Source organism: Paraburkholderia bryophila (genome assembly GCF_003269035.1).
GTDB lineage: Bacteria > Pseudomonadota > Gammaproteobacteria > Burkholderiales > Burkholderiaceae > Paraburkholderia > Paraburkholderia bryophila.
In genome coordinates this window covers 399,855-457,525 of sequence record NZ_QLTK01000002.1, presented here as the reverse complement: position 1 = coordinate 457,525, position 57,671 = coordinate 399,855, and the positions used below count along the sequence as shown (strand labels likewise).

At 65.3% G+C, this 57,671-nt stretch carries 47 protein-coding genes (2 of these 47 cut by a window edge); 19 read left to right on the top strand and 28 right to left on the bottom strand.

Annotated elements, in window-relative coordinates:
- The 3 genes from BX591_RS05605 to BX591_RS05595 form a co-directional block, all read right to left on the bottom strand.
- A protein-coding gene (locus tag BX591_RS05605; protein WP_111929704.1) for a peptidase domain-containing ABC transporter crosses the window boundary here: on the bottom strand, positions 1–2,067 show its 5' portion. Its footprint begins 36 nt before the window's first position; only the first 2,067 of its 2,103 coding nucleotides appear in the window; its start codon is at positions 2,065–2,067; its stop codon lies beyond the left edge, outside the window.
- Between the two features lie 2 nt (positions 2,068–2,069).
- Positions 2,070–3,263, bottom strand: a complete 1,194-nt coding sequence (locus tag BX591_RS05600) for a beta-barrel domain-containing protein (RefSeq protein ID WP_111929703.1) — start codon at positions 3,261–3,263, stop codon at positions 2,070–2,072.
- Between the two features lie 68 nt (positions 3,264–3,331).
- The gene (locus BX591_RS05595) at positions 3,332–4,198 is read right to left on the bottom strand and encodes a lysophospholipid acyltransferase family protein (protein WP_244146841.1); all 867 of its coding nucleotides are present in this window, start codon (positions 4,196–4,198) and stop codon (positions 3,332–3,334) included.
- A gap of 810 nt (positions 4,199–5,008) precedes the next feature.
- On the opposite strand from BX591_RS05595, the gene BX591_RS05590 reads away from it, so the two are divergent.
- Positions 5,009–5,377 (top strand): COG4315 family predicted lipoprotein, encoded by a 369-nt coding sequence (locus BX591_RS05590; RefSeq protein ID WP_111929701.1) that lies wholly within the window; start codon positions 5,009–5,011, stop codon positions 5,375–5,377.
- A 106-nt stretch (positions 5,378–5,483) separates the two neighbouring features.
- Here the strand turns inward: BX591_RS05590 and BX591_RS05585 are convergent, their stop codons facing one another.
- Both BX591_RS05585 and BX591_RS05580 read right to left on the bottom strand, forming a co-directional pair.
- A complete protein-coding gene (locus BX591_RS05585) occupies positions 5,484–5,750 on the bottom strand; it encodes a hypothetical protein (protein ID WP_111929700.1) in 267 nt (88 codons plus the stop codon).
- Positions 5,751–5,859: 109 nt separating this feature from the next.
- Positions 5,860–6,936: a substrate-binding domain-containing protein gene (locus BX591_RS05580; protein ID WP_111929699.1), complete on the bottom strand. Its 1,077-nt coding sequence runs from the start codon at positions 6,934–6,936 to the stop codon at positions 5,860–5,862.
- 135 nt (positions 6,937–7,071) lie between these two features.
- On the opposite strand from BX591_RS05580, the gene BX591_RS05575 reads away from it, so the two are divergent.
- From BX591_RS05575 to BX591_RS05560, 4 genes are read left to right on the top strand one after another with little or no spacing between them, the layout of a single operon-like run.
- Positions 7,072–7,557 carry an NAD(P)H-dependent oxidoreductase subunit E gene (locus BX591_RS05575; protein ID WP_111929698.1) on the top strand — a complete coding sequence of 162 codons (486 nt, stop codon included), beginning with the start codon at positions 7,072–7,074 and terminating at the stop codon, positions 7,555–7,557.
- Positions 7,554–9,143, top strand: coding sequence for a formate dehydrogenase beta subunit (locus BX591_RS05570; RefSeq protein WP_111929697.1), 1,590 nt, complete (start codon positions 7,554–7,556; stop codon positions 9,141–9,143). Before BX591_RS05575 ends, BX591_RS05570 begins: the two co-directional genes overlap by 4 nt.
- A gap of 14 nt (positions 9,144–9,157) precedes the next feature.
- On the top strand, positions 9,158–12,115 hold the full coding sequence (gene fdhF, locus BX591_RS05565) for a formate dehydrogenase subunit alpha (RefSeq protein ID WP_111929696.1): 2,958 nt from the start codon (positions 9,158–9,160) through the stop codon (positions 12,113–12,115).
- Between the two features lie 8 nt (positions 12,116–12,123).
- Entirely contained in the window at positions 12,124–12,375 is a 252-nt protein-coding gene (locus BX591_RS05560; protein ID WP_111929695.1) for a formate dehydrogenase subunit delta, read from the top strand.
- A gap of 76 nt (positions 12,376–12,451) precedes the next feature.
- Here BX591_RS05560 and BX591_RS05555 read toward each other — a convergent pair whose 3' ends face one another.
- From BX591_RS05555 to BX591_RS05545, 3 genes are all read right to left on the bottom strand, one after another.
- Positions 12,452–14,176 (bottom strand): FAD-dependent monooxygenase, encoded by a 1,725-nt coding sequence (locus BX591_RS05555; RefSeq protein WP_111929694.1) that lies wholly within the window; start codon positions 14,174–14,176, stop codon positions 12,452–12,454.
- A 209-nt stretch (positions 14,177–14,385) separates the two neighbouring features.
- Positions 14,386–15,522 (bottom strand): cation diffusion facilitator family transporter, encoded by a 1,137-nt coding sequence (locus BX591_RS05550; RefSeq protein ID WP_111929693.1) that lies wholly within the window; start codon positions 15,520–15,522, stop codon positions 14,386–14,388.
- Positions 15,519–15,896, bottom strand: coding sequence for an ArsR/SmtB family transcription factor (locus tag BX591_RS05545; protein ID WP_176343017.1), 378 nt, complete (start codon positions 15,894–15,896; stop codon positions 15,519–15,521). The genes BX591_RS05550 and BX591_RS05545 overlap by 4 nt, the downstream gene beginning before the upstream one ends.
- Positions 15,897–16,021: 125 nt before the next feature.
- Between BX591_RS05545 and BX591_RS05540 the strand changes: the two genes are divergently transcribed.
- A complete protein-coding gene (locus BX591_RS05540) occupies positions 16,022–17,869 on the top strand; it encodes a tetratricopeptide repeat protein (RefSeq protein ID WP_111929692.1) in 1,848 nt (615 codons plus the stop codon).
- Positions 17,870–18,003: 134 nt separating this feature from the next.
- Here BX591_RS05540 and tcuC read toward each other — a convergent pair whose 3' ends face one another.
- Complete coding sequence (gene tcuC, locus BX591_RS05535; RefSeq protein ID WP_111929691.1) at positions 18,004–19,305, bottom strand: MFS transporter; 1,302 nt, start codon at positions 19,303–19,305, stop codon at positions 18,004–18,006.
- A 320-nt stretch (positions 19,306–19,625) separates the two neighbouring features.
- Here tcuC and BX591_RS05530 point away from each other — a divergent pair, with 320 nt between their 5' ends.
- Positions 19,626–20,150: a GNAT family N-acetyltransferase gene (locus BX591_RS05530; RefSeq protein WP_111929912.1), complete on the top strand. Its 525-nt coding sequence runs from the start codon at positions 19,626–19,628 to the stop codon at positions 20,148–20,150.
- A 307-nt stretch (positions 20,151–20,457) separates the two neighbouring features.
- A complete protein-coding gene (locus tag BX591_RS05525; RefSeq protein ID WP_111929690.1) occupies positions 20,458–21,594 on the top strand; it encodes a hypothetical protein in 1,137 nt (378 codons plus the stop codon).
- A 77-nt stretch (positions 21,595–21,671) separates the two neighbouring features.
- On the opposite strand, the gene BX591_RS05520 is transcribed toward BX591_RS05525, so the two are convergent.
- The 3 genes from BX591_RS05520 to BX591_RS05510 all read right to left on the bottom strand — a co-directional run bounded on the left by BX591_RS05520 (position 21,672) and on the right by BX591_RS05510 (position 26,297).
- Entirely contained in the window at positions 21,672–22,400 is a 729-nt protein-coding gene (locus BX591_RS05520; RefSeq protein ID WP_111929689.1) for a DUF2968 domain-containing protein, read from the bottom strand.
- Between the two features lie 393 nt (positions 22,401–22,793).
- On the bottom strand, positions 22,794–24,407 hold the full coding sequence (locus BX591_RS05515; protein ID WP_111929688.1) for a gamma-glutamyl-gamma-aminobutyrate hydrolase family protein: 1,614 nt from the start codon (positions 24,405–24,407) through the stop codon (positions 22,794–22,796).
- 132 nt (positions 24,408–24,539) lie between these two features.
- A complete protein-coding gene (locus BX591_RS05510; protein WP_111929687.1) occupies positions 24,540–26,297 on the bottom strand; it encodes a cation:proton antiporter in 1,758 nt (585 codons plus the stop codon).
- A gap of 209 nt (positions 26,298–26,506) precedes the next feature.
- Between BX591_RS05510 and BX591_RS05505 the strand changes: the two genes are divergently transcribed.
- The 10 genes from BX591_RS05505 (at position 26,507) to guaD (ending at position 39,751) form a co-directional block, all read left to right on the top strand.
- Positions 26,507–27,193 carry a DUF2848 domain-containing protein gene (locus BX591_RS05505; protein WP_111929686.1) on the top strand — a complete coding sequence of 229 codons (687 nt, stop codon included), beginning with the start codon at positions 26,507–26,509 and terminating at the stop codon, positions 27,191–27,193.
- A gap of 7 nt (positions 27,194–27,200) precedes the next feature.
- The gene (locus BX591_RS05500; protein WP_111929685.1) at positions 27,201–28,553 is read left to right on the top strand and encodes an MFS transporter; all 1,353 of its coding nucleotides are present in this window, start codon (positions 27,201–27,203) and stop codon (positions 28,551–28,553) included.
- 204 nt (positions 28,554–28,757) lie between these two features.
- The gene (locus BX591_RS05495; protein WP_111929684.1) at positions 28,758–29,438 is read left to right on the top strand and encodes a GntR family transcriptional regulator; all 681 of its coding nucleotides are present in this window, start codon (positions 28,758–28,760) and stop codon (positions 29,436–29,438) included.
- A gap of 171 nt (positions 29,439–29,609) precedes the next feature.
- Positions 29,610–30,989 (top strand): amidase, encoded by a 1,380-nt coding sequence (locus tag BX591_RS05490; protein ID WP_111929911.1) that lies wholly within the window; start codon positions 29,610–29,612, stop codon positions 30,987–30,989.
- Positions 30,990–31,079: 90 nt separating this feature from the next.
- Positions 31,080–31,589, top strand: a complete 510-nt coding sequence (locus tag BX591_RS05485) for a disulfide bond formation protein B (protein ID WP_111929683.1) — start codon at positions 31,080–31,082, stop codon at positions 31,587–31,589.
- 337 nt (positions 31,590–31,926) lie between these two features.
- Positions 31,927–33,474 (top strand): xanthine dehydrogenase small subunit, encoded by a 1,548-nt coding sequence (gene xdhA, locus BX591_RS05480; protein WP_176343018.1) that lies wholly within the window; start codon positions 31,927–31,929, stop codon positions 33,472–33,474.
- On the top strand, positions 33,474–35,999 hold the full coding sequence (gene xdhB, locus BX591_RS05475) for a xanthine dehydrogenase molybdopterin binding subunit (RefSeq protein WP_244146842.1): 2,526 nt from the start codon (positions 33,474–33,476) through the stop codon (positions 35,997–35,999). Before xdhA ends, xdhB begins: the two co-directional genes overlap by 1 nt.
- A gap of 130 nt (positions 36,000–36,129) precedes the next feature.
- A complete protein-coding gene (xdhC, locus tag BX591_RS05470; protein ID WP_111929681.1) occupies positions 36,130–37,146 on the top strand; it encodes a xanthine dehydrogenase accessory protein XdhC in 1,017 nt (338 codons plus the stop codon).
- Positions 37,147–37,227: 81 nt separating this feature from the next.
- On the top strand, positions 37,228–38,280 hold the full coding sequence (locus BX591_RS05465) for an adenosine deaminase (RefSeq protein ID WP_111929680.1): 1,053 nt from the start codon (positions 37,228–37,230) through the stop codon (positions 38,278–38,280).
- A 106-nt stretch (positions 38,281–38,386) separates the two neighbouring features.
- Positions 38,387–39,751 carry a guanine deaminase gene (gene guaD / locus BX591_RS05460; protein WP_111929679.1) on the top strand — a complete coding sequence of 455 codons (1,365 nt, stop codon included), beginning with the start codon at positions 38,387–38,389 and terminating at the stop codon, positions 39,749–39,751.
- A gap of 95 nt (positions 39,752–39,846) precedes the next feature.
- Here guaD and BX591_RS05455 read toward each other — a convergent pair whose 3' ends face one another.
- A complete protein-coding gene (locus tag BX591_RS05455; RefSeq protein ID WP_420849328.1) occupies positions 39,847–41,118 on the bottom strand; it encodes an NAD(P)/FAD-dependent oxidoreductase in 1,272 nt (423 codons plus the stop codon).
- A 110-nt stretch (positions 41,119–41,228) separates the two neighbouring features.
- Between BX591_RS05455 and BX591_RS05450 the strand changes: the two genes are divergently transcribed.
- Positions 41,229–41,957 (top strand): class I SAM-dependent methyltransferase, encoded by a 729-nt coding sequence (locus BX591_RS05450; protein WP_111929678.1) that lies wholly within the window; start codon positions 41,229–41,231, stop codon positions 41,955–41,957.
- 186 nt (positions 41,958–42,143) lie between these two features.
- Here BX591_RS05450 and BX591_RS05445 read toward each other — a convergent pair whose 3' ends face one another.
- From BX591_RS05445 to BX591_RS05375, 15 genes are all read right to left on the bottom strand, one after another.
- Complete coding sequence (locus tag BX591_RS05445; RefSeq protein WP_111929677.1) at positions 42,144–42,587, bottom strand: excinuclease ABC subunit A; 444 nt, start codon at positions 42,585–42,587, stop codon at positions 42,144–42,146.
- Positions 42,588–42,651: 64 nt separating this feature from the next.
- On the bottom strand, positions 42,652–43,137 hold the full coding sequence (locus BX591_RS05440) for a signal peptidase (protein ID WP_111929676.1): 486 nt from the start codon (positions 43,135–43,137) through the stop codon (positions 42,652–42,654).
- A 37-nt stretch (positions 43,138–43,174) separates the two neighbouring features.
- On the bottom strand, positions 43,175–44,428 hold the full coding sequence (locus BX591_RS05435) for a beta-ketoacyl-[acyl-carrier-protein] synthase family protein (RefSeq protein WP_111929675.1): 1,254 nt from the start codon (positions 44,426–44,428) through the stop codon (positions 43,175–43,177).
- Positions 44,425–45,651 carry a beta-ketoacyl-ACP synthase gene (locus tag BX591_RS05430; RefSeq protein WP_111929674.1) on the bottom strand — a complete coding sequence of 409 codons (1,227 nt, stop codon included), beginning with the start codon at positions 45,649–45,651 and terminating at the stop codon, positions 44,425–44,427. The genes BX591_RS05435 and BX591_RS05430 overlap by 4 nt, the downstream gene beginning before the upstream one ends.
- Positions 45,651–46,376 carry a 3-ketoacyl-ACP reductase FabG2 gene (locus tag BX591_RS05425; protein ID WP_111929673.1) on the bottom strand — a complete coding sequence of 242 codons (726 nt, stop codon included), beginning with the start codon at positions 46,374–46,376 and terminating at the stop codon, positions 45,651–45,653. Before BX591_RS05425 ends, BX591_RS05430 begins: the two co-directional genes overlap by 1 nt.
- Entirely contained in the window at positions 46,373–46,903 is a 531-nt protein-coding gene (locus BX591_RS05420; protein ID WP_244146843.1) for a hotdog family protein, read from the bottom strand. Before BX591_RS05420 ends, BX591_RS05425 begins: the two co-directional genes overlap by 4 nt.
- A 5-nt stretch (positions 46,904–46,908) precedes the next feature.
- Positions 46,909–48,093, bottom strand: a complete 1,185-nt coding sequence (locus tag BX591_RS05415) for a beta-ketoacyl-[acyl-carrier-protein] synthase family protein (protein WP_111929672.1) — start codon at positions 48,091–48,093, stop codon at positions 46,909–46,911.
- On the bottom strand, positions 48,090–50,588 hold the full coding sequence (locus BX591_RS05410) for an MMPL family transporter (RefSeq protein WP_111929671.1): 2,499 nt from the start codon (positions 50,586–50,588) through the stop codon (positions 48,090–48,092). The genes BX591_RS05415 and BX591_RS05410 overlap by 4 nt, the downstream gene beginning before the upstream one ends.
- On the bottom strand, positions 50,588–51,286 hold the full coding sequence (locus BX591_RS05405; protein WP_111929670.1) for a LolA family protein: 699 nt from the start codon (positions 51,284–51,286) through the stop codon (positions 50,588–50,590). The genes BX591_RS05410 and BX591_RS05405 overlap by 1 nt, the downstream gene beginning before the upstream one ends.
- Positions 51,274–51,705 carry an acyl-CoA thioesterase gene (locus BX591_RS05400; protein ID WP_111929669.1) on the bottom strand — a complete coding sequence of 144 codons (432 nt, stop codon included), beginning with the start codon at positions 51,703–51,705 and terminating at the stop codon, positions 51,274–51,276. The genes BX591_RS05405 and BX591_RS05400 overlap by 13 nt, the downstream gene beginning before the upstream one ends.
- Positions 51,702–53,330 (bottom strand): HAL/PAL/TAL family ammonia-lyase, encoded by a 1,629-nt coding sequence (locus BX591_RS05395; RefSeq protein ID WP_111929668.1) that lies wholly within the window; start codon positions 53,328–53,330, stop codon positions 51,702–51,704. The genes BX591_RS05400 and BX591_RS05395 overlap by 4 nt, the downstream gene beginning before the upstream one ends.
- The gene (locus tag BX591_RS05390; RefSeq protein ID WP_111929667.1) at positions 53,317–55,095 is read right to left on the bottom strand and encodes a glycosyltransferase family 2 protein; all 1,779 of its coding nucleotides are present in this window, start codon (positions 55,093–55,095) and stop codon (positions 53,317–53,319) included. The genes BX591_RS05395 and BX591_RS05390 overlap by 14 nt, the downstream gene beginning before the upstream one ends.
- A complete protein-coding gene (locus BX591_RS05385) occupies positions 55,095–56,828 on the bottom strand; it encodes an ApeI family dehydratase (protein WP_111929666.1) in 1,734 nt (577 codons plus the stop codon). Before BX591_RS05385 ends, BX591_RS05390 begins: the two co-directional genes overlap by 1 nt.
- Positions 56,825–57,520 (bottom strand): COG4648 family protein, encoded by a 696-nt coding sequence (locus BX591_RS05380; protein WP_111929665.1) that lies wholly within the window; start codon positions 57,518–57,520, stop codon positions 56,825–56,827. The genes BX591_RS05385 and BX591_RS05380 overlap by 4 nt, the downstream gene beginning before the upstream one ends.
- Positions 57,520–57,671, bottom strand: the 3' portion of a protein-coding gene (locus BX591_RS05375) for an acyl carrier protein (protein ID WP_035547711.1). 100 nt of this gene lie beyond the right edge of the window; only the last 152 of its 252 coding nucleotides appear in the window; its start codon lies off the right edge, out of view; the stop codon is at positions 57,520–57,522. The genes BX591_RS05380 and BX591_RS05375 overlap by 1 nt, the downstream gene beginning before the upstream one ends.

The window sequence follows — 57,671 nt, the reverse complement described above, 5'->3', positions numbered from 1 at the left end:
CACCAACTCCCCTTCGACCAACCGGTAACGCGTGTCGAACGCCGCCGCGAGCGACATGTCATGCGTAATCACCACGACCGTCCGCTCGAGGCGCTGCAGCAAGGCCACGATCTGCCGCACCGACGCCGGGTCGAGATTCGACGTCGGCTCGTCGAGCAACAGCAGCTCACGCTCCTGATACAACGCGCGCGCCAACAGCAAACGCTGGCGCTGCCCGGCGGAAATATTTGCGATGGTGTCGCTGATTACCGTGCGCGTGCGCATCGGCAAACGCATGACGTCGGGCAGCAGGCCGACGTCGTCGAGCAGCGCGTGAATGCGGGCTTCGTCCGCGTTGCCGGCGAACAGCGACACGTTCTCCGCAATCGAGCCATGCAGGATCAGATCGCCTTGGCGCATATGCACGGCATGGCGACGGATTTCGTCGACGGTGAGATTCGGCCACGCGATGCCGTTCAGCGTGATTTCGCCATCCTGCAGCGGCTCGGCTGCGGCGAGCAACTTGAAGAGCGTGGACTTGCCGCTGCCCGATGACCCGGTAATCACGATCTTGTCGCCGCGGCGAATGACGATATTCGCGTGCCTGAGCACCGGCTGATCCGACACGCCATAGCGGAACGTGACGTCGCGCACGTCGATGCGCTCGAAGCGGCGCACCTCGACGGTTTTGTGCGTGTCGGCGGGTGGCGTGTAGCGCTCCGCTTCACAGTCGACGATGTCGCCGACCCGCGCCGCCGGCACGCTGAGCATGAAATACTCGAAGGCCGCGTTGATGGAACGCGCAAAGCGTTCCGACAGCAGCGACTTGTAGATCAGAAACGAATAGAACACGCCCACCGAGATCGCGCCGCCGAGCATCAGGCGCGCCGCGAACCACGTGATCGCGATCATGTCGGCGTAATTGACGAGCTTCAGGATCGCGTCGCGCGCGCTGCCGAGCTTGCTGTTCTGCACCAGCGCCGCGATATACGCGCGGTATCTGGCCATGAAAATCGCGGTGCGCCGCGTCTCGCCCTGCGACAGCTTGATCAGCGACGCGCCGCGTATCGTCTCGATCAGCGTGTCGTCGCAACGGGCCGACTCTTCCAGCACGAGCGCGTGGGTATCGCGCATTCGCGCAAACAGCGCGAACGATACGGCAACGTAGACCGTGAAGACCAGCAGCGCGATCGCCGTGAGTTGCCGGCTCTGCACCAGCATCAGCGCAAGCGCCAACGTGCCGACCACCAGGTCGATGCACAGCGCGATGGTAGTGCGTGTCGTAAAGATACTGATTTCGTCCTGCGCCTTCACGCGCGCGAACAGGTCGCCGACGTGCCGCTTCTCGAAGTACGGCACAGGATTGCGCAACAGCTTCAGCAGCAGGCCCTCGGTCATGTTCATCTGCACGAAACCGTGCAGCAGTCCGATGAGATACGTTTCGACGTAATGGCTCAACGCACCGGCGACGAAAATGCCCGAGAACGTCAGCACGAGCACATTGAGCAGATTGAGGTTGTCGGCGGCGACCACGTCGTCGAGCACCAGATTGCCGAGGTACGGCATGGCGAGGATCGCGAACTGGCTGCCGAGCGCCACGAACATCACCTTGGCGATCTGCGCCCTGAGCTGCGGATTCAGTGCGCGCACCCGAGCGAGCGCGGCGGGCACGCGCGACTTGTCGCGGATGCGCGGCATGAGCGGCGTCGCCGCGCATTCGAGCAGATAACCGGACACGTTGGCCACGAAGGTGTCCATCGAAATGCGCCGGCGACCGCTGGCCGGATCGATCACCTGCACGTAGCCACGCCCGCACTTCTCGAACACCACGAAATGCGCGCCGCCGAAATGCAGGATCGAACCGCGCTTCACGCGCGGCAGATCGCCGGCGTCGAACCGGTAGGCCTGCACGGCAAGACCGAATTCGACGGCCACGTCGTAGAGGTCCATGAGCGTCAGGCCGTTGGCCGACACCGGCCTGAACGCCTGCAATTCGCGCACTTCCGTGGCGCGCCCAAGATGCGACAAGACCATGGCGAGACACGCATAGCCGCACTCGGCGACTTCGTTCTGATAGATCGCACGCATGGTCAGCCTCGTAGCACGCGGAACAGTGGTGCGAGCACCCATTCGGCGATGGTGCGGCGCTCGATCACGATGCTCGCCGTCGCGGCCATGCCGGGCAGAATGTCGAAACGTTGCCGCTCGAAGTGGAACTGGTCGCCGCTCAACGTGGCCCACGCCATGTAGTCGCCGTCCGGACCCGGCGACTTCGACGCGCCGGGCCGCGGGATCGCCGGGCGCACCGTAGTGCGCGAAATCGAATCGATGCGCGCCTCATAGCTGCCGAATTTCGCATACGGAAACGCGTCGAACTTCAGCCGCACGATCTGCCCTTCGCGGACGAAACCACGCCGGCGCGAAGGGATGCGCAGCGCCGCGCGCAAACCGCCCTTTTCGCCGGTCGAGATGACGAGCGCGACGTCGTCCGGTGCGAGCGTTCGGCCCGGCACGAGCCCTGAAAAAGTAACTACGCCGGCCTTGGGTGCGGAAATCGTCGCGTCCTGGCGGGTTTGTTCGAAGCGCACGCGGATGTCCTGCAGATCGCGGGCGTGGCGCGCCTCCAGCTCGTTGAGCTGGGCGCCGAGGCCCGTTTGCGTGCCGATCGCCGCGCCGAGTTCTGCGCCCAGTTGCTGACGCCGCGCGGCGCCCTGCGCCAGCACGACTTTCGCCTGGTGCGTATCGGCCCTCGCCTGCTCGACCCGGTCCGCCGTGACGTAGTCGGCGACCGATTCGAGCCGCGTCAATTTACGGCCGGCTTCGTCCGATAGTTCACGGTTCTGCGCCAGTTGCTCGCCGAGCGACGCGATTTCCGCGCGCCGGCTGTGCACGGCGACGCGGGCGGCCTCCAGTTGCGCGGACAAATCCGCCTTGCGCTGCCGGTATTGGGCTTCGCTCGTACGAATCTGTTCGTCGCGCATCTGTTCGTCGAACGCCGGACGTTGCCGGCCATCGCTCGCCAGCGAGAGATCGCGATCGAGCCGGAACAGCGCTGCCCCTTGCGCCACGCGCGCGTACGGCTCGACGTAGATTTCGGAAACAAGGCCGGTCAGCCCCTGAATCTTGACCTCGGCGGGCGAGACGATCTCCGCGCGCACGTCCTGTTTCAGTTCGACGTCGTGGAAGAAGGCGAATACAGTCGCGATCGCCACTAGCGACGACGTCGCATACGCAATCCAACGCCACGACACATCCCTGAACTCGGGGAGATTGATAGGTTCCATAACTCGATTACTGCGGATACGGCCGGGCGTTATGTCGATCCGTGTGGCTGCGGCGCCTGCGGACGTATCTAGCGAACCGGCGCGAACGCGTACATGGACGGATGTCCGGCGACCAGCCAGTCTGGATAGTTGTGGGTTACCGCCGTTTCGATGCAACGCGCAAGCTGCTGCACAGCGCCAGGGGCGGCAAGGGCGAACGGATCGAACCGTTCGGCACTGAAGCGCCCGCGTTCGAAACGTAAATAAAACGGCAAAAGCATGGCGCCGAACGGTGCGCCGAGCCGGAACACACCGTTGTGAATCCGCGCGTCGCGGCCGAACAGGGAAACGCCGACGGTTTCCATTGGATAGCGATGCAACGCGAAGGGCGGCACATCGGCAAACAGCACCACCACGCCACTGCGCTTCAGCGCACGGGCGACGCGCAGGCCGAGCCCGTTGCGGTCGTCTTCCCCATAGGTGTAGAGCACGTTGACGCCAGGGATGAGTGCGTGATCATTGCCATACATGTCTCGCGGCACACCGGACACCACAGCGATCGATTCGAGCCCGAGTTGTGCACGTAATTCGTCGATGACGTAAATGTTTGCGTATTGCGACACGTAGTGAAACGGCGACACGATGACTGGACGCCCTGGCTCCTCGGCCTGAAGCTGGCGGATGGTCCAGGCCAGTGCCGCGGCGACGCACTGCAGGTCGGGCCACGCTTCGCTACCGCGCGATAAGCGGCCGAAGTAAATGCGTTGATCGATCAGCTTCTCGCGCAAATGTCCCGCGGCGACACGACTCTTATCGAGCGACGCCAGTTGCAGCACATCTCGCCCGATCTCCAAACGCGCGATGCCTTGCCAACGCTTGCGTGCACTGACAAGACCCTGGAGTTTGCACACTACCGAAGCACACGACTCAATAGCCGAAGGCGGCAGGTGAGCCATCAACGCACCGCACGCGCTGCGCCACGCGTACGCCAATTTGTTGCGTAGCAAAGCCAGCACGACCGACGCGGCACGCCTCCATTCCATCTTCAACTCCACGCCCCTATCGTGACACTGGGGCGCCCCTCCCGTCAGGAAACGCCCCAGTGCGTCATTCACGCTTACGAGCGCGGGGCTGCCGGCACCGGCGTGCTCTTAGCCGTCGACTGCACCGGCTGCGAGTTGCACTTGCAGCAGCCGCCTGCAACAGCGGATTTAGCCAGTTCGTTGCGATTGATTTTTTGCATCTGGGTTACCTTTTTGAATAATCCAATAAATTAGCCTACGAAAACTACTGAATTCGTGCGGCGAATAAAATGTTATCAGCGCACTTTTTTGGTAGAAGAGTCTTTGCTTCATTTTACAAACCTGCCCTCGTTCAATACCCTCAGTCTCAGCACGCAAATGTGTGCGCACAATTCCCCAAAAACCCACTCGGCCCAGGCCTCAATCGAATTTATCCGACTCTCAATGGGGCGATATTGTTTCCGGCTTAGGATAATTCCAATCCAGTCGCCGCCCCCATAAAACTTAAATAATCCAAGAAAATAAAAACGCCAGAAATTTACCCCGAGACGTCCGCAACATCGTTAGAAAATTCAGAACATTAATCTTCACATTCAGATATCCGAACGCCGAAACACCGCACGGCATGGAATAAATCACCGCCCTGATCCGTTCAAGACTGGCACGCACGCAAACCGGCAGCACGGGTATGACCCGCGCTGCACAAACTCGAAACCGTACGTGGTCAAACCAGGAGTCCACATCATGCGCAAGACATTCTTCGGCGTCGCCCTTGTCAGTCTCTTTGCCCTGCAACACAGCGCGTTCGCCGAGGCGCCCAAAGCGGTCGACGGCCGCTTCGTCAACGCCGACGGCATGACGCTCTATACCTTCGACAAAGACACCACGCCCGGCGTCAGCGCCTGCACCGGCGGCTGCATGAGTTACTGGCCCGCGGCACTGGCCGGTTCAATGGATAAACCGTCGGGCGACTGGACGTTGATCCCTGCGGCGGACGGCAAACAGCAATGGGCGTACAAGGGCCATCCGCTGTACCGCTACGCGGCGGACAAGCAGGCCGGCGATGAAAAGGGAAATGGCTTCAAGGACATGTGGCACACCGCCAAGCCCTGAATGACGCCGCGCGATAAGCGCACCGGGCGAACCGCGCGCTCAAACGAAAAACGCCGGCATCGAGCCGGCGTCGCATGACAAACCAAACGGAAGGCCTGCTCCCGCGTTATTCGTCTTTAGGACACTGCAGGTTACAGCCGTTCGGATCGCCGTTGTCGCCGCGCTTGCGCATAGCCGATTTCTTGTTGGACTGGTACTTGTCCGACGGCGCCGATGCGGCGAAGGGCATTTGCGGATGCTCGGCCAGGCGGAACTGGTCATTCAGGATCCCGCCCGGCACGCCGGGCGAATTCTGGGCGAACGCGGCCGGAGCGGTGGCGAGAACCATACCGGTTGCAGCGACTGCAACCCATGCGTGTAGAAGAACTTTCATAGCGATTGAGCGCGACGACTCGCGCGATTGAGGCGAACACGGAAGCTCAGAGCGTATCGCAAACCGGCGCTGTGCGCAGCGCCGAACCCACGTAGCAGGTTACGGCTGCTTACGCCGCCACGCCGAGCCCGGCTTCGAGGTCGACCAGCGTGCCGCAGTCGCGCGGGTCGTAGCCTTCGAGCTGGTCGACGCTATGGCGAAACGCGGCGCCGCGCAGCAGGTCGATTACCGCCGCGAGCGGCGCGCGTTCCAGGCGGCTGCGGTCGCAGGCGAAGTAATAGTCTTCGTCGACGATCGGAATGAAGTCGAGCCCGAAGTGATGCGCCGCCGGCTCCACGCCGAAGCCCACGTCCGCCATGCCGCTCGCCACGAAGGCCGCGATCGCCGAGTGCGTCAGTTCGGTCGACGCATAGCCATTCACCCGGTCCGGATCGACACCGACCTTGCGCAGCGCGAGATCGAGCAACATGCGCGTACCCGAGCCCGGCTGACGGTTGACGAAGCGGATGTCGTCGCGCGCGAGATCGCCCAGACCGCCGATTCCTCGTGGGTTGCCCTTGCCGAGAAAGAGCCCCTGCTTGCGCCGCGTCAGATGCACGAGCACGTGGCGCTGCGGATCGAGCCAACGCCGGTAGGTATCGGCGCAGGCCGCGCGAAACTCGCCGCGCGGCAGGTGGAAGCCGGCCAGATCGCATTCGCCGCGTGCCAGTGCGCTGACGGCGTCGGCACTGTCGCGGTATTTGATGTCGACCGGCAGATCGTGCGCGACCAGCGACGTGACGAGCGCCGCCACCGCGTAACCATGCGATGCGTAAATGCGCACGTCGTCGGCGGGCGGCGCGAGCCAGCGGTTCAGATCGCTCGCCACTTCGCTGGCGAGCGCCTGCATGTTGCCGTCGAGCCGTTCGCCGCACAGGCGCTGCGCGCGCAGCACGGCCTGGCCGAGGTCGGACAGCACCGAGCCGCGCCCGCGCTCCTTCGCGATCAGCGGACCGCCCAGACGCTCTTCGATGCTGCGCAGCAGACCCCATGCATGACGGTAGGACAAACCCTTAAGCGTGGCCGCCTGCGCGATGCTGCCGGATTCGTCCACCAGCGCGAGCAGCGGCACGACGTCCGACAGGCTGGCCTCGCGGCCGTCCGCCCCCTTCACCACCAACTCCGCCTGGCACTCGATTCTGATCATATATGCTCAACTCTTTCCTATTGCACGGGCCGTATCAGCCGCCTATTGTTCGGCTATCCCATATCGAATAAACAAAGCATAAGTGCACGCTTTATGAATGACAAGTGCATATATGACTTTTGGAGGAGCCCCCACTTGGACGATTCCCTCGCCGTCGCGCCGGATCAACTCGTGCAGCGTCACGCGCGCCCGGGCCTGTCGCTGCTCGCGGTGTTGCACGCGATTCAGGACGAACTCGGCTACGTTCCGCCGGCCACGGTCGCGCCGCTCGCCAAGGCGATGAACCTGTCGCGCGCCGAGGTGCATGGCGTCATCACCTACTACCACCACTTCCGCACGCAACCGGCCGCGCCGGTCACGGTGCAACTGTGCCGAGCGGAAGCCTGTCGCAGCATGGGCACCGAAGCGCTCGCGCAGCATATCGAAGCGCGCACCGGTTGCCGTTTCGACGCCGAACACCAAGCCGGTGCGACGGTAGAGCTGGAATCGGTGTATTGCCTTGGTCAATGTGCGCTGTCACCGGCGCTGATGCTCAACGGCACCTTGCACGCGAAGGTCACGCCGCACAAATTCGACGCGATTCTCGCCGCCGCCGAAAAGTGCGTGGAGGTGACGGCATGACGCGCATTTACGTTCCCCGCGACTCGTCGGCCTTGGCGCTCGGCGCCGACGCATTGGCTCAGGCGATCGGTGATGAAGCCGCACGCCGCGGCATCGACATCGAACTGGTGCGCAACGGTTCGCGCGGTCTGCTGTGGCTGGAGCCGCTGCTTGAAGTCGCGACGGCCGAAGGCCGCGTCGGCTACGCCAATGTCGAAGCCGAGGACGTCGCCGCCTTGTTCGACGCCGGCTTTCTGCAAGGCGGCGAACACGCGCAGCGCGTCGGTCTGGTCGACGAGATTCCGTATCTGAAGAAGCAGCAGCGCCTGACATTCGCGCGCATCGGCATCACCGATCCGCTTGCTATCGACGACTACGTCGCCCATGGCGGTCTCGACGGCCTGCGCGCCGCGCTGCAAACCGATGGCGACGCCGCCTGCGAAGCGCTGATCGAATCCGGTCTGCGCGGCCGCGGCGGCGCGGCGTTCCCGGCCGGCATCAAATGGCGCACCGTGCGCGGCGCAAAGGCGGCGCAGAAGTACATCGTCTGCAATGCGGATGAGGGTGACTCCGGCACGTTCTCCGATCGCCTGGTGATGGAAAGCGACCCGTACATGCTGATCGAAGGGATGATCATCGCGGGCGTCGTGACGGGCGCGACCATCGGCTACATCTACGTACGCAGCGAGTATCCGCATTCGATCGCGATGCTCGAAGCGGCCATCCAGAAAGCGCGCGCGGCCGGCTGGCTCGGCGACAGCGTGCTCGGCTCGGCGGCGCATCGCTTCGAGCTGTTCGTCGCGAAGGGTGCCGGCGCCTATGTCTGCGGCGAGGAAACCGCGCTGCTCGAATCGCTCGAAGGCAAACGCGGCATTGTCCGCGCGAAGCCGCCGGTGCCGGCGCTGGTCGGCCTCTACGGTCAGCCGACCGTGATCAACAACGTCATCACGCTCGCCACCGTGCCGCTGATCTTCGCGCGCGGCGCGGCGTTCTACAAAGACTTCGGCATGGGCCGTTCGCGCGGCACGCTGCCGTTCCAGCTGGCCGGCAACGTCAAGCAAGGCGGTCTCGTCGAACTGGCGTTCGGCGTGACGCTGCGCGAACTGCTGAACGACTACGGCGGCGGCACGGCCAGCGGACGGCCGGTGCGTGCCGTACAGGTGGGCGGCCCGCTCGGCACGTATTTGCCCGAAAGCCAGTGGGACATACCCATGGACTACGAGGCCTACGCCGCGGTCGGCGCGGTGATCGGCCACGGCGGTCTGGTCGTGCATGACGACACGTCGAACCTCGCCGAACTCGCGCAATACGCCATGCACTTCTGCGCGCTCGAATCGTGCGGCAAATGCACACCGTGCCGGATCGGCTCGACGCGCGGCGTCGAAGTAATCGGCCGGATCCGCAATGGCGATACCTCCACGCGCCAGGTGCAATTGCTGCGCGATCTGTGCGACACGATGGTGTCCGGCTCGCTGTGCGCGATGGGCGGCATGACGCCGTTCCCGGTGCTGTCCGCGCTCGATCATTTCCCCGAAGACTTCGGTCTCGCCGGCGCGTCTGCCAACGCGTCCCCGAACGTGCCTCATCACGCGCCCAAAGCGGCCTGACCCAGGAACCCATCATGTCCGACGTGCTCAACTCCCCTACCGGCGGCTGCGGCTCAGGCAACTGCGCGTGCAAGTCGCAGGCGCAACAGAAAGCGCAAGCCCGCGCGCCTCGCTCGTTCTTCGACGACACCGACTACGGCACGCCGGAACGTCATGCGGATGTCGATATCACGCTGGAAATCGACGGCCAGAGCGTGACGGTGCCGGCCGGCACCTCGGTGATGCGCGCCGCCGTCGAAGCTGGCGTGAACGTGCCGAAACTGTGCGCCACCGATTCACTGGAACCGTTCGGCTCGTGCCGCCTGTGTCTGGTCGAGATCGAAGGCAAGCGCGGCTATCCGGCGTCGTGTACGACGCCCGTCGAAGCCGGCATGAAGGTGCGCACGCAGACCGACCGTCTGCAATCGCTGCGCCGCAACGTGATGGAGCTGTACATCTCCGATCACCCGCTCGACTGCCTCACCTGCCCCGCCAACGGCGACTGCGAACTGCAGGACATGGCGGGCGTGACGGGTTTGCGCGAGGTGCGTTACGGCTTCGACGGCGCGAATCACCTGAAGGACAGGAAGGACGAGTCGAATCCGTATTTCACCTACGACGCGTCGAAGTGCATCGTCTGCAATCGCTGCGTGCGCGCGTGCGAGGAAACCCAGGGCACGTTCGCGCTGACCATCGCCGGACGGGGCTTCGAGTCGCGCGTGGCGGCGAGCGAAAACCAGCCGTTCATGGAATCGGAGTGCGTGTCGTGCGGCGCGTGCGTCGCCGCGTGTCCGACCGCGACGCTGCAGGAAAAGTCGGTGATCATGCTCGGCCAGGCCGAGCATTCGGTCGTCACCACTTGCGCGTATTGCGGCGTCGGCTGCTCGTTCAAGGCGGAGATGAAGGGCAACCAGGTCGTGCGGATGGTGCCGCACAAAAACGGCCAGGCCAACGAAGGTCATGCCTGCGTGAAGGGACGCTTCGCCTGGGGCTATGCGACGCACAAGGACCGCATCACCAAGCCGATGATCCGCGCGAAGATCACCGACCCGTGGCGCGAAGTCAGCTGGGAAGAAGCGCTGAGTTACGCGGCGTCGGAATTCCGCCGGATTCAGGCGCAGCACGGCCGCGATTCGATCGGCGGGATTACCTCGTCGCGCTGCACGAACGAGGAAACGTATCTCGTGCAGAAGCTGGTGCGCGCCGCATTCGGCAACAACAATGTCGACACCTGCGCGCGCGTGTGCCACTCGCCGACCGGTTATGGCCTCAAGGCCACGCTCGGCGAATCGGCGGGCACGCAGACGTTCGCCTCGGTCGATAAAGCCGACGTGATCATGGTGATCGGCGCGAATCCGACCGACGGCCACCCGGTGTTCGGCTCGCGTCTCAAGCGCCGTGTGCGGGAAGGCGCGAAGCTGATCGTGGTCGATCCGCGGCGAATCGATATCGTCGACACGCCGCATGTGAAGGCCTCGCATCATCTGCAATTGCGGCCGGGCACCAACGTGGCCGTGGTCAATGCGCTGGCCCACGTGATCGTGACCGAAGGCCTGTTCAACGCCGCATTCGTGGCCGAGCGCTGCGACACGCGCGCGTTCGAACAGTGGCGCGATTTCGTCGCGCTGCCGGAGAACGCGCCGGAAGCGACCGAAGCGTTGAGCGGCGTGCCGGCTCAACACGTGCGCGAAGCGGCGCGCATCTACGCGACCGGCGGCAATGCCGCGATCTATTACGGCCTCGGCGTCACCGAACACGCGCAAGGCTCGACGATGGTGATGGGCATCGCCAATCTCGCGATGGTCACCGGCAACATCGGCCGCGAAGGGGTCGGCGTGAATCCGCTGCGCGGCCAGAACAACGTGCAGGGTTCGTGCGACATGGGCTCGTTCCCGCACGAGTTGCCGGGCTACCGGCATATCAGCGACACGGTCACGCGCACCCTGTTCGAGCAGGCCTGGAACGTCACGCTGCAACCCGAACCGGGCCTGCGGATTCCGAACATGTTCGACGCCGCCGTGCACGGCACCTTCAAGGGCCTGTATTGCCAGGGCGAAGACATCGTGCAGTCGGATCCGAACACGCATCATGTGGCGGCGGCGCTGTCGTCGATGGAATGCATCGTGGTGCAGGACATTTTCCTCAACGAGACCGCGAAATACGCGCACGTGCTGCTGCCGGGTTCGTCGTTCCTCGAAAAGGACGGCACCTTCACCAACGCGGAGCGCCGCATCTCGCGCGTGCGCAAGGTGATGCCGCCGGTGCCGGGCTACGCCGACTGGGAAGTCACGGTCATGCTCGCGCGCGCGCTCGGCTACGAGATGGACTACACGCACCCGTCTCAGATCATGGACGAGATCGCGCGACTCACGCCGACCTTTCATGGCGTGTCGTACCGGAAACTCGACGAGCTCGGCAGCATTCAGTGGCCGTGCAACGAGAACGCGCCGGACGGTACGCCGACCATGCATATCGATACGTTCGTGCGCGGCAAGGGCAAGTTCGTGATTACGAAGTTCATCGCGACGCCGGAAAAGGTCACGCGAAAATTCCCGCTGCTGCTAACCACCGGGCGGATTCTGTCGCAGTACAACGTCGGCGCGCAGACACGCCGCACCGAGAACTCGCGCTGGCACGACGAGGACCGGCTGGAAATCCATCCGCACGATGCCGAGGAGCGCGGCATCAAAACGGACGACTGGGTCGGCATCGAATCGCGCGCGGGCCAAACCGTGTTGCGCGCGAAGGTCACCGAGCGGATGCAGCCGGGCGTGGTCTACACCACGTTCCACTTCCCCGAATCGGGCGCCAACGTGATCACCACCGACAGCTCCGACTGGGCCACCAACTGCCCGGAATACAAGGTGACGGCGGTACAGGTGATGCCGGTCGAACAGCCGTCGCAATGGCAGAAGGATTATTCGCGCTTCAATACCGAACAGCTCGATCTGCTGAAGCAACGCGAGCTGGCCAACGTCACCTCGGGTAAGTGAGGCGCGCCATGGACAATCAGAATCTGATCGACATGGCGAACCGGATCGGCGACTTTTTCGATTCGATGCCGGACCGCGAAGAAGCGCTGGGCGGGATCGCCGATCATATCCGCCGCTTCTGGGAGCCGCGCATGCGACGCGCGTTGCTGGCGGCGCTCGATGAACCGGCAGCGGGCGGCGTCGAGATGTCGGCGATCGTCAGGGAAGCGCTGGTGGAACACCGCGAGCAATTGACGCCTGCGGCGCCCGCACCGGTTTAACGCGTTGCGGTTTTGCGGCTTTTTCGGCTTTGCGGCTTTGCGGCTTTGCGGCTTTGCGGCTTTGCGGCCGCCCGCGTCATAGCGACGTCGGCTCGGAAATCTCGCCGCCCACCGCGAACCACGCCTCGCAATGCCGCAGCAAGGCGTGCAGATCGGTGCCGGTGCGCCCGCGCGCGCTGATATAGCCATCCGGTCGCACGAGGTAGAACGAAGGCCGTGTGCGTCCGTACGATTCGGACAGCGCCGGGCCGCCCTCGCCGGTCGTATCGGTAATGCGCCAGATACGCACCGCGCCCGGCAACAGACGTTCGACTTCGGCCGCCATGCGATCCTGATCCGGGTCTGGCGGCGACGCATGTTTCGCGGCGGGATCGAGCGGCGTGCCGTCGACCGGCAGTGGCGGCACCAGCAGAAACAGCGAGAAGAACGCCGGGTCGTGCAGGTCGAAAAGACAGCCGACGCCGGGCGCGCGGCCCAACGGTCCATCCACCACATGCACCAGCGCGTCCGGCGCCCGTTCGCCGGCGCGCGGGCCGCCGTCGAGCACCCGTTCGAGCGTGAGCGGACTGCGCCGGTACTGGATCGACAACTCGCTGATCGTCAGACGCGCGGCGTCACGCAACGGACCGAGCGCGGCGAGCACCGGCATCACGCGTTCGCGCAGCAGCTTTAGCGGTCCATGATCGGCTTCGGCCATCTGCGTGACGAAGCCGGTTTGACGCAGCACGTCGCGCTCGATCGGATGCCGTTCGGCGTGGTAGGTATCGAGCAGACGGTCCGGCGCCGCGCTCTTCAGCACGCGAGCGAGTTTCCAGCCGAGATTGAACGCTTCCTGAATGCCCGTGTTCATCCCTTGCGCGCCGGCCGGGCTGTGCACGTGCGCGGCGTCGCCCGCGAGAAAGATCCGGCCGACGCGCAAGCGGTCCACCATCCGGCTGTTCAAATGGAAGTGCGCGGACCACTTGAGGTCCGACACGTCGACGCGTTCGCGCACGCGGCGCGCGATCAGCGCCTTGCAGTCGTCGAGCGACGGCGGCGGCACGCGGTCGAGCGGCGGTTCACCCAGCACGGCGGGCGTGGCGGCCGGCGCCATGGCCGGCGCCTCGACCGCATGATCGGCAATCAAGCGATGCCGGCCGTGGCCCATTGGGAACAGCGCGACCAGGCCGTCGTTCGAGGCGAACAGATGAAACTCGTCGTCGGGCCAATCGGTTTCGGCGTGCAGGTCGGCGAGCAGGAAGGTCTGTTCGAAGGTCTTGCCCGCGAAGCTCAGGCCGAGCCGGTGACGCACCGCGCTATGCGCGCCGTCGGCGGCGATCAGATAGGACGGACGCAGGGTCTCCGTGTGACCGTCGGCGCGGCGCAGCGTCGCCTGAACGCTGGCGGAGCCTTGTGCGAAATTCATCAATTCGACGCCGCGTTCGATCACTACGCCGAGCGTCGCGAGATGCTCGGTCAGCAAACGCTCGGTCACGGCCTGGTCGAGAAACAGCAGATACGGGTAGCGCGTGTGCAGCGGATCGAAATCGAGCCGCGCGAGACGCATGCCGTTGGAAAAGAGATTGGCCACGCGCGCGCGATGACCGAGGGCGAGAAACGGTTCGACCAGACGATGTTGCTCGAACAGTTCGAGCGTGCGCGCCTGGATGCCGATGGCGCGCGAATACGGGCTCGGCTGCATGGCCTTGTCGATCAGACGCACGGGAACGTGAGCACGCGCGAGGCTCATGGCAGCGGCAAGTCCGGTCGGACCCGCGCCGACGATCAGCACCGGCGACGCGTTGTTTGCAGCAACGTCCATGCGGGGCTCCGGGAGCAGCAGTGCGTTCTAGTGTACGCCCTGACGAAGCCGCTCTGGAGTCGTCGGCGGTGAGACGTTTTGCGATGCGCTGCATCATGGAACGCGGGTTGGAACGCGTTGGGTGAGACTGTATTGCGGAGTTCGAAGTGACTACGTTACGGCTGGTTGCATGCCCGTGTGCGATCGTTGCGCGGTGGATCACGCCTACGTCAATGCGCGTGCCCCGCATGCTCCATCGCGCAATGATGCTCGGTGGTGCCGAGATCGACCTGCAGCGTAGCGTGCTGCATCGAGAAACGCTCCCGCAGCACAATCACAATGGCGTCGAGCGATTCGTCGCCGGGATGGCCTGCCGGCATCACCAGATGCGCGCTGAGCGCATTGCCGGTGGTCGACAGCGCCCACACGTGCAAGTCGTGCACATCCACGACGCCGGGCTGGGTGGCGAGATACTCGCGAATGTGTCCGAGGTCGACGCCGGGCGGCACGGCGTCGAGCGCGAGGCGCACCGAATCGCGCAGCAATCCCCACGTGCCGACCACCACGACGGCGACGACCAGCAGGCTCATCACCGGGTCGAGCCACGTCCAGTCGGTGTAGAGAATCACCAGGCCGCTGATCGCGACAGCCGCCGAAATACCGGCATCCGCCGCCATGTGCAGGAATGCGCCGCGGATATTCAGATCTTCCTTCTGCCCACGCATGAAGAGCCACGCGGAAATACCGTTGACGACCACGCCGGTGGTGGCCACCACGAACACCGCGAGGCCGGCTACCGGCGCCGGGTTCATCAGTCGGCCGATCGCCTCGGCAACGATCACGCCGCACGCGAACAGCAGCAGCCCCGCATTGGCGAGCGACGCGAGAATCGACGAACTGCCGTAGCCGAACGTGTAGCGTGCCGAGGGACGCCGCGTGGCGAGCCAGCCGGCGCCCCACGCAAGCAGCAGGCCGAGCACGTCGGAGAGGTTGTGGCCGGCGTCGGCAAGCAAGGCGGTGGAATGGGCGATGACGCCGTAGATCGCCTGGATCACGACGATCAGGACGTTCAGCGCGACGGCGAGCGCGAACGCGCGGCCGTGGCCTGGGATGGGGGCGTGGGCGTGGGAATGGCCGGCGTGGCTGTGGCCGCTGTGGTCGTGACCGCTGTGGTCGTGACCGCCATGACTGTGGCTATCGCTGCCGTGATCGTCACCGCTATGCTCGTGGCGCGGGCCGTCATGGTCGTGCCCGTCCCGCGCCCCGTCGGAACGCACGGCATCGCCGTCGATCCCGTCGACCCGCACCGACGCGTGCTCATCCGCGCTTTTTCCCACTGCCCGATTCGGGTTATTCGTGTTCGTCATGTCGCATCCACGGGAAAATCGCTGGCCGGTTCGGCCACGTGCTCCAGCATATTGGTCAGCATTGCGCTGATGTGACGGTCAGCGGCGAGGTAGAACACCTGCTTGCCCTGGCGCTCCGCGCGCACGATCCGCGCCGCCCGCAACAACCGCAAATGATGGCTCACCAGCGAAGGCGACAAGCCCAACGCCTCCGCAATCGCCCCTACCGCGCGACGATCGTCGACGCACGCCAGCACGATCCGCAATCGCGTCGGGTCGCCCAGCAGGCGAAACAGATCCGCGAGCGGCACGAGGGTGTCCGCGGAACGGTCCTCGACACGGCTACCCGGAATGTTCGATGGGCTGGATGGGCTGGACGCCAAGGCAGTCGTCATGATCGGCATACATATGAACAGGTATTCATATGTTATACACATCCACCTGACCGGTCAAATCGGAGCGCGGTGCGTCGAGTGTGGGAAAATGCGGCCTCTGCCTCACCCGATGCCCATCCCCCGTCATGCAACCTGTATTTGACCGCGCGTTCGCGGCGCATCGTGACGGCCGCCTCGCCGACGCCGAACGCGACTATCGCGCCACGCTCGAAGGCAACCCCACGCACGTCGACGCCTTGCACCTGCTGGGCGTCCTGCGCCATCAGCAGGGCCAGCACGCCGAAGCCGCCGAACTCGTGCGGCGCGCGGTGAAACTGCGCCCGGAAGACGCCGCGCTACAACTGAACCTCGGCAACGCGCTGAAGGCGCTGGGCCAGATCGACGACGCCATCGAACAGTTCCGCAACGCGCTGACGCTCGCGCCGTCGTTCCCGATGGCGCACTACAACCTCGGCAACGCGTACGCATCGCAGGGTCGTCATGAAGACGCCGCCGACGCCTTCGAGAAATCGTTGCGCCTGCAGCCGGACGACGCGTCGTCGCACAACAATCTCGGCAACGCGCGGCACGCGCTTGGCCAGCACAAGGAAGCGATCGCGTCGTTCACGCGCGCGCTCCAGCTGCGCCCCGGCCACGCCGGCGCGCTGAACAACATGGGCATGTCGCTGAACGCGCTCGGCCGCGCGGACGAAGCGATTGCCTGCTTCGAGAAAGCGCTGGCCGCCGAACCGCGCTTCGTCGCCGCGCACTTCAATCTCGCCAATACCTTCGACGCCACCGGCCGCCACGCCGAAGCGGTCAAGTCATTCGAAGCGGCGCTGCGGTTACAGCCGAACCTGCCGCCGGCCATTTTCGGCATGGGCAATGCGCTGGCGGCGCTGGGCCGTCACGCGCAGGCGCTGCCGTATCTCGAACGCTCGGTCGGTCTCGATCCGCAATTCGCGCTGGCGTGGCTCAGTCTCGGCAACGCGCACCTCGCGCTGGGGGCGCATGCGCCCGCCGTACGCGCGTTCGATCAGGCCTTGCGCCAGCGTCCGGACCTCGCGTCCGCCCATATGAACCGTGCGTTGGCGTGGCTCGCCCTGCGCGATTTCGCGCGCGGACTGCCGGAGTACGAGTGGCGGCTGCAAACCATGGCCGAGCCGGCGATTCAAACGCTGCCGCGCTGGCACGGAGAACCGATCGATCAACGCACGCTGCTGATTCACGCCGAGCAAGGTTTCGGCGACACGCTGCAGTTCGCGCGCTTCGTGCCGCTCGCCGCGCAACGCGCCGCGCGTGTCGTGCTCGAAGTGCAGCCGTCACTGTTGCCGCTGCTAGCCCCGGTGGCGCAGACCTGGCGTGTAACGCTGATCGCCCAGGGCACGCCGCGCCCGACCGCCGATCTCCATTGCCCGCTGCTCAGCTTGCCGCTCGCGCTCGGCACGACTTACGACACCATTCCGGCGCGCACGCCCTACCTCGACGTGCCGGCCGCCTATGGCCGCAAATGGCGTGGCTCGCTCGGCGGTCAGGCGAAACGCAAGATCGGCATCGCGTGGACGGGGCGTATCCAGGCCAACGAGACCCGTTCCATGCCGCTCGCCGCGCTGGATGCGCTGTTCGCGCTCGACGGCATCGACTGGATCGTGCTGCAACCCGAGCTGAGCGCGGACGAACGCGCGGCACTCGACAGCCATCCGCGCGCGGGGTCGATTCATCGCTTCGATAAACGGATCGGCGATTTCGCGGACACGGCGGCGATCATCGAGCGGCTCGATGCGGTGGTGTCGATCGATACCTCCATCGCCCACCTTGCCGGCGCGCTGCGCAAGCCGTTGTGGTTGATGCTGCCGTTTGCGGCGGATTGGCGCTGGTTTACCGGCGACGCGCGCAGCCCCTGGTATCCCGGCGCGACGCTCGTGCGTCAGCCGCGGCCGGGTGCGTGGCATGAAGTCGTCGAAACGGTGGCGAGCGAGTTGCGCCACGGTTAACCAGCACGCGCGAACCGTTGTTTCGCTGTCGATTGGCGCGTGCCGGCTAACCGCCATTGCGCCCAAACAAAAACCCCGCGCTTTTTCAGAGCGCGGGGTTTTTGTTTGTCCCACCGAACTAAGGACGGTAAGCGTCAGGCCGCTCGATACTGATTGCGCGATTCCGGCGTGCGATACAGCACCAGCGTCGCGATCAACCCGCAGATCGCCGCCGCACCGAGGAACAGCCCCGGCGCCGCCTTGTTGCTGGTGGTATGGATCAGCAATGTGGAGATGGCCGGCGTGAAGCCGCCAATCGTTGTCGCGAGGCTGTACGCCAGCGAGAAACCGGCGGTGCGTACTTCGACCGGCATCACTTCGGTCAGCGCCACCACCATCGCGCCGTTATAGCTGCCGTACAGGAACGACAGCCACAATTCGACGGCCAGCAGACGCGCGAACGACGGTTCGGCGACCAGCCATTGCAACGCCGGATACGCGGTAATGATGGTGAGAATCGTGAAAGCCAGCAGCACCGGACGGCGGCCGATCCGATCCGACAAGGCGCCCGCGAGCGGCAGCCAGATCAGGTTCGACAGGCCGATACAGACGGTCACCACCAGCGTATCGATCGACGACAGTTTCAGCACTTCCTTGCCGAAAGTCGGCGTATAAGCGGTGATCATGTAGAACGACACCGTGGTCATGATCACCATGCCCATGCCGCCGAGCACGATGCCCCAGTTGGCGGCCATGGTCTTGAGGATCTCGCCCATGCTTGGACGATGCTTGCGTGCCTTGAATTCCTCGGTTTCCTGCAGCGAACGGCGAATCAGGAACAGGAACGGCACGATGAGACAGCCGATCAGGAACGGTACGCGCCAGCCCCAGGCGCCCATCTGATCAGCCGGCAAAACTTTATTCAGCACCACGCCGATCAGCGCCGCGAACACCACCGCGACCTGCTGGCTGCCCGACTGCCACGCGCAATAGAAGCCCTTGTTGCCCCTGGTCGCGATCTCCGACAGATACACGGACACGCCACCCAGTTCGACGCCGGCAGAGAAGCCCTGCAGCAGGCGGCCGAACAGCACGAGCGCCGGCGCCAGCACGCCGATCGTCGCGTAACCTGGAATCGCCGCCACCGTGAGCGTGCCGAGCGCCATCAGGCCGAGCGTGAGAATCAGGCCTTTGCGGCGGCCGTGATGGTCGATGTACGCGCCGAGCACGATCGCGCCGAGCGGACGCATCAGGAAGCCCGCGCCGAACACCGACAGCGATAGCATCAGCGACGCGAATTCGTTACCGCTCGGGAAATAGGTCTTGGCGATGGCCGACGCGTAATAGCCGTAGACCATGAAGTCGTACATCTCAAGAAAGTTACCGCTGACGACGCGGAATACGGTCTTGACTTTCGATTCCTGGGATGAGGAAGTGGCGTGTGTCGCTGTAGACATGACATTCTCTGGAAAGCCCGTCGCCCTCGGTTCTGGCGGCGATCAGGCAGTTGATACGATCCACTCGCTTCGGTGAGGCGGACGCCACTGGCAAAACGAAACAGGAACGCGCCGGGGGCGCTGCATTTTCATGCTGAAAGGACTCGGCTGATATCAGGGTAAACGTTGTGAAACAGGCCGAGCCCTTCCCACGTAATGTTACCGTTGTTGGCGGTGTCGCGTGATCCACACGGATTCTTTACAGATCCCGCCGGCCAACGACGATGGCCGTCGTCCCGCTAGAATTTGCGTCCCGCCACTTCGTGCTGATCGCCACCCCGATGCAAGTCAACCGCACTCTCTCGCTGCGCCCCGCGACCCTCGCCGATGCCGCTCTGATTGCCTCGATCCACGCCGCCAGCTGGCAAGCCACCTATCGCGGTTTGTTGCCCGACGCTTTTCTCGACGGTGAAGTCGCGCATGAACGCGCGGCGTATTGGGAAGCGCGTCTGGCCGCGCCGGGCAGCGAGCGCCGCATCGTTCGGATCGCCGAACTCGACGGCGAGCCGATTGGTTTTGTTTGCGCGGAACGTCAGCCGGAATCGGCGTGGGGCGTGTTGCTCGACAACCTGCACGCGTTGCCGGGCTATCAGGGCATCGGGGTCGGCAAGCTGCTGATGCGCGCCGCCGAGGACTGGACGCGCGCGCAAGGCGAGGCGCAGTTGTATCTGTATGTGCTCGAAGGCAATACGCCGGCAATCGGCTTCTACGAACGGCAAGGCTGGCAGTTCGTGGGCGCGGAACCCGATCACATGGGCGGCATGGACATCACCGCCCTACGCTACGTGTACCGACTGCAAAAATAGACAGCGCCGACTGGTTCGCGGGTCGCTCGACGTTGCCGGAGCCTGGACGTTTCTATATCAATTTTCAGAAACGTCCGATCGCGACTTTGGACGCTCCCGAGCATTATCTTCCTCATCCCGACAGCTTTACGTTTGAACGCTTGCGCGCGCCGAACTTGGCGTCGGCGTGATGCCGGTTCCGACGTTGACTCAGGATGCGCACGCACGGCGTCTTACGCGCATCTTCCGAGGCCTGTCGACCCACCATTCCACGGGGCTGCCTGTTCTGCCTATTGGCCGCTCCCTTTCGAGATGCTGGAAGATATCCATGTCCACGATTCCTTTTACCCTGATCGAGGGCTCGATGGCGCTGCCGCGTATGCGCCCGTCGGGCCGTTATTTTCCTGCCCCCTTCGGCCGCGACTGGGTGTATCGCCCGCCGGGCTATAGTTGGCGGACCGAGCTCAAAGCGCTGTATGCCGCAGTGGTCCACACCTTCTGCATGAGCGATCAGACCTTCCGCTCGTTTTGCAAATGGGTACCGCTGATGCCGGAGGAACCGCGCCAGGTGATTGCCGGCGCGCGAACCCAGCCCCGCGAAGAACCGGCCCCTTCTGGCCATGCGCCGCTCGACCGGGCAACGAAATTTTCCGTCGACGTACGTTCATCGGGGTCTGCTCGTCGGCCGGCGGTTGAGGCGCCTTCGCAGCGCGCGCCGCGTCATCGGAACGCGTTGGCAGGCGGCGCTTGCGCACTGAGCGGCGCGGCGTTACTGGCGTGGATCGTGCTCGACCACTCGCCGCGTCCCCATGCAATCAGCGAGGCACGCCCCGCGAAGACAACCACCGTCGATCGCGGTGCTGCGTCGACACAAAGCGGCCCCACCGACGCCTTCACGGCGCGAGCGGCTAGCCAGGCCGGCAGTGTGAGCGCGCAGGACATGGCGTCGTCGCCCGTGAACGCGGCGGTGGATTCGGGCAACGCACAGCCGTTGAGGTCCGACGAGACCTCCGGAAAAACTGCCATGTCGGCACCGGCGCTGGCAGAGCCATTGGCAAATGAATCCGGCCATTCGGCATTGCGGCATGGCGAAGATTTTCGCGAAAAGATTTCCGGGTCGCACGAAGAAGGTCGGCACGGCAACGCAAAACCCGTCGCTTCCTACAAGCCCGCATTCGCTACTGTCAGAAGCGACCGCGTACCGGGCGTCGCCGGCTCGACAATCGCCACGCAAGCGCTGCGCAAGCCTGCGGACATTGGCTCTCACGCGCCGTTCGTGCCGGCGCAATCGGACGGCGGCCCATACGCTTCGGTGACGATGTCGACCGCAACACCCGTTCGGGCTATGTCGCCACCGCCTCGCCCGGCATCCCCCGCCGAAGCGCCCGTTGCCAGCGAGACGGAATGGATGAACCATCTATCGCAGCGTCGTGTGACGGATATCCCGGATCAGTTTTCGAAGTAATCAAATCACGTCACGCAGAACAGCGTGATTAAAAAGCCCGGCCTCATATTGGCCGGGCTTTTTTTGCAGTGTTGCGCTCACTTCTGCAGCGGCAATCCCGATTCGGTTTGTCGTTGCAACTGCAGTACCTCACCCTGCACCTGCCGCAGTTGCGCCTGCGCTTTTTCCTTTTCCAAACGCAACGCGGCGGCTTCGCTCTGCGTCTGCCGTTGGTAGTCGTTGACCTTGGCCTGCTGCGCACGTGCGACGGTGAGATCGGCCTGCAGACGTTTCGCGCGATCTTCGGACAGCGCGATGATGTCTTCGATATAGGCCTTCTGCGCCAGCAGTTGCGTGCGACGAATTTCGACCTCGGCGAGTTGCGCCGTTTGCTGGACAAACTGCGCATAGATCAATTCCGCGCGCGCCGCGTCTTCCGATTTGATGACGCGCCAGAAATGTTTATCCTGAAACAACGCGACGTAATACGTCATTTCCTGCGGATAGAAGAACAGACTCGCGCCATAGCTGCCGTTGTACGTGGTGCGCAGTTCGTTCAACTTTGTGTCGTGAATCATTTGCATCAACTCGGCGACGTTGCCCTGCGATTCGGCGGCAGGCATAGCCGTGGTGGCTGAGATGCCCAATGCCGCGACGCCCGGCGCGTTGCCGACCGGCTGCGCGGTCATGGCGTTCATGGCCGGCCGCGTGCCGGCCACGGGTGCGGCCTCGCCGTCTTGCGCCGCCAGCACGAAACCACTTTGCTGCAACAGCACACACGAGGTTGCGAGCAACATGGCGCGCCATACAGTTAAGGGGTACTTCATACCGTGCTCCATGCGAAATCAAAACAGCAGACGATTATCGCGCGGATCAGCCGTCAAGCGAAGTACTCACGCGTCCCGAAACGGGACTTTAAATTGAGACAAATAGATCGCGAACAATCCGCTGAATAAGGCCGGCTTATCGCGGAATAAATGCATTGGGATTGCACGAAAACACGACGATCCGCCTCGTGTGCGGACGAATCCGAATCTGCATGGGATTAAGGTGAATCCGGCGAAAACTGGCGATGCGCCGGGAGCCGGATTGCGCGAGCGTGAAGTGCAAGCTGCATTGTCGAGGGACACACTCCGCGAACCGACAACGTACGGAAAACAGAACACCATCCGGAGCACCAGGCCGCGCCATCGAGACGCAGACCTAGCGCTCCCTCCCACTTAAAAGCGCGTTTCGCGCGCCACCCTCAGGAACGTATCCAGCAACGGCGTGCAATCCAGCAGTTCCGGGCCACCGGCGCGATGAAACTCCGGATGCCACTGCACCCCCATCACGAACGGCGCACGACGGTAACGCACCGCCTCGATAATCCCGTCGGACGCCGATACCGCTTCGATATTGAGGTCGCGCCCCAGCGTCTTGACCGCCTGATGGTGAATCGAGTTGACGATCGCATCGCGCCGGCCGGGGAACATGTTGGCCAGCGTCGAGCCGTCCGGAAAGTGAATTCCGTGCCGATGCTGATCGTAGTTCTCGTTGACGTGCGCGCCGGCGGTGGGCACATCGGTGGCGATGTCCTGATACAGCGTGCCGCCGAACGCCACGTTGATCAGTTGGCATCCGCGGCATACGCCGAGCACCGGTTTGCCCGACTCGATGAATTCATGCAGCAATTCGAGCTCGTACATGTCGCGCACGCGATCGCCCGGCCACTCGTGGCTGGTCGCGCTTTCCGCGTACGACTGCGGCGAGACATCCGCGCCGCCTTGCAGCAGCAGACCGTCGAGATGCTTCGCATAGTCGCGCAAACGGATATTGCTCGGGTGCAGCATGCCCTGATGACCGACCGTGGGGATCATGAACACCAGCACGTCGCGCGACATGACCCAGTGCGCGATCGATTCCTCTAGATACTGCAGGGTCTTGCCGCGCAGCCCCTTGGCACCCGGCTCCGGGTGAAAAATCCGCGCCGAGACGCCGATGCGCAACGTGCGCTGCGTGATCCGCTGACCGGCGCGATCGAACAACTGGCGAGCGCGCGCGGCGATGATGCGCCCGAACACGGTCCACGCCGAATCGTTCTGCTTCAGATAGCGCGGCGGCGACGGCGGCAAGGCGTTGGGCGGCGGCGGATTGGAGGCGGAAAAATCCGGCGCGGCGCCGAAGCCGGGTGGAGGCGCGCCGGCCGGACGCGCGGTGGATGCGGCGGGCGCTTCCGGTACCGAGGCGGTACTATCCGCGTCCGTTGAGGACATCGCTTCGCCGGTAAGCGGCTCGCTGCCCGAAAGCGTGGTCTGGTGTTGCGGCGCGGCTTGCGGTTCGGCGGGCGTAGCGTGGACGCGAGCCTCGCGGGCCGCTTTGTCATGAACCGCCGCCTCCTGGCTGGCCGTCGATGCCGCGGCGGCACTACGCGCTTCGGCGGCATCGCGCTGCCGTGCAGCTTGCGGATCGGCCGGCGTCACGGCGGAGGCGCTGTCGGGGTCGTCGGTCGACGATCTGACGGCCGCTTCCTCGGCCGCAGCCTCCGACGCAGCGGACGGCGTTTTCACGTCCTTGATCGGCGACTGGATGGAATCTTCGTGCGAGAGAGGCAACGAGGCCGCGGGATCCGCCGGCGGCTCGGCGGGCTTGAACGACGCGCCGGACGGGGCGCCGCTCGACGTGCCCGAACTCGCACCGGAAGGCCCGCCGGTCGTCCCGCCGGAACCCGCCCCCGAGGGCGCACCCGACCCAGAAATTGCACCAGAAGGACTTGCGCCAGACGGCGCGGGCGACGCCGAAGGCGACGAAGGACTGCCGGGCTGGCCGGCGTTTTCAGGTTTGTTTTCGCTCATGACAGTCAGACAGGCGCCTTCCACGCGAACGAATGAATATGCCCTGATTATCCGCTAGCGGGCCAAGCCCCGCAAACCCGCACACAATTGCTCACATTGTTGATTCAGAAGACACAATCTCGCCGGACCTCATCAGGGATCCGGCTGTTCGTCGAAGGTTTCGCGCAGCGCGATCTGCATCGCCGCGTGAATCTTCACGCACCAGCGCCAGACGAGCGCCAGCAACAGCGCCGCGCAGATCAGCACGGCAGTGAGCAGACCCGTGGGCGGCAAGATCCCGCCGGAAAGCGCGGCCAGCAGGAGAAACACGCCGACCATCGACACCAGCGGAACCAGATCGGAAATGGCGTAACGGATCGCGCGCGTGAAGCGCCCCGCCGTCGCCGGTTGAACGCTGACTTCGGCGAGCAGCAAGGCGAGCGATTTGGTCTTCCGGTAGACCGCCACCAGAAACGGCAACGACACGATCAGCGCGATGCTCCACAACACCACACGCTGCAACGGTTCGGCAGCCAGCCAATGCGCGAGCCACACAGTGGTGTAAGGCGCGCTGTACGAGACCGTCAGAAAAATAGCGGCGACCAGTGCGAGATTCACCGCAATTTGCAGGATGATCCGCCGCGTCATGCTGAACAGTGTCGGCTCACCGCTCCCGGTGCTCAGACTGCGCAACCACTGGCCATACAGGCCGAAACCGTTCGCCAGCGTGCGCGGCATGGCATGGCCCAAACGCTGCGTCAGCGGATCCGCGGCCTTGATCAGATACGGCGTGAACAGCGTGGTCAACGCCGACACCGCCACCGCGATCGGATACAGAAACGCGCTGGTCACCTTCAGCGTTAAGCCGAGCGACGCGATGATGAACGAGAACTCGCCGATCTGCGACACGGTCATGCCGACCCGCATCGCCGTGCGGCCGTCCTTGCCGGCCAGAAAGGTCCCGAGCCCGCACGACACGATCTTGCCGACGATCACCGCCACCGTGATCACCGCGATCGGCCACGCATAGTCGACCAGCACGGCCGGGTTCAGCATCAAACCGATCGTCACGAAGAAGATCGCCGAAAACGCGTCGCGCAGCGGCGCGATCAGATGCTCGATGCGATGCAGATGACGCGATTCCGCCATGATCGCGCCGATCAGAAACGCGCCGAGCGCGATGCTGTAATCAAGCTTGACCACCAGCAGACAGAAGCCGAAGCAGAAGCCGAGCACCGACACCAGCAGCATCTCGTCGCTCCGGGCACGCGCCACGTAATTCAACGCGCGCGGCACCACCAGGATGCCGACCACCAGCGACACGGTCATGAACAGCAGCAGCTTGCCGAGCGTCACCATTGCGACGCCCGCGCTCAACTGCCCGGTCTGCGCGATGCCTGACAGCAGCACGAGCATCGCGATGGCGAGAATGTCCTCGACGATCAGAATCCCGAACACCAGTTGCGCGAAGCTCTCGCGCTTGAGCCCCAACTCCGAGAGCGCCTTGACGATGATGGTGGTCGACGAGATCGCCAGGATCGCGCCGAGGAACAGCGAGTCCATCGAACTCCAGCCGAACGCGCTGCCGATCTCGTAGCCGATCCACAGCATCAGCACGATTTCGGAGAGCGCCGCGACGATCGCCGTCGCGCCGACCTTGAAAAGCTTGCGCAGACTGAATTCGAGGCCGAGCGAAAACATCAGGAACACCACGCCGAGTTCGCCCAGCGTCTGGATGGTCTGCTCGTCGTGGATCAATTGAAACGGCGGCGTGTACGGTCCGATGATCACGCCCGCCGCGATATAGCCGAGCACCACCGGCTGCTTCAGGCGATGGAACAGCACGGTGACGACGCCGGCGAGCGCCATCACGACCGCCAGATCCTGAATGAAGCCGATGCCATGGTGCATAAAAGCCTTCCTTACAGAAAGTAATGTCTCAAAAACGCAGTGTAACAAAGGATCGCGACGCGCCTGTCGGCCCGAACCGCCGGACGGGGCGGGCTTGCCGGCCGATGGACCGATTCGACGTACCGCGCAAACGGGAATGTTTTTGAAACGCTGGACGCCTGTGAAATATCACAATAATATTTGACGCATATTTTTACCGGAGTCGTGTGATGCAGCAGGTGTCTTTCAATGTGGTGGACCGCAGCGGCGCGAGCCGCACCGAGATCGTCGAAGTCAGCCGTCTGACGATTGCCGGATGGGCCGGGCGCGATCAGGCCGCGATCGAGCATCACATCGCCGAACTGGCCGAACTCGGCGTGAAACGGCCGTCCACCACGCCGTGCTTCTATCGCCTCGGCGCGGCATTGCTGACGCAGGCCGAGCAGATCGACGTGGTGGGCGTGAAGTCCAGCGGCGAGGCCGAATGCGTGCTGGTGAACGCCCAAGCGGGCCTGCTCGTGACGGTCGGCTCCGATCACACCGACCGCGAGGTCGAGGCCTACGGCGTCACGGTGTCCAAACAGGTATGTCCGAAGCCGCTCGCCCGCGATGCCTGGCGTTTCGACGACGTGTCCGGCCACTGGGATCAACTGGAATTGCGCGCTTACGCCGTGACCAGCGGCGAGCGGCGTATCTATCAGCAAGGCAGCGTCGCGTCGCTGCTGCCGGCCGCCGATCTGCTCGCGCGCGCGCCGCTCGCGGACGGCGCGGCGATGTACTGCGGCACGCTGGCGGTACCGGGCGGCATCGTCGGCATGACGGACGGCGACGCGCTCGAACTCGAACTGCACGACCCGATCCTGAACCGCACGCTGCGCCACGCTTATCGCGTGCACGCGCTACCTATCGTCGAATGAGGCACCCATGAGCTCCCCTTCGCACTCCGTCAACGCCGACGCGTCTTCCGACGCGTGGCTCGAAGCCGCCGCCCTGCGCAAGATCACGTGGCGCATCATGCCGTTCCTGTTTCTGGTCTACGTGCTGTCGTACCTGGATCGCGTCAACATCGGTTACGCCAAGCTGCAATTCACCGGCGACCTGGGCCTCTCGAACGCGGCGTACGGACTGGGCGCGGGGATCTTTTTCTTCGGCTATTTCGTGTTCGAAGTGCCGAGCAACCTGCTGCTCAAAAAATTCGGCGCGCGCGCCACGATCGCCCGCATCACCATGCTGTGGGGCCTGCTGTCGTGTCTGATGATGTTCGTGCACAGCGAAACCATGTTCTACGTGCTGCGCTTTTTTCTGGGCGTCGCCGAAGCGGGTCTGGTGCCGGGCGTGGTGCTGTATCTGACGTTCTGGTTTCCGTCCGACCGGCGCGCGCGGATGGTCGCCGTGTTCATGGCGGCGATTCCGGTGGCCGGCATTATCGGCGCGCCCTTGTCCGGCTTTCTGATGTCGGCGCTGCATGAAGCGCACGGCTTGCGCGGCTGGCAGTGGATGTTCCTGATCGAAGGCATTCCGTCGATCCTTGCCGGCTTCTGGGCGCTCGCCGTATTGCGCAATACGCCCGCCGAAGCCGCATGGCTCACCGACGACGAAAAGCGTGTGATCCTGCAGCGCCTCGCGCGGGAAAACAGCGCGGCCGCGGCGGCCGGCGCCGAGCACAGCCTCGCCGTGGCGCTGCGCTCGGGCCGCTTCTGGCTGCTGACGCTGATCTATTTCTGCCTCGTCACCGGCAACGCGGGCTTCTCGTTCTGGCTGCCGCAAATCGTCAAGGATCTGGGCGTGACGAATCTCGTCGCCAATGGCTTCGTCACCGCGATTCCTTATCTGGCGGCGGGTATCGGCATGATTCTGATCGGGCGCTCGTCGGATATCACCGGCGAACGGCGCTGGCATTACGCGGTGTGCTGCTTTATCGGTGCGGCGGGCCTGCTCGGCAGCGCGTCGGTGACCAACTCGATTCCGCTTGCCGTGACCGGCTTGTCGATTGCGTATATCGGGATTCTGGCGGGCTTCGGCATCTTCTGGTCGATGTCGACCACCTTCCTGCAAGGCTCGGCGGCCGTTGCCGGCATCGCGGTGATCAACTCGATCGCGAATCTGGCGGGCTATGTGAGCCCGTATGTGCTCGGCATCGTCAAGGACGCGACGCATAGCGTGACCTTCGGGCTGGTGCTGATTGCGGGTGCGTTGATCGTCGGCGGGCTGGTGACGCTGCTGATGCCGCGCGTGAAGGTGCAGCACGCGGCGACGGCGGTGCCGGGGAACGCCTGATGCGTTTGCGGCTTTGATGTTTGCAGCTTTGATGTTTGCGGACATGCGCGTTATTTGCGGACGTACGCACGCGTGGTAAGGCAAGGCACAGCAAAGACGAACAGCGCAGCATGCGCCGCTCACCCGCTCTCGCCGCGCCTGGCCGCGCCGCCCGCGCAAAACCTTGCTCTACAATGCGGACGACATCGCCCGCCAGTTCCACACATGACGCTTTTGCAGACTGCCCGCCCTTCCCGACCCACCCGCGAGACCGCCGCCGCGAGCCTCGCCGAACAGGCCTATGCGTTCGTCAAACGCGAGATCATCACGATGCGTTTGCGGCCGAGCGAGGTGCTCAACGAAGCGGAGCTGATGGCGCTGACCGGCATCGGCCGCACGCCGGTGCATCAGGCGCTGCATCGGCTGGTGCACGAAGGCATGCTGACCATCATGCCGCGCAAAGGCATCATGGTCCGGCCGGTTTCGCTCGACGACGTGCTCGCGATCATCGACGTGCGGCTGGTGAACGAAAGCTACTGTGTCGAGCTGGCCGCGCGTCACGCGCAGCAACACGATTACGACGCGATGCAGGCGCTGCTGGAGCGCTCGTCGGTGTGCGTCGCCGCGCACGACATCGAAGGCATGATGGATATCGACCGCGAATTTCATCTGGCGATTTCGGCCGCGTCGCGCAACCCGGTGCTGGCCGATATTCTGCGCGGCCTGCATGAGCGGTCGCTGCGCTTCTGGTTCATTTCGCTGTCCGAGCCGCATCATCTGGAAGACGTCCACGAGGAGCATCTCGAACTGTTCCGCCTGCTGCGCGAACGCGACGCCGACGGCGCGCGCGAGTCGGTGCAGAAGCATATCGAGGCGTTCCGCGCGACGCTGTTCAGCCGGATGTGAGCGGGCGGCTGCTTTGATACGAGCCATCTGTACACCGCGTTCGCACACCCGCTTTCGCCTGCTCATGAACGACCGTAGCTCAGCGAGCGCCCTCGACCGGATGCCTTGAACGGCGCGCTCTCAATCGACCTCAACCGGCTTGCCCGGTTCAACCGGATTCATACCGACATCATGGCCACTGCCTTCACGCCCTTCCCGCCGCTGGCCCAGCTCGCCGCCGATCTCGCCGCCGGCCGCACCACCAGCCGTGCGCTGGTCGAAACCGCGCTCGAACGGATCGCCGATCCGGCCGGCCAGGGCGCGGCCGTCTTCATGCATGTCGACGCCGACAACGCCCGCGCCGCCGCCGACGCGCACGACCGCCTGCGCGCCGCCGGCACGGTCCTGTCGCCGCTCGCAGGAATTCCGGTGTCGGTCAAGGACCTGTTCGATATCGAGGGCCAGCCGACCCGCGCCGGCTCCGTCGTGCTCGCCGACGCACCCGCCGCCCAGGCGGACGCGGTGGCGGTCGCGCGTCTGAAGCGGGCGGGCGCCGTGCTGGTGGGGCGCACCAACATGAGCGAGTTCGCGTTCTCCGGACTCGGCCTGAATCCGCACTACGGCAACCCGCTGTCGCCCTACCAGCGCGGGGTGAAGGGCGACGAGCGGATTTCGGGCGGTTCGTCGTCGGGCGCTGCGGCCTCGGTCGCGGACGGCATGGCGGCGGTCGCACTCGGCACCGACACGGGTGGTTCGATCCGCATCCCGGCCGCGCTGTGCGGACTGACGGGCTTCAAACCGACCGCCGAGCGGATTCCCAGGCACGGCGGCGTGCCGCTGTCGTCGACGCTCGATTCGTTCGGCCCGATCGGCGTCTCCGTGGCGTGCTGCGCGCTGGTCGACCGGATGCTGGCCGGCCTCGAGCCGCGCATTCCGGCTGCCCGGCCGCTCGAAGGCGTGCGCCTCGGCGTGTTGACTAATTTCGTCACCGACGGCGTCGAACCGGCCGTCGCCGCGGCAATCGACACGGCGCTCAAGCACCTGGAAGCGGCCGGCGCGATCGTTACCGACGTGCGTTTCGCCCCGCTCGACCGTTTGCCGGAAATCAACCGTTTCGGCTTTTCGCCGATCGAAGCGTATGCGTGGCATCGTCCGTTGCTGGAAAAGCACCGCGAGCAATACGATCCGCGCGTGCTGGTGCGCATTCTCAAAGGCCAGCCGGCCAGCGCCGTCGACTATCTGGACCTGCTGGCCGAGCGCCGGGCACTGCAGGACGAGGCCACGCGCACGCTGTGGCAGCGTTTCGACGCGGTGGTCGCGCCGACCGTGCCGGTAGTGCCGCCACGCGTGGCCGACCTAGTGCATGACGACGACGCGTTCGGCCGCACCAATGCGTTGATCCTGCGCAATCCGAGCGTGTTCAACTTCCTCGATGCGTGCGCGTTGTCGCTGCCCTGCCACCTGCGCGGCGACGCGCCGGTCGGGCTGATGCTGGCCGGCGCGCCGCATGCCGACGACGCGTTGCTGGCCATCGGACGGGCCGCGGAGGCGGTGCTGAACGCGATTCGTTGAGTGGGTGAAGGCGGCCGGTGAAGGCGGCGGGGGTTCGCGCTAGAATCGCGGGCACCTGCCCTTTCCGTTTCCAAGACAGCCACATAATCCATGAATAACGACACTGCGATGCTGCGCCGCGAGCGCTCCCTGCTGATTCTGCTTGGCCTGATCTGCGTCGCCCTCGTGGCCGGCGCGCTGTATTTGCAATACTTCCTGCACGAAGACCCGTGCCCGCTGTGCATCATCCAGCGCTATTTCTTCCTGCTGATCGCGGTTTTCGCCTTCCTCGGCGCGCGCTTCAATAGCTGGCGCGGTGTGCGGCTGCTGGAAGTGATGGCGGCGTTGTCGGCGCTGGCCGGCGCGTTGACGGCCGCGCGCCACGTCTACGTGCAGGCAAATCCGGGCTTCAGTTGCGGTTTCGACGCGTTGCAGCCGGTGGTCGACAGCCTGCCGCCCGCGCATTGGCTGCCGGGCGTGTTCAAGGTCGCCGGCCTGTGCGAAACGGCCTATCCGCCGATTCTGGGCCTGACGCTGCCAATGTGGTCGCTGCTTGCCTTCGTGGTAGCGTTCATCCCGCTAGCGCTGACGCTGATGAAGAATCGCCGCCGCGTCGCCTGAAATACCTGCCGTATTGCAATAGCGCCGGATTGTCGGCCGCCGTTCGCGGCGGCACGAAATCCGGCGTTTTTTTACGTCATTAACGCCGAAAATCCCCCGCCACACCCCACCCCGTCTGCCTTTGAGCCATTTCCACCGTCACGCAACTTCCCGGCGCGGCGCGAATCGTACTTGTGTCATGACCGCATCCGAATAAGCGTCATGCGCCATGGGAAATATTTTTGAGACTGGGTAGTGCTAAATTCGGACCTGGATGGCGATCTACGTGCGCGAGGCCGGCTTTGGCGCGACCCCATGCGTAACGCGCGCCCGGTCCGCACTGTCTTCTGGATTCGCCATGACATCGCAAACCATCCGCTTTTATCACCAGGGGTCCGTCCGTGAAGTCGCGGACGTCCCGGCGACGCGCACCGTGCTTCAGCACCTGCGCGAGGACTTGCATTGCACGGGCACCAAGGAAGGCTGCGCGGAAGGCGATTGCGGCGCCTGCACGGTCGTGACCGGCGAACTGGACGCGCACGGCGAGCTGGCGCTGAAAGCGGTCAATGCCTGCATCCAGTTCCTGCCCACGCTCGACGGCCGCGCCCTCTTCACCGTCGAAGACCTGCGCGCCGCCGACGGCACGCTGCACCCCGTCCAGCAAGCCATGGTGGATTGCCACGGCTCCCAATGCGGTTTCTGCACGTCCGGCTTCGTGATGTCGATGTGGGCGCTGTATGAAAACCAGCCGGCCGCCGCCGGCCTGCCCACCCGCGACGAGATCAACGCCGCGCTGTCCGGCAATCTGTGCCGCTGCACCGGCTACCGGCCGATCGTCGACGCGTCGCAGAAAATGTTCGATTACCCGCACTACCCGCGCGTGACGCTGGACCGCCGGGCCGTCGTGGAGCAACTGCGCGCGCTGCAACGGCGCGACACCTTCGAATATCGCGCCGCCGACGCGCGCGGCGCCGCCTTTGGTTCGCCCACCTTCCACGCGCCGCTCACGCTCGACGCGTTTGCCAGACTACGCGCCGCGCATCCGCAGGCGCGCCTGCTGGCCGGCAGCACCGACGTCGGCCTGTGGGTCACCAAGCAGTTCCGCGATCTCGGCGACATTCTGTATATCGGCAACGTCGCCGAATTGAAGACCATCGAGCGCGACGCGCAAACGCTGACCATCGGCGCCGCCGTCACGCTCGAAGATGCGTACGCCGCGCTCGCCGTCGATTACCCCGAACTCGCCGAACTCTGGACCCGCTTCGCGTCGCTGCCGATCCGCAACGCCGGCACGCTCGGCGGTAACGTCGCGAATGGCTCGCCGATCGGCGATTCGATGCCGGCACTGCTCGCGCTCGACGCCGAAGTCGTGCTGCGTCATGGTCCGACAACCCGCACGCTGCCGCTCGACGCGTTCTACCTCGGTTATCAGAAAACCGCGCTGGCGGCTGGCGAATTCGTCGCGGCGCTACGCGTAACGCGACCGGCGCCCACGCTGCGGTTTCGCACCTACAAGGTCTCGAAGCGCTACGATCAGGACATCTCGGCGGTGTGCGCGGCGTTTGCCTTGCAGATCGACGAAACCGGCACGATCCGGCACGCCCGCATCGCGTTCGGCGGCATGGCGGCCACGCCGAAGCGCGCCGCCCAAACCGAAGCCGCGCTCACCGGCGCGACATGGAACGAAAGCACCGCGCGGCAAGCCATGAACGCGCTCGTCGCCGATTACCAGCCGCTTAGCGACATGCGCGCGTCGAGCGCTTATCGGCTGAAGGTGGCGCGCAACGTGCTGTGGCGCTTCCACCTCGAAACGCGCGACGACGCGCCGCTCGCGCTGTGCGACGTGAATGCGTTCGCCTTCGAGACCGGCGCGCCGGACGCCCTCGTGGCGAAGGAGCCGTCGTGATGAACCGCACCGATACGTTCGTCGATCAGGCCGCGAAAGTGGCTGGCAGTGCCGCCAGCCCAACTGCGCAGAGCCCCACGAATCCGGCCGGGAAACCTGCTGAGAAACCCGCTGAAAAGCCGCCCAGCAGCCCGCTTGAAAACCCCGCCGCGCACCCGCTCGCCAGGCACGTCGCCGCGCTGGAAAACGACACCGCCATCGGCGTCTCGCTGCCGCACGAATCCGCAGCGCTGCACGTCAGCGGCGAAGCCACCTACACCGACGACGTCGTCGAACTGCACGGCACGCTGCACGCCGCGCTCGGTCTGTCGCGCCATGCGCACGCGCGCATCGTCTCGATGGATCTGGACGCGGTCAGACGAGCGCCCGGCGTGATCGCCGTGCTCACCGCCGACGATATTCCCGGCGAAAACAATTGCGGCCCGGTGCTGCACGACGACCCGATTCTCGCCGCCGACGCAGTGCTGTACCTCGGCCAGCCGGTCTTCGCCGTGATCGCCGAAAGCCACGACCTCGCGCGCCGCGCCGCCGCGCTGGCGAAAAGCGACGACGTGATCCGCTACGAACCGCTCGAAGCGATCCTCACGCCGGCCGAAGCCAAGGCAAGGCAGCAATACGTGCTGCCGCCGCTGCATCTGAAGCGCGGCGAGCCGGCCGCGAAAATCGCTGCCGCGCCGCACCGGATCGCCGCGACGTTCGAGGTCGGCGGCCAGGAACAGTTTTATCTCGAAGGCCAGATCGCCTACGCCGTGCCGAAAGAAATGGACGGCATGCTGGTCTACAGTTCGACGCAGCATCCGAGCGAAATGCAACAGGTCGTCGCGCATATGCTCGACTGGCCGGCGCATAGCGTGGTGTGCGAATGCCGGCGCATGGGCGGCGGCTTCGGCGGCAAGGAATCGCAGTCGGCGCTGTTCGCCTGCGTGGCGTCGCTGGCGGCGAAACTGCTGCGCCGTCCGGTCAAACTGCGCGCCGATCGCGACGACGACTTCATGATCACCGGCAAGCGCCACGACGCGATCTACACGTACGAAGCCGGCTTCGACGACAACGGCCGCATTCTCGGCGCGCGCGTCGAAATCGCGTTGCGCGCGGGCTATTCCGCCGACCTCTCCGGCGCCGTCGCGACGCGCGCCGTGTGCCACTTCGACAACGCGTATTACCTCTCCGACGTCGACATCGTCGCGCTGTGCTGCAAGACCAACACGCAGTCGAACACCGCGTTTCGCGGCTTCGGCGGCCCGCAAGGCGCGCTCGTGATGGAAGTGATGATCGACAGCATCGCGCGTCAGTTGCAGCGCGATCCGCTCGACGTGCGCGTCGCCAATTACTACGGAATCGGTGAGCGCGATACGACGCCGTACGGGCAGCGCGTCGAAGACAACGTGATCGCACCGCTCACCGACGAACTGCTCGATACCAGCGACTACCGCGCGCGCCGCGCGGCAATCGCGGCCTTCAACGCGAGCAGCCCGGTCCTTAAGCGCGGGCTGTCGTTCTCGCCGGTGAAGTTCGGCATTTCGTTCAACGTGCCGTTTCTGAATCAGGCCGGCGCGCTGGTGCATGTGTACAAGGACGGTTCGGTGCTGGTCAATCACGGCGGCACCGAGATGGGCCAGGGACTCAATACGAAGGTCGCGCAGGTCGTCGCCAATGCCTTGGGTTTGCCGCTTGCGCGCGTGCGGGTCACGGCGACGGACACGTCGAAGATCGCCAATACCTCGGCCACCGCGGCATCGACGGGTAGCGATCTGAACGGCAAAGCCGCCGAAGCCGCCGCGCAAACCATCCGCGCGCGGCTCGCCGACCTCGCGGCAAAGCAACTCGGCGGCCACGCGAACGACGTGCGCTTCGCCAACGGCGAGGTCTCGGTGAACGGCGGCGCGATGCCGTTCGAACAGTTGATCGGCGCCGCGTATCTGGCGCGCGTGCAGTTGTGGTCGGACGGCTTCTACACCACGCCGAAGGTACATTGGGACGCGAAAACGCTGACCGGTCACCCGTTTTATTACTTTGCATACGGCGCGGCGGTGTCAGAAGTCGTGATCGACACGTTGACCGGCGAATGGAAACTGCTCCGCGCGGACGTGCTGCACGACGCCGGCCAGTCGATCAATCCGGCGATCGACATCGGTCAGGTGGAAGGCGGCTTCATTCAGGGCATGGGCTGGCTCACTACCGAAGAGCTGTGGTGGAATCGCGATGGCCGGCTGATGACGCACGCGCCCTCCACCTACAAGATTCCGGCGGTGAGCGACACACCGGCAGCGTTTCATGTGCAGCTCTACCAGAACCGCAACGCCGAGCCGACCGTGTTCCACTCGAAGGCGGTCGGCGAGCCGCCGTTGCTGCTGCCGTTCTCGGTGTTCCTGGCGATTCGCGACGCCATCGCGGCCGCCGTGCCGCACGCACGGCAAGCGCCGCCGTTACGCGCGCCGGCCACGCCCGAGGCGATTCTCGATGCACTGGACGCATTGCATGCGGCAAGCGAAACACAACCCGCCGAATCGAGCGACGTGATGTGAAGTGCAGAACCTGAATCGAAGCGCATGAACCGAACACCTCGAACCACGGCCCCACGCGACACGAACGCGTCGGACCACACTCAACCGGCCGCACGGACACCCCGCGCGGCCCTGTACGGAGAACCGCCGGATGCAAGCCTGGCTACCTGACCTGCAACAACTGCTCGCGCACGGCGACGCCGCCGTGCTGGTGACGGTCGCGCGCGTCGAAGGGTCGGCGCCCCGCGAGGCCGGCACCAAGATGATCGTCACGCGCGAATCGGCGAAACACACGATTGGCGGCGGCCACCTCGAATGGAAAGCGATCGAGACCGCGCGCCAGGTCTTGCGCGACGGCATGAGCTCGCCGCACATGCGCCGGCTGGAGCGTTTCGCGCTCGGCCCGAGCCTCGGCCAATGCTGCGGCGGCGCGGTGATTCTGGCGTTCGAGCGACTCGACATCGGCGATCTCGGCTGGATCACGTCGCTCGCGAAACGCGTGGCCGCCGGCCAATCGACAGTGCGTAGCGTATCATTCGGCCCCGCACCGGATGCGGTGATGCTGTCCGACCCCGAGCCGGGTGTCGATGCCGCCGACTGCCTGCTGTGGGACGGCGCCGGCTTCGACGACAGCGGCGCGCTGCTCACCGAGACCGTCGCGCCAGGCGACTTTTCGGTCGTGCTGTTCGGCGCCGGTCACGTGGGCGCGGCGCTGGTTCGCGTGCTGGCCACGTTGCCCTGCGCGGTGCGCTGGGTGGACGAGCGCGACGCGCAGTTTCCGCCGGCCGAATTGCTGCACGCGGCCAATGTGAAGATCGATCCGAACGACGCGCCCGACGAAGCCATCGACCAGGCTTTGCCGAACACGTACTTCATCGTGATGACGCATAACCATGCGCTCGATCTCGAGCTGGCCGAGCGGATTCTGCGGCGCGGCGATTTCGCGTTCTTCGGCATGATCGGCTCGCATAGCAAGCGCAAGCAGTTCGAACACCGGCTCGCCGCACGCGGCCTCGACCCGGCGCTGATCGGGCGAATGAAATGCCCACTCGGCGTGGACGGCATCGTCGACAAGTCGCCGGAAATCATCGCGATCTCGGCGGCGGCGCAGGTGCTGCAGGCTGTCGAGGCGAACGCAGGCCTGCATCACGCGACACATACGGTTTGACACAAGGCGCTTTATTCGACAGCCCTCGGATAAGGCGACGGCATCCAGTGCGAACCGACTCCAACACAACCCCGACCGACCATGACTACAACGACCGCTACCCCCACGACACTCGCCGATAAAACCGCGCGGGCACCGAAGGCCGAGTTGCACATCCATATTGAAGGCTCGCTCGAACCCGAGCTGATTTTCGCGCTCGCCGAGCGCAACGGCGTGAAGCTCGCGTACGACACGATCGACGCGCTGCGCGCCGCGTACGCGTTCACCGATCTGCAATCGTTCCTCGACATTTATTACGCCGGCGCGAGCGTGCTGCTGCACGAGCAGGACTTCTACGACATGACGACGGCGTACGTGGAGCGCTGCCTCGCCGACAACGTGATTCACAGCGAAATTTTCTTCGATCCGCAGACGCACACCGAACGCGGCGTGCCGATCGCGACGGTCGTCGCCGGGATCGAACGCGCGCTCGCCGAAGCTGAAAAGCGCGGCATGACGAGCAAGCTGATTCTGTGCTTCCTGCGCCATCTGTCGGAAGAAGATGCGCTCGCCACCTTCGAGGAAGCGCGGCCGCTGTTCGAGCAGTACAAGCATCGCCTGATCGGCGTGGGGCTCGATTCGTCGGAACGCGGCCATCCGCCTTCGAAGTTCGAACGCGTGTTCGCGAAGGCGCGCGCGCTCGGCCTGAAACTGGTCGCGCATGCGGGCGAAGAAGGGCCGCCCTCGTATATCTACGAAGCGCTCGATCTGCTGAAAGTGGACCGCGTCGATCACGGCGTGCGCAGCATCGAAGACCCGGCGCTCGTCGCGCGTCTGGCCGATTCGCGCGTGGCGTTGACCGTATGCCCGCTGTCGAACCTGAAGCTGTGCGTGTTCGACGATCTGACCAGACACACGTTGAAGGACCTGCTCGACCGCGGCGTCGCCGTGACGGTGAATTCCGACGATCCCGCGTATTTCGGCGGTTACGTGAACGCCAATTATTTCGCCACCATCGACGCGTTGAAGCTCAACGATGCCGAGGTCTACACGATCATCCGCAACAGCTTCGAAGCGTCGTTCGTCACGCCCGGGCAACGCAGCGAACTGATCGCGAAGCTCGACGCGCACTGGCACCCAGACGGCCCGCACTGACGGGCCGACGTATAGCAGCCGGCGGCGGCACGCTCTTCACGGAGAGCAGCGGCAAAAACACCGTCGCCGGGCTGTTCAGCTTCCCACAATCGGAGACGGTTTTTCCATGACTCATTCGGCCAACCCGGCTAAAGCAGGCCAAGCGGCATTTCGCGCGCAACTGCTGACCTTCAACGGCGATCCCGCGCAATCGCCCAACGCAGCGGTCTTCAACGAGGACGGCTTGCTGATCGTCGAAGACGGTCATGTGGTCGCGGCCGGCGCGTATGCGGCGCTCGCGTCGCAACTCGCGCCCGGCACCCAGGTGCAGGACATGCGCGACAAGCTGATCGTGCCGGGCTTCATCGACACGCACATCCACTACCCGCAGACCGACATGATCGCCTCGCCGGCGCCGGGTCTGCTGCCGTGGCTCGACACCTACACGTTCCCGACCGAACGGCGCTTCAGCGACCCGGCGTATGCGCAAGACACGGCGAGCTTTTTCGTCGAGGAACTGCTGGCTTGCGGCACGACCACCGCGCTGGTGTATTGCACGGTTCATAAGGAATCGGCCGACGCGCTCTTCACCGAGAGCGAAGCGCGCAATCTGCGGATGGTGGCCGGCAAGGTGCTGATGGACCGCCACTGCCCCGAGTTCCTGCAGGACACGCCGCAATCGGGCTATGACGACAGCGCCGAACTGATCGGCCGCTGGCACAACCGTGGCCGCCAGATGTACGCGCTCACACCGCGTTTCGCGCCGACCTCGACCGAAGCGCAACTCGAAGCGTGCGGCGTGCTGGCCAAACAGCACCCGGATATTTTCATCCAGAGCCACGTCGCGGAAAACACCGACGAAGTGAAATGGGTCGCCGATCTGTTCCCCGGCCACCGCAGCTATCTGGACATCTACGATCACTACGGTCTGCTGCGCCGCCGCGCGGTGTACGGTCATTGCATCTACCTCGACGAGGAAGACCGCAAGCGCATGGCGCAAACCGGCGCGGTCGCGTCGCACTGCCCGACGTCGAACCTGTTCCTCGGCAGCGGCCTGTTCGACTTCGACAAGGCCGACGCAGCCGGCATGCCGATCGCACTCGCCACCGATGTCGGCGGCGGCACGTCGTTCTCGATGCTGCAAACCATGAACGAAGCGCACAAGGTGGCGCGTCTCACCGGCCATCATCTGACGGCCACGCGGATGTTCTATCTGGCGACCGCCGGCGCCGCCGAAGCGCTCGACCTCGCGGATAAGGTCGGCACGCTGAAGCCGAAGTCGGAAGCGGACTTCGTCGTGCTCGATCCGCAAGCGACGCCGCTGCTGGCACGCCGCACCGCACGCACCGAATCGCTGGAAGAGCTGCTGTTCGCGTTCGCGCTGCTCGGCGACGACCGTGCGATCTACGAGACGTATGCGGCAGGCAAGCGCGTGCATCGCCGCGACCACGTGCGGGTGCATGCGCCGCGTACGGCGAAAATCGCGGCATAAGAGCCGCCACAGCGGAATGAAAAAACGGCGCTTCGATTCGAAGCGCCGTTTTTCTTTGGCTCATGCCGTTACCGCACGGGCGTGTGACAACCTGCTCAACGCATCGTGCAGATCTCGTGCAGCGCATTCAGTCGCCGCACCGGATCGGCAACGTAGGGATTCGACTCGTCCCACGCGTAACCCGCCAGCACCGCGGCGATCATCCGCCGGATCGACGGCGCCTGGTCCGGATAGAAAATGATGTCCTGCAACGCGCCTGTATACCAGCGCTCGACAAACGCGCGGAACGTATCGATGCCCTTGCGCAACGGCACGTCGTAAGCGGCGGACCAGTCGACTTCCTCGCCGTCCAGTTGCCGGTTCAAGGTCTCGACCGCGAGATGCGCGGAGCGCAACGCGATCGTCACGCCCGACGAGAACACCGGATCGAGAAACTCGCCCGCATTGCCGAGCAACGCATAACCCGGCCCATGCAGACGCTCCACGTTCGCCGCGTAACCGCCGATATGCCGCACGGGCATCAGGAACGGTGCGTTGCCGATCAGCCGGTTGAAGGTCGGCTCCTGCTGGAGCAATTCACGCAGCTTCGCGTCGCGCTCCGCTTCCGGCGTCTCGAGGAAACTCGCCTCGGCCACGCAGCCCACCGACGAACGTCCGCCCGCCAGCGGAATCATCCAGAACCACACGTCGCGGCGCTCCGGATGGGTCGCCACGCAGATCTTGTTGCGGTCGGTGACGCCGGCCGGAATGCCGTCCTGCACATGCGTGAAGATCGCGGCGCGCGTCGGCATGCGGGTCGGTGCTTCGAGGTTCAGCAGGCGCGGCAGCACGCGGCCGAAGCCGCTCGCGTCCAGCACGAAACGCGCTTCGATCTGATACGCGCGATCCGCCTCGTCGACGACGTCGACCAGCGGCCTTGCGCCGGTGTGAACCGCGCGCACGGCGTGACCGAAGCGCACGTCGGCGCCCTGCTGCGCCGCGCAGCGAATCAGAATGTCGTCGAACACCGCGCGCTCGACCTGGTAGGTCGTGCCCCAGCCCGGCGAATGCTTGTCGCGGAAGTCGAACGCCGACGACTTGTCGCGATAGATGAAATGCGCGCCGTTCTTGTACTGGAAGCCGGCTTCGACCACGGCCTGCAGCATGCCGGCCTCTTCGAGGTAGGCCATGCTCTGCGGCAGCAGGCTCTCGCCAATCGAGAAACGCGGAAAATGCTGGCGCTCCAGCACCAGCACGGAGCGACCCGCTTTGCGCAGCAGCGCGGCCGCAACCGCGCCCGCCGGACCCGCGCCGATGATCGCGACATCGACGCTAGTGCGCTCTGACGTGTGTGTAGTCAAATTTGCCTCAAATCGTTTGCTTGCCATGTGCAGCGTTACGCTGCATCCTTACTTCTCGTTACAATTGCCTGCTCAACGCCCCGCGTGACATGCACCATGGGGCCTAGCCAAAACAAAATTTCGCCGCGGAGCCCAGCGTGTCGCCATCCGAAACATCCAGCGTGCCGTACGTGCCCGAAACGGCCTTCGGGATCTGGTTCCTGCGTACCCATACGTGGGAACACCATGTCCTGCGGGTCGCGATCAACGACCTCAAACGCCTGATCGACACACCGTTGCCGGCCGCGCCGGTCATCGTCGACGTCGGCTGTGGGCAAGGCATTTCGTTCCGGCTGCTCGCCGAGGCGTTCAAGCCGCGGCGCATCGTCGGGGTCGATTTTCACGAGGCGTCGCTGGCGCTCGCCACGAACGCGGCCAACACGTGCCGCGCCCAGTGCGCCGATATCGACGTGCTGCACGGCGACTGCGCCAGGCTACCGCTGCCCGACGCGAGCGCCGACATCGTGTTCTGCCATCAAACCTTCCATCACCTCGTCGAGCAGGACCGCGCGCTCGCCGAGTTTCGCCGCGTGCTCAAACCGGGCGGTGTGCTGCTGTTCGCCGAATCCACCGACGCGTACATCAAGTCGTGGGTGATCCGGCTGCTGTTCCGTCACCCGATGCATGTGCAAAAGAGCGCCGACGGCTACCTCGACATGATCCGCCGTGGCGGCTTCAGCTTCACCCAGCGCAACGTTTCGCTGCCTTACCTGTGGTGGAGCCGCGCGAAAGACTTCGGTCTGTTCGAACGCATCGGTCTGTCCCATCCGCGGCCCGGCAAGCGTCGTGAGACGCTGGTCAATGTGGCGGCGGTCAAGGCCGGTTAAAGCGCGCTTTGGTTGAAGCGCGCTTTAACGCTCGCCCAACCCCTTGCAGCACGAATCGAACCTGCTATCCGCAGTACCAGTACAGGCGCAAGGCGATGGCATGCACTGCCGCCGCCTTGCCGCCTCGGTGCCGTGATGCGTTGATGCGTCGAAGCACCGCGTGGTGCCGCTTCACACCACCGGCTCTTACTTGCGCAACGTCACCACGTCGCCCGTCAATGCCACACCGGCGATCACCGCACCCGCGCCGCACGTGAACTCGGTTGCGCTCTCACGCAATTCGTTCTTGTAGTTGCTCTTGATGTTGATCACCGCGTTGCCGCCTTCCTTGCGCGCGCGTTCCTGCAATTCGATCACCGCCGACAGAAACACGTGCTGGCATGCCTCCAGGTCGCTCTTGCCGAACGCGTTGGTCTTCTTGTTGGTGGCGAATTCGCCCATCGATTTGACGACGGCCGCGTGGTGTTGCCCCGCGAAATACAGGCCGATATCGTCGCTGACCTTGCCCGGTTCGCTGTGCAAGGCGGCGTCGATCGGATAGTTGTCGACCGTGTCGCGCGCAAAGGCCGGCGCGGCGCACAACGTGGCAAACGAAGCGATCAGTGCTGCACACATCAGATGGCGTTTCATTGAGACTCCTTGGTGGTTGTTGTTGCTATGTGAGTTCTATTTCAATCCATTGCGCCGCGACGACTCAGTTCGACTCCAGCACGACGAGTTGCCCCTTCACCGCGACCGCCGCCGCGCTATTGCTCACGCCACAGGTGAAATCCGTCGACGAGTTGGTCTCGGTGCTGTGAAAACGCGTCTGCACGTCGATCACCGCATTGGCGTTACGTTCGCGCGCCGCCGCGCGCAACTTGCGCACCGCTTCGGCGAGCGCCGCGTGGCACGCGCCATCCGGCGTGTTGACCTGACGGGCGATCCGCACCGAGTACGACACGTCGCCCAGTTGGGTCTTCACCGCCGGGTGATCCTGCTGGCCGAAATACACCTGCACGTTCTCGGCCGGTTGACCGCCAGCAGCGGCCGGCGCCGCCTGCTTGCGGAAATGCACCGGCGCGCCGCCGCCCGACTGCCCGCCGGCCGCATTCAACGGCACCGACAACACCTGCGTCGCGCAGCCCGTTTGCGTCAGCGCCACGACAGCCAGCGCGCCCATTACTGCAATTTTTTTCATTGTTATCGCCCTCGGTTTTTATCCATTCGCGGCCGTGTCAGCCGCCTTGCCACGCTTCAAACATCAGGCTCGCGCAACTACCGCCGAACCCGAACGAAATCGACATCGCCGTCTCGATCCGCGCGTCGCGCGTGGTGCGCACGAGCGGCAGATCGCCCAGTTCCGGCGCCGGTGTCTCGACGCCCACCGTCCCCGCGATGAAACCGTCGCGCATCATCAGCAACGTATAGATCGCCTCGTGCGCGCCGCACGCGCCGAGCGGATGACCGGTCATGCCCTTGGTCGACGAAAACGCCGGCACGCCTTGACCGTCGGACCGGTCGGACGCGGTGCCGAACACATCGCTCAGCGCGCGCAGTTCCTCGACGTCGCCGAGCGGCGTCGACGGGGCGTGCGCATTGATGTAGTCGGGCCGCTTGCCCGCTTCGCGCAACGCACCGCGCATGGCCCGCGCGATGCCGGCCGCGCGCGGCGCGACCATGCCGGCGCTGTCGGTGCAGTCGCCGAAACCGGTCAGCTCGGCATGGATCCGCGCGCCGCGCGCCAGCGCATGATCACGCGCTTCGAGCACCAGCACGCCGGCGCCCGCGGCGATCACGAAGCCGTCTCGCGCGGTGTCGTATGGCCGCGAGGCGTGCTGCGGCGTCTCGTTGAAATGCCGGGACAACGCGCCCATCGAATCGAACATCAACGTCATGTTGTCGTGCAGCGACTCGCTGCCGCCGGCCAGCACGATCTGCTGGCGGCCGCTCTGAATCAGTTGCATGGCCTGGCCGATCGCGAGCGCCGACGTGGTGCACGCCGACGACGGCGAATAGCCGACACCTTCGAGCCCGAACACCTGCGCGACGTTGGCCGACGCGGTGCTGCTCATTGCGTGCGGCACGACGTACGGCGGCACCTTGTCGATGCCGCGCGCGTCGGCAATCAGCATGGCCGCGTCGTAGCTCTGCATGTTGCCGACGCCCGAGCCGATCACCACGCCCGCTTGCGGCGAACGCAACCGGGCCTGCGCGAGCCCGGCGTCGTCGATCGCCTGGCGTGCGGCGTGACACGCGAAGCGCGCGGTGTCGCCCATGAAGCGCTCGAGCTTGCGCTCGAACGGCGGCTCGTGCGCGACCGAGGCCACGCCCGCCACCTGCGAGCCGAAGCCGCGCTCGCGCCACGCGTCGATCCGCTCGATCCGCGAGCGGCCCGACCGCAGCGCGGCCGACACGCCGTCGAGCGTATTGCCGAGACACGACACGATGCCCATGCCGGTCACGACGACCCGTTGCAGCGCCACGCTCATCGAACGCGCCTGAAAATCAGCGACGTGTTGATACCGCCGAACGCGAAGTTGTTGCTCATCACATAGTCGGCGTCGATCTCACGGCCCGTGCCGACGATGTAATCGAGCGGCGCGCAAGCCGGATCTACATGGCTCAGGTTCAGGGTCGGCGCGTACCAGTTGCGCTTCATCATTTCGATGGTCCACCACGCTTCGAGCGCGCCGCACGCGCCGAGCGTGTGACCGACATAGCTTTTCAGCGAACTGATCGGCATCGCCGCGCCGAAGGTCTGCGCGGTCGCATGGCTTTCGGCGATATCGCCGCGATCGGTCGAGGTACCGTGCGCGTTCACGTACTGAATCGCCTCGGGCGGCAGTTGCGCGTCGCGCAGCGCGAGCTGCATGGCGAGCGCCATGGTTTCGGCGGTCGGTTGGGTCATATGCGCGCCGTCCGAATTGCAGCCGAAGCCGACGATCTCCGCGTGAATCCGCGCGCCGCGCGCGAGCGCATGTTCGTATTCCTCCAGCACCAGCGTGGCCGCGCCTTCGCCGACCACGAGGCCATCGCGCGCGGCGTCGAAAGGACGCGGCGTCAGATGCGGCTCGTCGTTGCGCGTGCTGGTTGCGTACAGCGTGTCGAATACGGCGACCGCCGGGCCCGACAGTTCTTCCGCGCCGCCCGCCAGCATCAGCGTCTGCTTGCCGCTCTGGATCGCCTCGTACGCGTAGCCGATCGCCTGGCTGCCCGACGCGCACGCGCACGAGGTCGGAATGATCCGCCCTTTCAGGTCCCAGAACAGGCTCACGTTGACCGCCGTGGTGTGCGGCATCATCTGCACGTAGCTGTTCGACGTGACGTCGCCCATCGAGCCGGTTTCGAGCATCGTGCCGAATGCGCGGATCGGCTGCACCGAACCCGACGACGAACCGTAGGCGACACCCATGCGACCGTCCTTGATGGTGTCGTTGTCGGCGAGGCCCGCGTCGGCGAGCGCGAGTTCACTGGCGCGCACCGAATACATCGACACCGGGCCCATCGAACGGGTTTTCTTGCGCGGGTAATGCGCGGGCGCCTTGAATTCCGGCAACGGACACGCGAGCCGCGTATGCAGCGACTCGAAATAATCCCATTCGGGCATGCGGCGCACCGCGTTCTCACCGCTTTTCAGACGCGGCTCGATCGCGTCCCAGCTATCGCCGAACGCCGTGACGCCGCCCATGCCGGTAATGACGACACGCTTCATCACACCATCCCACCGTTGACGCCGATCACCTGACGCGTGACGTACGAGGCCGCATCCGACATCAGGAAGCTGACCACGGACGCCACCTCGGCAGGCTGGCCGACGCGGTTCATCGGCACCGTCTTCAGCGCGTGCTCGAGTTGCAGTTCCTCGAGCATGCCGGTCTCGATCAGCCCCGGCGCCACGCAGTTGACGGTGATGTTGCGCGTCGCCAGTTCGACGGCAAGCGCCTTGGTCGCGCCGATCAGGCCGGCTTTCGCCGCGCTGTAGTTGACCTGGCCGCGATTGCCCATCACGCCGGACACCGACGCGATCGTGACGATCCGGCCGCCCTTGCGGGCGCGCACCATCGGCATGGTCAGCGGATGCACGACGTTGTAAAACGAGTCGAGACCGGTTTCGATCACGATGTCCCAGTCTTCTTCGGTGAGCGCCGGAAACGCGGCGTCGCGGGTCACGCCCGCGCTGCAGACGATGCCGTAGTACGGGCCGTGCGCGGCGACATCCGCTTCGAGCACGTCACGGCACACCGCGCGCTCGCGCACGTCGAATTGCAGCACGCGTGCGATGCCGCCCTGCGCGGCGATGCCCGTCGCAACCGCTTCGGCTTCGGTGCGTCCCGTGCGGCAATGCACGGAGACGGCGAAGCCGTCGGCGGCCAACTTGTACGCAATCGCACGGCCAATGCCGCGGCTTGCGCCCGTAACGAGAACACGCCGGCTCATGAACTGAAACTCCCCTCAATGAATGACTGAAAATCGGGCGGTTGAAACACCTTGACGACGGCTTCCGCGCAACGCAGATCGCCGTGATGGATCGTGCATTCGTACGCGCCGTGGCCTTCTTCGCTGCGTAGCAACTCGGTGACGTGTACGCGCAGTTGCGCGCCGCCGCTGAACGACGGCTGCAGCGCTTTGTAACTGCGCGAGCCGAGCAGAACGCCGGGCCGCGCGCGGCCGCCGCCGCGCATGGCCAGCAACGCGACGTGCGCGGCGATCGCCTGCGCCATCAGTTCGATGCCGAGCCAGGCGGGCATCGCGCCGTCGGCGTCGGCGTACCAGGCGTCGGCGTGGACCGTGGCGCGTGCGCTCAATGTGTCTTCGTCGAAAGCTTCCACCGCGTCGATCAGCAGCATGGTGCCGCGATGCGGGATGATCGCTTCGATCGGCTGGCGCAGCAGTGGCTCGTGCGTGGGCGTCGGCGTCGATGTCGACGTTGGTGTTGTCGGGGTTAGCGTCGTCGTGGTCATCATGCGCATTACCGGGCCAGAATCAGGCTGACATTGCTGCCGCCGAAAGCAAACGAATTGCTCATTACGTACTGCGAGTCCGCGCCGCGAGTTAAAAACCGCTCGCTTTCGACGAGGTCCAATGCCGGTAGCGAAGGATCGGCCTCGCCGTCCCACACATGAAGCGGCAGCGGTACGTCGTCGCGCGACAGCGTCAGCCACGCGAAGCCGAGTTCGGTGGCGCCGGCCGCGCCGAGCTGGTGGCCGGTCAACGGCTTCGTGCCGCTGGCCGCAACGCCTTCGGGGAATACGCGCGCCATCAGGCCGGCTTCCATCTCGTCGTTCTTGCGCGTGGCGGTGGCATGCAGATTCACATAGCCGATCGCCGACGGCGCGACGCCCGCATCCGCGAGCGCTTCGCGCAGCGCGAGTTCGCCGCCCGCGCCTTGCGGGTCCGGCGCCGAAATGTGATGCGCATCGCTCGACTCGCCGACGCCCGCGAGCCGCACCGTCGCTTCGTCGCGGCTCATCAGAAACACCGCGGCGCCTTCACCGACGTTGATCCCGCAACGATTGCGGCTCATCGGATTGGTGCGCACGGCACTGGTCGATTCGAGCGAAGCGAAACCCTGCACCGTCAACTCGCACAGCGAATCCACCCCGCCCACCACTACCGCATCGCATAACTGCAATTGCAACAGACGGCGCGCCGACGCGAACGCCTTGGCGCTCGACGTGCAGGCCGTCGAAATGGTGTACGCCGGTCCACGCAAACCCAGCACGGCGGCGGCAAACGGCGCGGCGGTGCCGATTTCCATCTGCCGGTAATTGAAGCTCGTGGGCAAGCTGCCGGCCTGCGCCTGATAGACGAACGCGGCTTCGGCCGCCTCGATGCCCGACGTGCTGGTGCCGAGCACCACGCCGATCCGGTGCGCGCCGTAACGCTCGCGCGCGATCTCGACGGCGGGCGCAATCTGCGTTAGCGCGGCGAGCAGCAGGCGATTGTTGCGGCAGTCGTAACGCGCCAGCGCGGCGGGCGGCGCCAGATCGAGCGGCGCGAGCACGCTGCCGACGAAGGCCTCGCCGATGCCCGTGTGCGCACTCGCCATGCCGGGCGATTGCGCGCCGGCCAGCGCCGGGACGATGTGGTCGAGGTCGCCGCCGAGCGCGTTGATCATGCCGAGCGCGTGCAAATAAACCGATGGCGTCTTCATGCGACCCTCCTTGATTCCGATGGCATGCCGATCGGTGCGAGCAGCACCGAGACGAAAATGCCGAGCGCCAGCGTCGCGCCGAAACTCTTCAGCGCGGGCATGGCGCTCATGCCGAGCATGCCGAACGACAGCAGCGTGGTGGCCGATGAAAGCAGCACACCGGTCCAGACCGCGCCGAGATCCGCATCCGCGCGCAAACAGCCTTCGCGCAGAAACACAGCGTAGTTTGCGCCGACGCCGAGCACCAACATGAGTGCAAGCCAGTTGAACAGATTGAGCGGCACGTGCGCGTAGCCGAATGCGGCCAACGTGAGGCCCACGGCGAGTAACACGGGCAAGCACACGGCGACGCCGCCGCGCAGGCGATCGGCCACGCGGACTTGCTTCGCCGCGTATCTCACCACCAGCAAAACGAGCACGAGCGCGAGCGCACCGCCGAGCCACCAGCCGCTATCCACGCGATACGCGCCGAACAGCTTCGACACGCTCGCGGCTTTGTCGACGAACACCACGCCCGGCAGACTGTGCGCGGTCGCGATCAGCGCAGGTTCGTTCCGCGGCGTCACGCCTTGCGGGATCACGACGGCGGCGTACGCCCTCGCGGCGGGATCGACCTCGCCAAGCCATAAATGCCGGTACGGCTGCGACCACGGCGCGGCGAGCCACGTGTCCACGGTCAGCGGCGTATGCGGTTTGGCGAACGCGGCAAGCCACGCGTCGGCAACGTCGTCCTTGAAGCCGGCTTGCAGCAGCGTCGCGCGCAAGGCGGCCGGGTCGTCGAAGACATGCTGCGCGAGCAGTGCGCGGTCGTCGCTCTGCTGTTTCGCGGAGGGCACGAATTGCACGACCGATTGATAGCTGCCCACCTGATTCGCGGTGCCGTTCAACGCATCCAGTTTCGTGCCCAGCGCTTCGGCACGCTGCAATACGAGTTCCGGCGTCTCGCCGCGTACGACGAAAAACTGCGCGCTGTTGTCCACGCCGATCGCGTCGCGCACCTTGTCCTCCTGCGCGACGAGCAGTGGATCGCGCTGGATCAGCAGATGAATATCGTCGTCGCTGGTCAAACGCAGCCAACCGGGAATCGCGACGATCAGCAAAAGCGCCGCGACGCCCCACGAGCGCCGCCCGCCGATCGTGCGATGCCAGACCGTGAGCCCACGCGCCGCCGCCGCGAACAGACGCTGCGGACTGCGCTTAGGGGGGCGCGTCAGCAAGGCGGGCAACAACCCCAGCACGGAGGCGAAGGCCGTCGTGATGCCCGCCATCGCAAAGCACGCAATCTGCTTGAGCGCGGGAAACGGCACCCACATCAGGATCGCGTAGCCGAGCAGGCTGGTTGCCAATGCCACCGTCAGCGCGGGACGCACCGCGCACGCGCCGCGCCGGGCATCCCAATCGCGGCCGGCGCCGAGATAGACCACGAAGTACTGGATCGAATAGTCGACGGCCTCGCCGATCAGGCTCGCACCGAATACCAGCGTCAACAGGTGCAGTTTGCCGAACACCAGCATGGTTACCGCCAGCGCGCAGACAATGCCGAGCGCCGTCGACACGAAGCCGAGCAGCAGCAGACGCGGCGAGCGGAACACCCACATCATCAGAAGCGCGATGCCGCACAGCGACGCGATACCGATCAGATGCACCTCATGTTCGGAAGCGCTGCGCGCCGATTCCGCGTAGAACACCGCGCCGGTTCGCGCGACCGCGACGTCGGGGAAAGATTGCTTCAGTTGCTGTTCGCCGCGGGCAAGCGCGGCGAGCACCGCGTGCTGCGTCTTCGTTTCGTACGCCGAGCCCGGCAAGGTCGCGACGATCAGCACACTGGTCGCCGCGCCGCGATGCGATACCAGCAGGTTGTCGTCGAGTTCGAGATTCGAGGTGGCGAGCGGCAGGCCGCCCAGCCAGTGTTCGAGCCAGCCGAACGGGTCGTCGGCGAGGGGTGTCGTCAGGCCGCCGTGTAACGGGCTGTAGATGCGTTGCGCCAGGGCATCGTGCAGGGACGATTGCTGCGCGGCGCCTGTCGCGGAGGCGCTTTGCAGTGCGTCGTGCGGTGGCGTGGCGCTCGCGTGACTGACTGTGCCCGAGAGCGTTGCACGGTCGGCCGGCGTCAGCAGCCCAAAGCGATACGGCAAATACAACGCGCCGATCTGCGACAGATCGAATGGCGGCAGCTCCGCCGTCACCGACCCGAACGCCCCGCTCTGCCGCAGCGACGCGCCCAATTGCCGGGCTGCGGCCTTGGCATGCGCGTCGTCTTTGCTGGTGACGAGAAACACCGTGCGATCGCCGAGTGCGCTTGCCAGCGTATCGACCGCCTGTTCGGCGACCGGGTCGGCCTCGGTGGCCGGCAACAGCGCGAGCAGATTGGTCTGCAACGGCGAGGGTCCGGCGAAACGCCAGCCGCAATACAGCGTCGCGATCAGCGCGAGCAGCAGCCACGCGGCGCGCACGCTCCACGCCTGTTTCACGGACCGCTGTTGCAGCATGTCCATTACGGCGCTCCGAACAGGCTGCGTTCGGCCGGCGTGAGGTCGGCGACCGCCGCGCTTTTCGCGAAGTCGAGCCGGGTCACGTCGCCGTTCGCGAGCGTGATGCGCAAGCTTTGCAGATAGTCGCCGCCGCTCATCTCCAGGCCTTTGATCGATTGCGCGATCTGCGGCTGGTTCGGCGTGAGTTGCATGCGCCATTGCGCGGCGCTGCCGTCGGCCTGCACGTCGAATTGCGAGTACAGCGCGGACAGATCGCCGCCGAGCATCGCGCGCATCATCTTCGACACCTGCGCGACGCCGCGTGCGCCTTGTGCGCTGTGATTCGTCACGCGTAGGCCGGCGGCGTTGAGTTCGGCGACGCCGGCATCGGTGATCACGTAGGTGGCTTTGTACGGCGTGTCGATCTGCCAGATCACGCCGCGTTCGCGAAAGAACAGCAACGAGCCGCTGCTGACGAGCGGCTGCTTCATCGCGGCGAGCGTTTGCGTCTGCGTGAACTGCGCACGCACGCCCTTGGCCTGCGCGAGATGCGCGGCGATCTGCGAGACCAGCGCGGGGTTGCCGGGCGCGGCTGGCGGCGATGTCTGCGCCGCTTGCGCGGCCATGGCGGACAGGGGCCATGAAAGCGCACCCAGCACGCCACACGCGCCGACTGCAACCCAACCGCTCACCAGCGCCGCGCGCAAGCTCATCGTCCCCATGCGCGCTCCAGCTTGTCGAACACCACCGGCGGCGAGACGAACTGCAGTTCCTGAGTCGCGGCATCGACCGCGACCTGGATCGTGTAGCCCTTGGTCAAGCGCGTACCGGACGCGCAATCGACGATTTCATAGCCTATTTTCAGGCGGTTTTCGTGTTCGAGCAGTTGCGTGCGCACTTCGATCTGCTGGCCGTAGATGGCCGGCCGCACATACTTGAGATGCACCTCGACGATCGGCCACAGATAGCCGGACGCCTGCATCTCGCGATAGTCGTAATCGAAGGTACGCAGCAGCGCCGCGCGGCCGATCTCGAAGTACTTCAGATAGTGGCCGTGCCAGCAGACGTTCATCGCATCGACGTCGTGGAACGGCACTTCGACCATTGCGCTGGCGCTCGGTACGTTGCGGGACTCGCTCATGCGTGCGCCCCCCCGCGATAGTCGTGCAGCAGATCGCACGCGGCAATGCTCGCCGTCAGTGCGCGCAACTCGTGTTCCAGCGCGCGGTCTTCGTCGACGAACGGCGACGCCGCGCTCACCCGGTCCATGAAATCCTGCAACGGCGCCGGCACCGGCGTCGTGCTGTCGAGCCGCAAGCGCAGGCGCGCGGCCTGCACCGTCGCGAGCGTATGCGCGGCGGCCACCTGCTCGGTTAATTCCAGCACGCGCAAACAGTCGCGCGCGGCGATCGTGCCCATGCTGACCTTGTCCTGGTTGTGCGCCTCGGTGGAGCGCGAGAACACGCTTGCGGGCAGGGTGTTCTTCAACGCTTCGGCGGTCCATGCGGACGACGAAATCTGCACCGCCTTGAAGCCGTGATTGATCGCCGCACGCGCGGGCGCCGCGCCGGACAGATTACGCGGCAAGCCATTGTTGAAATTCACGTCGACCAGCAACGCGAGCTGCCGGTCCATCAGATCGGCGAGGTTGGCCACCGCGACCTTCAGCGAGTCCATCGCGAACGCGATATGGCCGCCGTAGAAGTTGCCGCCATGCAGCACGCGTCCGGTGTCGGGATCGATCAACGGGTTGTCGTTCGCGCTGTTCAATTCGTTCTCGACGTCGCGCCGCACCCACGTCAGCGCGTCGCGTGCCACGCCGATCACGTGCGGCGCGCAGCGAATCGAATAGCGGTCCTGCAGGCGATGCCCTGGCGTGTCGTCGCGCCCGCTCAGATCCTCGCGGATCCAGGCTGCGGCTTCGGCCTGCCCAACGTGCGGTTTCACTTCGAACAGTTGCGCGTCGAAGTGTGCCGCGCGGCCGTCGAGCGCCACCGTGCAGAGCGCCGTGAGACGCGCGGTGAGGCGCGTCAGGTGATCGGCGCGTGCGAACGCGAGGCAGGCGAGGCCCGTCATCACCGCCGTGCCGTTCATCAGCGCGAGGCCTTCTTTCGGCGCGAGGGTGAGCGGCGCGTGACCGAGTTCGCTCCAGACCTCGCGCACGTCGCGCAGTTGCCCGGCGAACATCACGTCGCGTTCGCCCGCCAACGCGGCGGCCACATAAGACAGCGGCGTCAGGTCGCCGCTCGCGCCGACCGAGCCTTCCGAGGGAATGCGCGGCAGCACGCGATGATTGACCAGATCGGCGAGCCGTTCGAGCAACACGGGGCGCACGCCGGAAAAGCCGTAGGCGAGCGAATTCAACCGCGCGGCGATCACCGCGAGGGTTTGCGCGTCGTCGAGATACTGGCCCATGCCGCAGCCGTGATAGCGGGTCAATTGCAGCGGTAGCGCTTCGACCAGCTCCATGGGCACGTCGACCACGCAGGCGTCGCCGTAACCGGTGTTGACGCCGTAAACGGTTGCGCCCTCGGCCAGATGACGACGCAGGAAATCCGCGCCGCGCTGGATCCGCGCGCGCCACGCCGGATCGGCGCTCAGCGCGATCGGCGCACGTTGATGGGCAATCGCGACGACCTCTTCGATGGTCAGCTTGCGACCGCCGACCACGACGGCGCGTGCGCCTGTTGTCCCGGCATTGACGTGCGGGTTTGCGTTCAGCTTTGCGCCGGCTACCGACGCGTCGATCAGATCATGTTCGGCCATTCGCGCCTCGCTTGGGGCTGGCCCAGAAATCGAAGAAGTTGAACCATTGATAAGGAGCCTTGCGGCAATAGTGTTCGAGCCGCACGGCGTAACGTTGCGCCCATGCCGCGAGATGCTGCGCGCGTTCGCGGCGCGGCAACTCGATGCGCTCGGCGAACGGCTCGAAATAGAGACGGTAACCGTCCTGCTCTTTCAGACAGAAAAACAGATAGACGGGGCAGCCCAGCGCGTGCGCGAGTACATACGGGCCTTGCGCAAACGGCGCGGTCGAACCGAGAAATTGCGCCTCGACCGTGCGGCCCGTTTCGTGCGCGGGCACGCGGTCGCCGACGATCACCAGCAACTCGCCGTTGTCCACGCGTTCCTGCATCAGCATCGCGGTCTCGGGACCGAAGTCGCGGACTTCGAGCAGGTGGCGCGCGAACTCGCTATTGGCCGACGCCAGCACGCTGTTGAAGCGCCGCGCGTGCTCGGTATAGACGACCGCGGTGACCTTGGCATAGGCACCCTGCGCGGCGAGCGCACGGGTCATCTCCAGATTGCCGAGATGCGCGCCGATCACGAGCGCACCCTTGCCGCTCGCGGTCAGCGCCTGGAAAGCAGTGGGATCTTCGAATTTGACGTCGGCGTTATTGACGCGACCGGACCACGCCGCAAGCTTGTCGAAGCCCGATTGCGCGAACGCCAGCATGTGCCGGTACGCGGACAGCCAGCCTGGCCGTGGTGTATCGCCGTGCGGCGCGGCCTGGCTGAGATGTCTGAAATAGTTGCTCGACGCCTCGCGCGCGGCGCGGCCAGTCAGCAGAAAATACGCGACGATCGGATGCAGCCATAGCGCGGTGAAACGGCGGCCGAACAGCTTGCAACTGAGTGCGAGCAAGGACATGCCGAGATGGCTGCCGCGTTCGGCGACACGCCACCAGTCCTGCTGGGTTGTGTCGTGCTTGTCGGTTTGAGCGTCTTGAGCGTCTTGAGCGCGTGGGTCGCTTTGGTCGTTTCCCGCATCCGCGAGAACGCCGCGGCGCGGCATGACCTTGTGGGCGAGCAGCACCGGCAGACGCCACAGCATGCCGAACACGAGCCGCGTGTGGCTGCGGCTGATCCGCACGTTGTCCCACAGCACGTCGAAATGCGAGACGCCGTCGGCGGCATACGTGACGCGCGTCGGAATCGAGCGGAACGCCGCGCGCCGCCAGTAGAGACGTACGAGGATTTCGATGTCGAAGTCCATGCGCGTGGGCAACTGCACGCGATCGATCAACTCGCAGACGAGCGCCAGCGGATACAGACGGAACCCACACATCGAATCGCGAATGGTCAGCGACAGCGTTTCGATCCACACCCACACGTGCGTCAGATAACGGCCGTAGAGGCGCGCTTTCGGCACGCTCTCGTCGTAGACCGGGCGACCGAGAATCACCGCGCCGGGCTCGGCCTGCGCGGCTTCGATGAAACGCGGCACGTCGGTGGCGTCGTGCTGCCCGTCGGCGTCGATCTGCAACGCGTGCGTGAAGCCCGCGCGGCGCGCCGCGCGCAGTCCCGCCATCACCGCCGCGCCTTTGCCGCCGTTGACCGGCAAACGCAGCAGCGTCAGTTGCCCCGCGTACTGCTGCGCGAGCGCGGCGAGCACCTGCTGGGTCGGCTCGTCGCTGCCATCGTCGACGACGAACAGCGGCAAGTCATGCACCGCGAGATGAGCGACGGTCGCACCGATCGCGTCTTGATGGTTGTAGATCGGAATGACGACACACGCGGCGAACTTCATCACGCGTGCTCCCGGTAGACGATCACGCCGGACGCGCATTCGCGGCCGCTCAGTTTGTAGACGAATTGCAAGCGCCGACGCGCGGCGTCGTGGGCCAGCGTGAGTTTCAGCACCGCGCCCGGCGCCACCGGCGCCATGAACTTCAACCGGTCGACCGATGCAATCGCGCGCGCGGCCGGCACGTGATCGGCGGCGAGGCGAATCGCCCAGTCGACCTGCACCACGCCGGGCAGAATCGGCAAGCCCGGAAAATGGCCGGCGAAATGCACGAGCGTGGGCGGCACGCGCAGGTCGTAATGCAGCGTGTCGCCGCTGCGCGCTTCGGCGAGGACTTCCATGCCTTCGCGGCGCGGTTCGAACGCGGCGGCGAGCGCCGCGACGGGGAGTTTGCCGCGCGCGTCGAACGGCAGCGTCGCCCGAAACCGCCAGTGGCGCGGCAGCACGACGACATCGAAAAAGTCGGCGAGATGCCGGCGCAACGTTTTGGCGAGCGCCACGCGGCCTTCGTCGCGTAACGCCTCGCTGCCCGCTTCGGTCAACGCGACAACCGCGCCGACACGCTTGCGCGTGGCGCCTTCCAGCGGCACCAGCGCCGCTTGCGCGACATACGGATGCCGCGCGAGACGCGCTTCCAGTTCCGGCAGCGAGACGCGCTTGCCGTCCAGTTTCAGCACGCGATCGAGGCGCCCTTGCAGACGGAACCGGCCGTCGGCGTCGAGCGCGATCTGGTCGTCGGTACGATGCCAGCCGCGGTGGTCGAGATGCGGCGAGCGCACGTTCAGCGCGCCGTCTTCGTCGCGACGCACTTCGATACCGGCCACCGGTTGCCAGGCGTCCGTCTGATCCTGACGCCGCCACGCAATGCCGCCGGTCTCCGTGCTGCCGTAGATTTCGAGCGGCGCGGCGCCATAGGCCGAGGCGTATTCCTGCGCGGCTTCCAGCGCGAGCGGACCGCCCGACGAGAAAAACGCGCGCGGCGCGGGCGTCAATGCGGCAAAGCCCGGCAACGCGGGCCAGCGCGACAGTTGCGCGGGCGTGGACACCACGACCGTCGCGCCCGCCTGGTCGATCTGCTGTTGCAGATGCAACGGTTCGAGGCTGATCGCGCGGTCGAATGCACGGCCCGCCGCAAGCGGCCACAACACGCGAAACAGCAGACCGTAAATGTGATGATGCGGCACGCTCGCGAGCATCGTCGCGTCGCCGACGAGCGCGCCCCATTGGCGTTCGAGCGTGTGCACTTCGGCGTTGAATTGTGCGAGCGTCTTGCGGATCGGTTTGGGCGTGCCGCTGCTGCCGGAGGTGTAGAGCGTGAGCGGGGCTTGCGGGTCGAGGAAGTGACCGGTGGGTGTGGCCGCGGCCGCTGCGTTGGTGTTGGCGTGGGAGTCGGCTTCATCGCTGTCACGCGCCATGAACCGCAGTAGATCCGCGTCCGTCAGCACCGCGTCATAAGCGTCGGCCAGATCGGCCAGATATCCCGGCGTCGCATTGGCCGGAATCACGGGCTCTTTTCCGCACGCGAACAGCGCAAACAACGCGCAGGCGAAATCAAAGGGATCGTCGATACACAGCGCGTAACGTTGCGCGTCGCGCGTTTGCAGCAGCGCGATCAGGCCCGCCGCGCGCGCGCGAAACGCGGCACGATCGAGCACCACGTCGCCATCGCGGCATACCGGCGTTTTCAACCCGGCAGCATCGACGGCCACCGACAACACATCATGCAATGCAATCATGCCGCCTCCGAACGCGCGGCTCGCGGCAGCACCACCAGGTAACGCCAGACAATCTCCGCCACCAGCAGCACGCCGATCAGCCCGTACGCGATCGCGCCGTTATACAGCGACCAGTTCGCGCGACTCCAGTACAGCGCCGTATAAGCGGAAAACGCGCCGTTCAGCGCGAAGAAACCGCACCACACCTGGGTCACGCGCCACGTATGACGCACCGCGCGCGGCGGCAGATCCGGATTGCCGAGTCGCGCGAATTTTTCGATCATCGACGGTCCGCGCACGAGCGTCGCGCCGAACGCGATCAACAGCCCCAGATTGACGAGCGACGGATAAAGGCGCAACAGCAGTTCGCTGTTGGTCAACACGATCGCCGCCGACGCACAGCTCAGCAAGCCGACCACGGTCCAGTCGATCGACGAGAGCCGCCGCAGCGAGGTCGCGACCGGGCCGCTGCCGGCCCAGCGCTGCAGCCACAGGATCGCGAACAGCATGCAACCGACGTAACGCGGCGTGTCCCAGCGCCACGCGCACAGAATCAGCGCGGGATAGGCGAGTTTCAACAGCACCTGCACGACGGTTTTGGCCCAGCTGCGCCCGGCCTCGGTCGAGGCCGGAACGGTCCCGGCAGTCGTGACGTGAGCGTCGGCGCCGGCCTGCTCCGCCACCGCCTGCCTACGCGCGCGCGCGGCGAACATCAGCCTTGTGCAGCCAGCAGGGATTCGACCGCACCGATCACATCGCCGACCGTGCGCACCGACTTGAACTCTTCCGGCTTGATACGGCGGCCGGTCATTTCCTGCAGTTTGATCGCCAGGTCGACAGCGTCGATGCTGTCGAGATCGAGCT

Coding starts and splice junctions, on each gene's coding strand:
- BX591_RS05600 (WP_111929703.1), bottom strand. CDS start 3,263: ATGGAACCTATCAATCTCCCCGAGTTCAGGGATGTGTCGTGGCGTTGG.
- BX591_RS05595 (WP_244146841.1), bottom strand. CDS start 4,198: ATGGCTCACCTGCCGCCTTCGGCTATTGAGTCGTGTGCTTCGGTAGTG.
- BX591_RS05590 (WP_111929701.1), top strand. CDS start 5,009: ATGCGCAAGACATTCTTCGGCGTCGCCCTTGTCAGTCTCTTTGCCCTG.
- BX591_RS05585 (WP_111929700.1), bottom strand. CDS start 5,750: ATGAAAGTTCTTCTACACGCATGGGTTGCAGTCGCTGCAACCGGTATG.
- BX591_RS05580 (WP_111929699.1), bottom strand. CDS start 6,936: ATGATCAGAATCGAGTGCCAGGCGGAGTTGGTGGTGAAGGGGGCGGAC.
- BX591_RS05570 (WP_111929697.1), top strand. CDS start 7,554: ATGACGCGCATTTACGTTCCCCGCGACTCGTCGGCCTTGGCGCTCGGC.
- fdhF (WP_111929696.1), top strand. CDS start 9,158: ATGTCCGACGTGCTCAACTCCCCTACCGGCGGCTGCGGCTCAGGCAAC.
- BX591_RS05560 (WP_111929695.1), top strand. CDS start 12,124: ATGGACAATCAGAATCTGATCGACATGGCGAACCGGATCGGCGACTTT.
- BX591_RS05555 (WP_111929694.1), bottom strand. CDS start 14,176: ATGGACGTTGCTGCAAACAACGCGTCGCCGGTGCTGATCGTCGGCGCG.
- BX591_RS05550 (WP_111929693.1), bottom strand. CDS start 15,522: ATGACGAACACGAATAACCCGAATCGGGCAGTGGGAAAAAGCGCGGAT.
- BX591_RS05545 (WP_176343017.1), bottom strand. CDS start 15,896: ATGACGACTGCCTTGGCGTCCAGCCCATCCAGCCCATCGAACATTCCG.
- BX591_RS05540 (WP_111929692.1), top strand. CDS start 16,022: ATGCAACCTGTATTTGACCGCGCGTTCGCGGCGCATCGTGACGGCCGC.
- tcuC (WP_111929691.1), bottom strand. CDS start 19,305: ATGTCTACAGCGACACACGCCACTTCCTCATCCCAGGAATCGAAAGTC.
- BX591_RS05530 (WP_111929912.1), top strand. CDS start 19,626: ATGCAAGTCAACCGCACTCTCTCGCTGCGCCCCGCGACCCTCGCCGAT.
- BX591_RS05525 (WP_111929690.1), top strand. CDS start 20,458: ATGTCCACGATTCCTTTTACCCTGATCGAGGGCTCGATGGCGCTGCCG.
- BX591_RS05520 (WP_111929689.1), bottom strand. CDS start 22,400: ATGAAGTACCCCTTAACTGTATGGCGCGCCATGTTGCTCGCAACCTCG.
- BX591_RS05515 (WP_111929688.1), bottom strand. CDS start 24,407: ATGAGCGAAAACAAACCTGAAAACGCCGGCCAGCCCGGCAGTCCTTCG.
- BX591_RS05510 (WP_111929687.1), bottom strand. CDS start 26,297: ATGCACCATGGCATCGGCTTCATTCAGGATCTGGCGGTCGTGATGGCG.
- BX591_RS05505 (WP_111929686.1), top strand. CDS start 26,507: ATGCAGCAGGTGTCTTTCAATGTGGTGGACCGCAGCGGCGCGAGCCGC.
- BX591_RS05500 (WP_111929685.1), top strand. CDS start 27,201: ATGAGCTCCCCTTCGCACTCCGTCAACGCCGACGCGTCTTCCGACGCG.
- BX591_RS05495 (WP_111929684.1), top strand. CDS start 28,758: ATGACGCTTTTGCAGACTGCCCGCCCTTCCCGACCCACCCGCGAGACC.
- BX591_RS05490 (WP_111929911.1), top strand. CDS start 29,610: ATGGCCACTGCCTTCACGCCCTTCCCGCCGCTGGCCCAGCTCGCCGCC.
- BX591_RS05485 (WP_111929683.1), top strand. CDS start 31,080: ATGAATAACGACACTGCGATGCTGCGCCGCGAGCGCTCCCTGCTGATT.
- xdhA (WP_176343018.1), top strand. CDS start 31,927: ATGACATCGCAAACCATCCGCTTTTATCACCAGGGGTCCGTCCGTGAA.
- xdhB (WP_244146842.1), top strand. CDS start 33,474: ATGAACCGCACCGATACGTTCGTCGATCAGGCCGCGAAAGTGGCTGGC.
- xdhC (WP_111929681.1), top strand. CDS start 36,130: ATGCAAGCCTGGCTACCTGACCTGCAACAACTGCTCGCGCACGGCGAC.
- BX591_RS05465 (WP_111929680.1), top strand. CDS start 37,228: ATGACTACAACGACCGCTACCCCCACGACACTCGCCGATAAAACCGCG.
- guaD (WP_111929679.1), top strand. CDS start 38,387: ATGACTCATTCGGCCAACCCGGCTAAAGCAGGCCAAGCGGCATTTCGC.
- BX591_RS05455 (WP_420849328.1), bottom strand. CDS start 41,118: ATGGCAAGCAAACGATTTGAGGCAAATTTGACTACACACACGTCAGAG.
- BX591_RS05445 (WP_111929677.1), bottom strand. CDS start 42,587: ATGAAACGCCATCTGATGTGTGCAGCACTGATCGCTTCGTTTGCCACG.
- BX591_RS05440 (WP_111929676.1), bottom strand. CDS start 43,137: ATGAAAAAAATTGCAGTAATGGGCGCGCTGGCTGTCGTGGCGCTGACG.
- BX591_RS05435 (WP_111929675.1), bottom strand. CDS start 44,428: ATGAGCGTGGCGCTGCAACGGGTCGTCGTGACCGGCATGGGCATCGTG.
- BX591_RS05430 (WP_111929674.1), bottom strand. CDS start 45,651: ATGAAGCGTGTCGTCATTACCGGCATGGGCGGCGTCACGGCGTTCGGC.
- BX591_RS05425 (WP_111929673.1), bottom strand. CDS start 46,376: ATGAGCCGGCGTGTTCTCGTTACGGGCGCAAGCCGCGGCATTGGCCGT.
- BX591_RS05420 (WP_244146843.1), bottom strand. CDS start 46,903: ATGATGACCACGACGACGCTAACCCCGACAACACCAACGTCGACATCG.
- BX591_RS05415 (WP_111929672.1), bottom strand. CDS start 48,093: ATGAAGACGCCATCGGTTTATTTGCACGCGCTCGGCATGATCAACGCG.
- BX591_RS05410 (WP_111929671.1), bottom strand. CDS start 50,588: ATGGACATGCTGCAACAGCGGTCCGTGAAACAGGCGTGGAGCGTGCGC.
- BX591_RS05405 (WP_111929670.1), bottom strand. CDS start 51,286: ATGGGGACGATGAGCTTGCGCGCGGCGCTGGTGAGCGGTTGGGTTGCA.
- BX591_RS05400 (WP_111929669.1), bottom strand. CDS start 51,705: ATGAGCGAGTCCCGCAACGTACCGAGCGCCAGCGCAATGGTCGAAGTG.
- BX591_RS05395 (WP_111929668.1), bottom strand. CDS start 53,330: ATGGCCGAACATGATCTGATCGACGCGTCGGTAGCCGGCGCAAAGCTG.
- BX591_RS05390 (WP_111929667.1), bottom strand. CDS start 55,095: ATGAAGTTCGCCGCGTGTGTCGTCATTCCGATCTACAACCATCAAGAC.
- BX591_RS05385 (WP_111929666.1), bottom strand. CDS start 56,828: ATGATTGCATTGCATGATGTGTTGTCGGTGGCCGTCGATGCTGCCGGG.
- BX591_RS05380 (WP_111929665.1), bottom strand. CDS start 57,520: ATGTTCGCCGCGCGCGCGCGTAGGCAGGCGGTGGCGGAGCAGGCCGGC.